A 57,671-nucleotide genomic window follows, 5' to 3' on the forward strand; every position below is an offset into this window, starting at 1 on the left:
CAGACCTTCGGTACGCCATACAGTGTCGCCTTCAGCTGCGAGCACCGGGTCCCGATGCAGGCGATCCCGCCGCTGGAAATGGGCGAACGCAAGATCATCGCCCGCCGCGCCGCCTTCGAGTTGAAGCCCAACAGCATCGTCAACCTCGGCATCGGCATGCCGGAAGGGGTGTCGCGGGTGGCCAACGAGGAACGGGTGCTGGAATATGCCACCCTGACGGCGGAATCGGGCATTATCGGCGGCCTGGTGATGGGAGGGCTGGATTTTGGCGCCGGCGTCAACTCCGACGCCCTGATCGCCGAGAACGCCATATTCGACTTTTACGACGGTGGCGGCCTCGACATCGCCTTCCTCGGCATGGCGGAGACGGACGTGGAAGGAAACGTCAACGTCAGCAAGTTCGGGCCACGGTTCACCGGTCCGGGCGGGTTCATCGACATCAGCCAGAATGCCAAGAAAGTCTGTTTTGTCGGGACGTTCACCGCCGGCGGGCTCAAGACATCGGTCGAGGACGGCAAACTGATCATCGACCAGGAAGGGCGGGAGAAGAAGTTCGTCCGCCAGGTGGAACAGAAAACGTTCAGCGGGAAGTATGCCGTCAGCATTCGGCAGCAGGTGCTGTATGTCACCGAGCGCTGTGTCTTCACCTTGTGCGAGGAAGGGCTGGAATTGATTGAGATCGCTCCGGGAATCGACCTGGACGGCCAGGTCCTGGCGCTCATGGATTTCAAGCCCGTCATGCGCCGACCGCCGAGGCTCATGGACGAACGACTTTTCCGGCTCCGTCGCATGGGGATCAAGGACGACCTTTTGAACATTCCCATGGAGGATCGTTTCAAATACCAGGCGGAAGATAACATCTTTTTCATCAACCTCGAAAACTACTACATGAAAACCAGTGACGAGATTCAGGAGATGAAACAGTTGGTCGGATCGATACTGGAGCCTCTCGACCGGAAGGTGCACACCGTCGCCAACTACGACAACTTCAACGTCTCGCCGCACCTGGTCGACGAATACGTGGAAATGGTGAAATACGCCGCCCAATACTACGAGAGCGTCACCCGCTATACGACCAGTACCTTCCTGCGGATGAAACTCGGTGACGAACTGCAGAAGCGGGGAGTTTCGCCCCACATTTACGAAAGCAAGGAAGAAGCCCGAAGGGCAATGGCTCCCAAATGAGTCGTTAACCCCGGGATGCTGCAACGGGCAATAATTTCCTGACAAGCGGCCAGGGTGCCGGGAAATCGACCTTTCCCGGCACCGGCCGCCGGAACCTCGGCCAGGGCGCACTCTCGACTCCGGCCTGGCCCATCTGTGAACGGGGCCGAGAGTGGGGAGGGGCTCTCGGCGGGTCGGAGCTACGGCTCCTGTCGGGACGCGCCTCGCGTCTCGGGGGCGATTTTCCCCGCCGGACCATAGGCGGCCATGAAAACCGCGACCGCCCGGGCCGTCACCTGCCTGATCTCGTCGCGGCTGACCTCTTCCAGCAGTTGAAAGAGAAACCGGTCGATCAACTCGGCCTCCAGCAGGCTGTAGAGGTGTTTTGTCGCCACGACCGCATCGGCCTGACGCAGTTTGCCGTGATCCATGGCCTTGCGGATGAAATCCGCCACCAGGTCCTGGCTGCGTTGGACCCGGCGCTCGTAGACCAGGCGGCCCAACTCCGAATGGCCCGATTCGGAGATGGACAGATGCCGGTTCGCCCGGACCTGCGGGGAGTAGAGGATGGTCAGCAGGCGTTCACCGAAATTTTGCAGGGACGTGACAATATCATCCGTCGACGGATCGATCGCCGAGTGGACGGCCTGGAATTCGGCCTCGGTCGAGAGATACATGATCTCGAAAAACAACACTTCCTTGGAAGGGAAATAGTTGTACAGGGTCGCCTTCGAACCGCCCATCCGGGCGCAGATCTCCGACATGGTGGTCCGCTCGAAACCCAGTTCCTGGAACGCCTGCGCCGCCTCCGTCAGAATATGCTGTCGTTTCGTGTCGGATTTTTTCGCCATCCTTGTGGGGCTTCTCCTTCTGTTACCGGGGTGAGCAGCAGCATATCCCGTGGGGCGCAAAAATACCGTCGGTAATCAGTGCGGCACCCCGGGTGCATTACGTGGTCGTGGCCAACGCCTCACTGCGGTGTACCAGAACAGGAATGGTGGAGTGCGTCAATACCCAGAACAGGAATGGTGGAGTGCGTCACTCCCTTTCGGGTCTCGCTTCCCAGGACAAATCCCTTGACTCCCTTGCGCCCGTGCGAGGCCATGAAGATGAGATCGCACTCGTTGTGCCTGGCCGCCTCGATGATTGCCGCGTACGGCTCTTCACTGAAAAGCATAACCTTGCGGCACTCGACCCCGGTCGCCAGGGCAAGCTTTTCGGCGGCATCGAGAATGTCCTGGGCCGTGCTCCGCATCGATTCACGGAAGGTGGTGGGCATATGGGCGTCAAAGATCGACCCCATGCCGTAGTACATCTTGGGCGATGGCTGTATCGCACAGAAAAAGGTGATGCGCGCCCCCGCCTCGCTGGCGAACGAGACCGCGCGGAGCACGGCTTCCTGGGAGAGAGGGGAGCCATCTGTCGGCACCAGCGGATGTTTGAACATGGAAGATCTCCTTGATTCGATTTTTTAACAGCGGAAGAGAGCAACTAATGGCCGCCGGTCCCCGGTTCGACAACCCGCGCCGGCTTGGGTGAAAGCCAGGTGATCAGCGCGGCGACGATCACGATGGCCCCGATGGCCACCATCATCTGATTGGTGGCCAACATGACGCTCTGCTGCACAATCAGGTAGTCAATCACCTGGTTGACCACATCCAATGGGGCGCCTGAGCCGTCCAGCATGGCACGAACGCTCAGGTCTTGATCGGCCAGGCCGACCAGTTTCGCATGGTTGCGGGTGATCTGGTCGCCCCAGACGGTGGTGATCATCGAGGTGGCGAAAGCTCCGGATAAGGTGCGCAGGAAGTTCATGAGGCCGGCGGCGGAATCCATCTCGTGCGCTTCGACGCTGCCTAGGGCCAGATCGGTCGTCGGGATGAAGATGAACGGCATGCCGAACCCCATCACGATCAGGGGCATGGCGACATCGAAGAAACCCATGTCCGTCGTGGCCACGGCCCGCCACAGCGTGACGATGCCGAACCAGATGACGCCGAAGAAGACCAGTTTGCGCGGGTCGGTCTTGCGCGCCAGCTGGGCGGCCATCGGGGCGACAAAGATCGACGACAGTCCGCTCCAGGCCATCGCCAGTCCGGCGATGGTGGCCGTGTAGCCCATGAAGTTCTGGAGCCAGAGCGGGATCAGGACGTTGATGCCGAAGAAGGCGGCAAAGGCCAGACCGATGGTGGTGACGCTGACCGTAAAGCCCCGATGGCGGAACACCCGGAGGTCCACTATCGGATGGTCGTCGTAGAGTTCCCAGATGATGAACGCGGCAAAGCCGATCCCGGCGATGATGCACAGGGCGACAATCTTGTCGCAGGCGAACCAGTCGAGGTTTTTCCCCTCGTCCAGCATCACCTGCAGGGCGGCGACCCAGATGACGAGGAGCACCAGGCCGATCATGTCGAAGGGAGTGCGGATCGCTGCCGCTTCGCAACGCTTGAGCATGTTCCAGGCGATGAAGGCACAGACCGCGGCAAACGGCGTGCTGATCATGAAAACCCAGTGCCAGCTGTATTCGTCGCACAGGTAGCCACCGAGGATCGGCCCGGTCACCGGCGCGATCAGCGTCGTCATCGACCACAGGCCGATGGCCGCCGCGGCCTTCTCCTTGGGAAATATGCGCAGCAGCAGGGTCTGCGACAGAGGCATCAGCGGCCCGCCGGAAAAACCCCGGAAGATGCGGGCGACGACCAGCATGCCGAGGGAGGTGGAGAGGCCGCAGAGCATGCCGAAGATTCCGAACAAGGCCGTCGACCAGACAAATACCCGGACTGGACCGAAGCGTGCCGCCAGCCAGCCGGTCAGCGGCACCATGATGGCCTGTCCCAGCTCGGCTTCGGCCTGCGCGAGCGCCAGCCTGGCGTCGGTCTGGTCGATCTTGACGAGGACATCGCCTTTCTTGACCGCCGGGGTCACCTGGGCCACCTCGGCCGCGGCATAGGCATTGTCGGTGGAGATAATGTGCGAGCCGTACAGAGCCCAGTAGGCCGTGGCCCCTGCGCCCGAGAAGACCACGACGGCAGCCAGCGCAATGAGCAGTTTTTTGCGACGATTTGATTTGACCACATTGGTAGGAATCGATTCGGTAATGTCAGACATATCGGCAATCCTTCTGGTGTTAATGGATAGGGAAATCAGATATTTTTATGCTGAAATCCGCCGCCAAGGGCGCGCTGGAGCGCGACATCGAGGGACAGTGCCCGGGATTGGAGGCTGGTGAGGAGTCGCTGGTTGTTGAGCAGCAGATCTTCGGCGGACAGGACCTCGATGAAATTGGCCAGTCCGCCTTCGTAGCGGTTGCGCGCCACCCGATGTGCCTGCGACGCCTCGGCGACGGCTGCCCTGCCTTTGTCCAGCTGACCGGCCAGCGCTTTGATGCTGAGGGCGGCGTTGGCAACGTCTTCCAGGGAATGCGCCACCGTGGCGTTGTAGTTGGCGACCAGCTCGTCATAGGTCGCCGCCCGCTCGCGCAGTTCGCCCCGCAGGCGGCCGGCGGTGAAGAGCGGCAGCGACACGGCCGGGCCGATGCCGCCGATATCCGAGCCGGATTCGGTCGGCATGTCCAACCCCCGCGACTGGACGCCGAGGAAGGCGATCAGGTTGACGTTGGGGTAGAACTCGGCCTGCTTCTGGTTCATGCGATGCAGCTGGGCTTCGGCGAGGAGACGGGCCATGATCACATCGGGGCGGCGCCCGAGAAGATTGGCCGCCAGCTCGGGCGGCAGGCCGAAATGGCTGTCGAGCTTGATCGTCGGGCGATGGATGGAACGGGCGCGGTCCGGACCGGCGCCGACCAAGGCGGCCAGACGATGACAGGTCAGGCCGATCTGCTCATCGATCGCCAACAGTTCCCCCTCGGCACCGGCCTGCCGGGCTTTGGCCTCACCGACGCCCCCCTCGGTTTCCATGCCGTTGGCGAAGCGCTCGGCAAACAACTCGACCGTTTTGCGGCGGATATCCACGGTGCGCCCGGCCGTGTCCCGTAAGGCGTAAAGGCGGGCCAGTTCCGAGTAGTTCATGGCGATGGCCGCGGCGATGTTCAGCCGCACCAGCGCCGCTTCGGCCCGACTGGCTTCCAGTTGCGAGGTGGCCGCCGCCAGTCCGGCGCGGTTCTTGCCCCAGAAATCGATCTCCCAGTTGAGATTGATCGTCGCCAGCCCGTAATCCTGCCAGCCGTCCGGGGGCATGGCTCGAGGGGTGAGGTAGTTGTAACTCAACTTCTGCTCGGTCGCCGAGGCACCGGCGCTGGCCTGCGGCATCAGTGTCGATCGGGACACGGTGGTGTAGGCCTCGGCCCGACGCAGACGTGCCGCCGCCGCGGCCAGGTCGGGCGAGTCGCGCAGGGCCTCGTCGACCAGCGCCATAAGCTGCGGATCGCCGTAGGTCCGCCACCAGTTCTGATCCGGCCAGTTGCCGGTCGGCGCGGAAAATGACGCCGCGGTCCGATAGTCCGAGGCAGGTTTCATGCGGTCACGTTGGCCAATCTGAGGAAGCCGGGCGCAACCGCCGAGGGTGGTCATCAGCACCAGAGCAATCGTGATGACCATGGGGTTCGGAGGCGTGATGCACGGTGGGGACATGGGTGAACTCTCCTGTTTGCTTGATTCGCCGCGAGGCATTCTCTCCGCAGCCGGCTGGGAGAGAGGGAATGACGATTGGCAAAAAAAAGACCCCCGCGAGGCGAGGGTTGCCAGAACTGTACGGTGCGGTACAGTATGAGAAAAAAGAAATCAAGCGTAAATTTTTCAGAAACTCCTGTTCGTTACAGCAAGGGGGCAAGAAGTGGTTCGATGCTCGATCGTCTTCCGAAGTTCGAACAAAGAGGGCTTTCGACGGCTGGCAACAGCCGTCGACAAGGCCGGAGAACAGGCCTTTTCACACCTCCATGCGGCCACCTCGTTGCCCACGACAGTGGCTGTCGACCGCCGCCTCCCAATCGAGCGCGGCTTTTTCAACTGTAGATGGGCAGATTACCCCGACGCAGTTCAACGAAGGCTGCCCTTGGTAAACACGAGATGATGGTAACCTCCGGACAATGATGGTAGGATCATCGTCCGGGCGTCGGGGCACCGACCAATTCCGCCGCCGGATCCACCGCCGGGTCAGCCTCCAGGTCGCCGAACAGTGAGAACAACAATGAACGTCATCGATTTCCATGTCCATCTGGCCGACCCCCGGTACTTGAAGCCGGAAATCATTGCCTATTTCCGGGAAAACAATCCCGGCTACCGTGCCCGTTTCGCCGACGGACCCAATCCCGGGGAGGTCGTTGCCTATATGGCAACGCAGGGGGTGAGCCGAGCGATCATGCTCGCCGAATACGCGCCCAGATCCACCGGGGTGGTTTCCAATGAGGTGATCGCCGGGTTCTGTAGCGATCACGAAGAACTGATCCCCTTTGCCTCCATTTCGCTCGAGGCCGATGCCTCCTATGTCGATCAGGCTCGGCATGCCGTGGAGGAGATGGGGATGAAAGGTTTCAAACTCCTTCCCTCCTACCAGCATTTTTCCCCCAACGACCCGGCATTTTTTTCCTTTTTCGATTACCTCCAATCGCAGCGGTTGCCGGTGATGTTTCACACAGGTTCTTCGATCTTCCGGGGGACGAGGATACGCTATGCCGATCCACTGCTGCTGGATGACGTCGCCGACGAATTCCCGGATCTAACCATCATCATGGAACACGGAGGCCGGCCCTTCTGGTATGACCAGGCCGCCTGGCTGATCTCCCGCCATCGCAATATGCACATCGGCATCGCCGGCATCGCCACACGGCATCTGCCCCGCTATTTTCCCAATCTCGAACGGTATGCCGACCGGTTCCTGTTCGGCAGCGACTGGCCGTCCATCCCCCTGGATATTGAGGGGCTGATCAGCCGGGTGCTGGCGCTGCCCTATTCGGACGACACCAAGGCCGCCATCCTCCACGGCAATGCCGAACGGCTGTTGGGCCTCAAGAACTGAGATCTCGACTTCTCCTGCTGTCATCCCGACCGCCCTCAATGTCATCCCGACCGCCCTCAATGTCATCTCGACCGCCCTCAATGTCATCTCGACCGCCCTCAATGTCATCTCGACCGCCCTCAATGTCATCTCGACCGCCAGGGAGAGATCTCCAGCGATAAAGCCGAGATTTCTCCTTGGTGCTCGAAATGACAACATTAAAACCATCATTCCAGCCATTCCCTCTCCCTCTTCTCGACCTTCCCCCCTCCTTGTCATCTCGGCCGTAAGGAAGAAATCTTCATCGGCAGAAACGAGATTGCCTGCCCTGCCTGCATGGCCGCCGTTTGGCTTGGTGACGGCAAATACTGTCAGTATTTCTCTCTTTACGTCGCTTATTTCTTTTGCTTTGACAAAAATTACACCTCAGGTAAGGTTACACATTATATAGTTATACATTAAATAATTATGCATTGCTGTGTTTGGGTGGCGGCAAGACGGGCGGGTGAACACCGATCAATCGATGCTGGCGATTGCTTCCCGCGGCAGGAATGACAGGGGAGGAAGGCCAGATAACCGCCGGTTCTGCAGAGGTATACTGTGTAAGAGGTTGGTATGATAGATGTTCATGAGGCACATCAGCTGATTCTGGCGACGACACCTGTTCTGGGAAGCGAAAGCGTGCCCTTTCTCGATGCCCTGGGACGGGTGCTGGCCCGGGATATTGTCGCCACCGAGGATACTCCGGGCGCGGATATCTCGACCAAAGACGGTTTCGCCCTCCACCATGCCTCGCTTCAGAGAGCGTCGGCCCAAGCCCCGGTCTTTCTTAAGATCATCGGCGAATCGGCCGCCGGCAGGCCCTGCGGTGCCGCGGTCGCGGCCGGGGAAGCGGTGCGGATCATGGCTGGCGGCATGGTGCCGGAAGGGGCGAATGCGGTCGTCGGCCTCGAGTTCGCCACCGAAGACCACGGCTATGTCGTCTGCACCAGTGCGCCGAAGCGGGGGAGCAGTGTGCGTCTGCGGGGGGCGTTGCTCAAAAAAGGCGAGGTGGTCTTTCGTGCCGGATCCGTGATCGGCCCCTCGGAGGTGGGGGTATTGGCATCGCTGCGACGGGCCTATGTCCCGGTACATCGCAAGCCCCTGGTGGCGATTGTCACCACCGGCGATGAACTGACGGATTTTCATGAACCGGTTTTGCCCTGGAAGACGATGAGTTCCAACCTCTATTCCCTGGCGGCCCTGGTAATGGAAGCCGGCGCGGTGCCGTTGTGCATCGGGATCGTCAAGGACGAACTGAAGACCCTGCAGGCCCATCTGGGCGAGGCCCTCCGGGCCGATGTCCTTATCACCTCGGGCGGCATGTCCAAGGGCCGGTATGATCTGGTTCGGGAGACCTTTGCCTCGTTGGGGATGGACATGAACCTCTCGACCATCTTCGGCAAACCCGGCAAGCCGGCGATTTTCGGCAAGATCGGCGACAGGCTCGTCTTCGGACTGCCGGGCAGTCCGCCGGCGGCGATGCTCTCCTTCGCCCAGTTTATCACACCGACACTTCGTAAGATGATGGGCCATTCCCAGGTGTCCCCTCCGCCGGCAGCCCATGGCCGTCAAGAAGCAGATGGAGGCGGCCTGTTGTTATTGAATGCAATGTTCAATCGGGGGCGGGCGGCGATGCCGGGGGAAGACAGGGCCTCGCTGATACCGGCTAAAATGCCTTCTCCTTGATCAACTCAGTCGATAACCGCTGGTTGCGTTGAACTTTCCGCACTACCGGTCTCGGATGGTTGAGAATCAATCGAGCCATAGATGGAGATGACCACATATGAGATACGCAGAGACAGGATATAATTTAGAAATTGATTTAGCCACCGGCAAGATCGAGCGGGTCGAAACCGACCCGAATCTGTTGGGGCTGCATCTCGGGGGGCTGGGAACCAACGTCAAGCTGATGTGGGACCGGGTGCCCCCGGAAACCAAGGCCTTCGACCCTGAAAACTTACTGATCTTCAGTAACGGGCTGTTGTGCGGCACCCCCGCCTTCAGCATGAACCGGACCGTGGTGTCCTTTGTCTCGCCGCAATCGGATCTGCTGGCCTACCCCATGATGGGAGGGTTCTGGGCCACGGAGCTGAAGTTTGCCGGCTATGACAAGGTGATCTTTCGCAACAAGTCACCGCAGCTGGTCTACATCTGGATCAACAACGACAGGGTGGAGATACGGGATGCCACCCATCTCAAGGGAAAAGGGGCGGTTGAGACGCAGGAATTGATCCGAGAGGAGTTGAATGAGCCAAGGGCTCAGATCGCCGCGATCGGTCTGGCCGGGGAGAATCGTGTCTTTACCGCCTCGATCGAGCAGGCCCGGTCGAGCGCCAGCCGACTCGGCGGCGGCGCCGTGATGGGAGATAAAAACATCAAGGCGGTTGCCGTCCGGGGGACAAAAGACGTCAGTCTCGCCCGGGGGGCGGAATTCATGGCCCACATGAAGGACATAACCAAATATATACATTATCGAAACACCAATCCCCTGCCGGGTGTCATGACCATCCTCTCCGGTATCGGCTCGCCCCAGGAGATGAAGCACACCGATGAAAAGTGGCACACGGAAAGTTTTGCCTGGGGCAACGCCCGCCAACGACGAAAAGACTTCTGGACCAAGGACATCGAGACGAGCTGGAAAGAAACGCAGGACAATGCGATCAAACGGTTTGTCAGCTGCTTCAACTGCCCGCAGCAATGCGGCGGCCTGATCACCCATGGCGACGTATCGAGTTACATGATGAAATGTTTCTCGAAACTGACCTACCTGATGGGCGCCTATGTCGACAACCTCGACTTCGGTTTCAGGATCGGCAAACGGGCCTTCGAGTACGGCGTCGACTCCTTCTCGACACCGCAGATCCTGGCCTTTGCCGTCGAGCTGTATGAGGCCGGCATTCTTACCGACAAGGATTTTGAGGGGTGTCCGACCGACAAGGAGGGCCGGTTTATCTGGCTCCTGGACCGAGTGGTCCGACGGGAGGGAATCGGCGATATCCTGGCCGACGGCACCTACTGGGCCGCCCGCAAGATCGGCAACGGCGCCGAGGCCTATGACCACAATACCATCAAGAAGCACGAGCAGATGAACATCAAATTGGGCATGCTCGATCCCCTGTATTATCTGATGTATGCCACCAACGAGAAGATCAGCATCACCCAGATCGAGGGCAACTGGCCCCAGGGGCCGTTCCCCTCGCGGGAAGACCGGGAGGCGTTCGTCGCCGACTGGCCCCAACTCCCCGACGACAAGTTCAAGCAGTATTTCCTCGACTGGAACCCGCGCGGCGAAAACTCCAACCCCTATTACCCGACGCCGGATATGTGCTGCGAGATCGTCGATTGGATGGAGATGCTGCACAATATCGACGATGCCATCGGCCTCTGTGCGGGGATGGGGTCGTTCTGCCTGAAGCCGCCCTATCACATCCACAACTACCCGAAACTGATCTCGGCCGCGACCGGAATGGATATCGACGAGGCTGGGCTGAAAAAGATCGTCAGCCGCAGCCGCAATCTGCACCGGGCCTTCAACAACCGCCGGGGCATGACCCGGGCCGACGAGAAACCGCCCGAAGACCACTGGAAGCATCGCTTCCCCGAATACGAGGAACAGTTGCTGACCACCTATTACACCTACAAGGGCTGGAATCATGACGGTATCCCGACCAGGGAGCGCCTGATGGAACTGGATTTGGGCTATGTCGCCGATGACCTGGAAAAAAGAGGAATATTGAAAGATGGCCAAGATAACAAGGAAAATTAAGACGATCACGGTGAATGCCGACAAGTGCAACGGCTGCCGGACCTGCGAGGTGATGTGCTCGGCCTACCACTCGACGCCGAGGTACAGCACCGTCAATACCGCCCGGGCCCGTATCCATGTGACCACCCACCGCCTGAAGAACATCTGGCTGCCTGTCTTCGCCGGTGACTATACCCGCAGCGAATGCGGCTGCCGGGATCAATACGTGCTGGGCGGCAAGGAATACAGCGAATGCAGCTTCTGCCGGGCTGCCTGCCCATCCCGCGATCTGTTCAAGGAGCCGGATTCCGGGCTGCCGCTCAAATGCGACATGTGCGAAGGCGAAGAAACGCCGTTGTGCGTCCAGTGGTGTCTCAATGATGTCCTGACGTATCAGGAGCGGGAAGAGGAAGTGGAAGAATCACCTGTGATGGGAGATCTCGAGATGGGTCTGGAGCCCCTGGTCGACAGATACGGGCTGGAGAAGCTCACCAGTTCCCTGATCCGTCTCTCGCAAAAGGACTGATGCGGAAAATCGGCCGGTCGCCCAATGCAGACCGGCCGTCGGCCGCACTGATCCAGGAATCGCGATATGGAGGCAGGGCATTTTCCAATTGACCGCTTACCTGAGGCTGAACGCCTCGGTTTCCGAAGCCGGGTCGCTCCATAGGAATAAGGTGACTTGAGTTGTGAGAAAGATAACGGCGCACGTTCAGCAGCTGCAGAAAATGTATTCCCTCGACAACGGCAGATTGCAGGGAGAAGCCGGGTGGGAGAAATTTCCCCGGTTCTGGTTCATTCTGTTCCTGTCGTACAGATGCACCCGGAAATGCAGATACTGTTATTCCCTCAACCAAGCCGGGATTGGCAGACAGCGGCTGGAAATGGATGAGGATACATTTGCAGTGTTGCTCGATTGGATTCCCGAAGTCTGGAGGCAGAACAACGTCAAGGTCAACATCGTCAACTTTCTGGGCGGGGAGCCGTTGCTGCGGACGGATCGGATCAAAAAGGTCATGGATGCCGTCTACAGGTATACCGACGGGATGCAGGGGCTGGTCAACACCAACGCCGATCTGGTGGATACGGTGAATTGGGATGATCTCGGATCGATCCAGTGGATGACCACCAACATCGCCGACACCAGCCTGGAAGAGCTGGCGCGACGGATGAACATCATCCAGGAGAGGTCGAATGTGATCAACCAGACCATCGCCGCCACGTTGGACCAGGTCAATCTCGAGCGGGTTGTGGACATCACCCGCTTCGGGATGGAAAATGGCTACCGGTTGCGATTCTACAAGAATCTGTATGCGGAACCGGGAAGAGAATATCATCGAAAATTGTTGAAGAAATATCATCAAGTCGTTGATTTGCTGGAAAACTATGCCGTTCGCGGCTTCGATGTCCATACGACGTTTCTCTTCGACATCTTGATTCCCTCGTGGAACCTTCCCTCCAGTCCCTACCCCTGCGGCAAGCGACTGGCCGTGGTCTTTCCCGATGGAACGATCGGCCCCTGTATCCGTAACCATACGTTTAAAACCGGAACCATACTTGACCCGGACCCGTTGCGCCGCCTGCAGAGCGTAATGTTTCACTATGACGTGACAAGAAACGACCTGCCGGATGATTGCCGGCAATGCGCCTGTAAAACCACCTGCCAGGGTGGATGTCCCAATGACAAAGTATTGTTGACCGGTACCAGCGCCGGCAGATCGATGGCCTGCGAGCTGCACCGGGAGATCATTCCCCGGTTACAGCATCTGGATAGTCTGCAACGGCGGTCCTGACGTTTGTTGTACGCCCCCCGACCTTGCTGAAAAAGGAGAGCATGACTTCGGTACCTGATACGATCACCACCTGGCGGATGCTGCAACCGGAAACCCGCAACAGCGAGACGGGCGAGACGATCCCGGGCGGATTTGAACTGGTTGAACTGCCGGTTCCGGAACTTGCCGCCGGAGAGGTCCTGGTGGAAATCGCCGGCTGTGGCGTCTGCGACACCGATCTCGGCTTTTTCTACGATGGCGTTCCCACCGTCCGCCGTCCGCCGTTGACGCTGGGGCATGAAATTTCCGGCACCGTGGTGGCCGGAGAGCCATCATGGCTTGGCAGGGAGGTACTGGTTGTCGGCAACGGCAGCGGAATCCATGGGGGATATTCCAGCCACATTGCGGTTGCGGCCGCCAACCTCTGTGCGATCACCAACCGTCGCAACATTCCCCTGGAGCACATGGCAGCGGTTGCCGATACCGTCGCCACCGCGTTTCAGGCTGCAAGAAGGGCGTCGATGGCGGTCGGGGACTATGTGATCGTGATCGGGGCAGCGGAGATGGGACCGTTTCTCGTGCAGATGGCCAAGGCCTTCGGGGCGGCAACGGTGATGGTCGTCGACGCCGTTGACACCCGGCTCCACCGGATGCTGACCCGGGGGGCCGATGTCGTGATCAACGCCGCCGGCAAAACGCCGGAGGTGGTGGCCGTCGAGGTGCGGCATTTCAGGGAGTCTCAAGGATTGCCGGCATCCGGGTGGAAGATATTTACGGCCACCGGAACCAGGTCCGGCCGGGAAGCGGCAGCGGCACTTGTCGGCCAGGCTGGAAAACTCGTCCTCGTTGCCTCCGAAACGGCCACGATCGCATCCGTCAGGAGCCGTCTTTCCGTAGTGGATGTCGAGGTCGTCGGCAGCGGGCGATGCCCTTCCGACGACTATCCCCGGGTGGTGGAGATGGTGACCTCGGGCCGGATTGTCCTCAGTCCATTCGTGCAGACCCGCCCCATGAGCTGGATCCGGGAGGTGTTCGCGGCGGCGCGCATGACCCCGCCGGACAAGCACACCATTCTGACTGCCGATGATCTGGGTCTTGAGGATTGTCCGGAGCCCAAGTCCTGCAGGTAATGTGATGATCCGGCGTTTCATCGGTCATCGATCAGCCGCTTTCTGCCACGGTGGATAACGCCGGGTGAATCTGACTGAATCCCAGTATGAAATAAGTATAAACCTCGTAAATTTCCGAGCTGTTGCCTGTTCAATGTTCTGTTTCACTGTGGTCATGGAAGTGCGAACTTCCCGGGGCTCAAGTGCAACTGAATTTCAAAGGAAGGAGGAACAGATGACATGCGGGAAAATTTTGCTTTGCGGGGTACTGATGTCCGGCCTGGCAGGTGCCGAGGCGGTGGCCGCAGATCAAGCAGTGTCGGGTGGGCCGGGTCAACCGGAAAAGGTCGCAAAGATGAGTGGGGCCAGCGGCACGCCGGTCAATTCCGCCATCAGTGGCGGCGCCATCGTGCCGAAGGGGATGTTGTCGAGCGCCTTGAATTTTTCCTATCGGGACAAGGATGATATCGTCGACGATAACGGCAACGGCGCCAGAACGTCCGAGAATGCATTGTACCTGTTGAAATTACGGTACAGCCCGGCTGATCGTTTCGAGATCGCCTTCGTGCCGGGGTACGTCAGCATCGATCGCGATGCCTTTGGCCCGAATGCATCGGACAGCATCGATGGGCAGACCGATTTTGCCCTGTGCGGCACCTATGCCTTTTTTCAGCAGCGGCTCGGTGACCCTTTGAGCGCTGCGGTTTCCCTGGGGGTGAATATGCCCACCGGTCAGGAAGGGGGCGATCATCCGCCCGGCAGCGATGTCTGGTCGTTTATCACTACGTCTTCAACCCCGGATTCGACCTGGGGCTGGAATTCACCGTCGAAAACACCAGCGATTGGGAGCGATACAGCGCTGATATGAACAACGGCGGCACCGAAGTCTATGCCGGTCCGACGGCGAACTATGTCATACCGAAATGGAATATGTGGCTGGGCGCCGGCCTGTTTTTCCCGGTCGTCAGGGAGTATGATATCCCGACGGCGACCGATGACATGCGGGTTGAGGTCAAGCTCGGCAAGGTCTGGAGCTGGTAAGGCCAAAAGGCATGATCTTCCTGCTCAAATGCGTTTGGGCAGGAAGCCTGGTCGTTCGACCAACGAGATGTCGCCTGGCGGGTGGCAGGATCATTTAATGCCGTGCTTGACCGCAAAACGCATCAGCTCCGCCGAACTCTTGAGCCCCAGGGCCTCCATCATGCTGTACTTGTGAAATTCGACCGTCCTGGCCGAGATCCCGAGGAGCACGGCGGCCTCCTTGACCGAAAGGCCTTCGGCAATCAGCTGCAGGACCTCGCGCTGGCGCGTGGTCAGGCGGGCCAGTTCCTCTCCCGGCTCTTCCCCTCTGGGCCGGTTGCGCTGGTAGTTGAGCAGTTCGCCGGCCAGCAACGGGGTGATGTAGGTTCGACCCTTGAGGGCGCTGCTGATGGCGGTTAGCAGTTCCGAAGGGGCCGAATGCTTGAGCACATAGCCGGACGCCCCGGCCTCGAAGGCGCTGGCGGCGTAGGCGACATCGAGGTGCATGGTGAGAAAGACGACGGCGATCCCCTTGTTTTTCTTCTTCAACTGCCGAACCGCCTCGATCCCGTTCAACAGCGGCATCGACACATCCGCCACCACCACGTCCGGCATCAGCCGGTCCGCCGTCTCGAGCAGGGCCCGGCCGTCTTCGACGATCCCCACCAGTTGATAGTCCTGTTCAAGCAGGCCGCGCAGCCCTTCGGCCACCATGCGATGGTCGTCAGCAAGCAGTAGTCTCGGTTTTTTCATGCCCTCTCCTGTGCAAATGGAATCGACAGCGAGATCACCGTTCCATGTCCCGGTTCGGAACTGACGGTGAATTCCCCTTTGACATACTGCACCCGCTCCCGCATGCTGGCCAAACCGATCCCGGGCGTATGACGGGCGCATTTGGGTTCAAAACCGGCGCCGTCATCCTCGATGGCCGCCAGCAGCCGATTGGCCGAGCCTTTGAGGAAGACATCGACGTGCCGGGCATGGGCGTGCTTGGCAATGTTGCGCAGACCTTCCTGGATGACTCGATAGACGCACAAGGCAGCGTCCGGCGATATATCTTCCGGCAGGGCCTCGCAGTGGCAGTTCACCGGGATATCCTCCCGGTCGGAAAAGTTGAGACAGAGCGACTTGACCGCCCGCTCCAGTCCGAGGTCCTTGAGGATCGCCGGGTGCAGTTCCCGGGAGAGGGCGTGGATGTCGTCGGAAAGGTTGATCACCTGCTCCTTGATGTGACCGATCCGGTCCCGCAGCGGGGCCGGTTCGAGCTGCGCCGAATGGAGCTCGAGGGTGCCGGTCTCGATGGCCAGCGCCGCCAGGCGCTGGGCATAATCGTCATGAAACTCACGCGACAACCGGCTCAGTTCTTCTTCCTGGGAGGAGATCAGACGGCCGGCCAGCGTCTGCAGTTCACTCCGGCTGTCCTGCAGGGCGGCCTCGGCCTTTTTGCGCTGCCGCAGGTTGAACACCAGGCCGACGATCAGCAGCGTCTGCAGGACCAGCAGGATGACGACGCCGACGATATACCGTTTGTACAGATCCCAGATCGTGGCCTCGCGAAAGAGGATGGCGCTGTTCTTGGGCAGCAGACTTGCGGCGATGTTATGGCGCCGGAGTTGCCGCCAGTCGTACTGGGTAAGGGTGATGTCGTCGGGGACGATGAAGGGAGGATCGCCCGGGGGCTGGCCGGCCAGGACGCGCCGGGCCATCTCCGCCGCCTTTTTCCCTTCGAGACGCAGGGAAACCAGCGGCCCGCCGATGATGCCGTCACCCATGTAGGATTCATAGAGGCCGAAGATCGGCAGGTCGGTATGGACGGCAATGGATCGCAGCACCATCCGCGGCACGTAACTGCGGCCCTTGCCGTCGACGAAGAGGGTCGAATAGAAAATGATCGCGCCTTGGGGAAGATGTTCACAGCGGGCGAAGATTTCCCCGAGCGACAGACCCGTCAGGTCGATAAATTCCACCTTGGGTTGCCTTGCCTTAAGGGCGTCGCGGAGGGCGACGGATCTGGCATGATCGTTTTCAAAGGCCCCGGAAATCAGGACGACATGCGTGGTGTCGGGCTTGAACCGGAGCGCCGATTCGACCAGATACCGCGACACGGCAGCCGGTTCCAGGATGCCACTGACGTTTTTTTTGAGAGGCGAGGCGAGGATGCGGTCTTTGAGCGACTCGGGGATGGAGCACATGACGACCGGGATGCCGGTGAACAGTTTATCACCGTATTCCATCAGAAAATATGCCGCCGGCACATCGACGCAGATCACCAGATCGATGGTGCCGCCGCCGTAGCGGTTGTGCAGAAGGTTGGCCAACGCGGTGCGCTGCGGGGCATCCCGGAAGCGGGAGAGATCGAGATATTCGGAATAGAGCTGGACCGAGCCACGATTTTACTTGTCCATCCCTTCCGCCAGGCCCCGTTCCACCATCTCGGTGGCCGGGAAATCCCGTGGCTGCGAGTAGAGGACCACCACCTGTTTTTCGCCGGCGCCGCCTGGTTGGGGCTCGGCCGCGAGCACAGCGCTATGGCCGATGATCAATATCGTCACAAGACACAGGACGATATGGACGACATGGCGGGGAAATGACCCTGGTGCTTGTTTTCCAGACATGCTTGGTTGACTCCGGCCGGTGCGGGTTGCCGCTTTGCTGAAATGGTAACTGTATTCTACAGGATAAGGGCGGAAAATGGAAAAAGGTCCAACGACAGGAACAAAGGTGATGACGACGACAAACGCCAGGGAGGGAAACCGGATTGCAGTCCCGGTTTCCCTCGCCGATGGCGCGTTGTGGAGGCTGGTACTTATTCAATCTCTTCCAGGCTCTTGCCGCCGGTCCGCTGGCCCCAGAGCAGCAGCGGGATGATCGGCAGGAAGAACAGGATGGCGACCGAGGTGAAGATCCCGGCAAATCCGTACGCTTGATGGATCATCGGGATCAGCGGCTGCGAGGCGGAGACCGACAGCCGGGCCAGGCCGTTGTGGAAACCGCAGGCGGTGTTGCGCATCCGCGTCGGATAGGACTCGGCGGTATAGGAGAACAGGATGAAGTTCAGGGCCATGTTGAAGACCGTGACGGTGAAGCCGAGAAGGGTCAACATCATCAGGCCTTTCATGCCGCCGAAGGCCAGGGCGGCGATTGCCGCCAGCACGCCGAGGACGGCGAGAGGGGTCTTCCTGCCGCCCATATCGGAAACCAGGGAGTTGAGGAAGCAACCGATCGGCACCCCGATGCTGATGACGGTCATCGCGGTGAGGCTTTCCTTGACCGAGAAGCCGAGCATCTTCAGGAGCTGGGTGGTCCAGGTGGTCAGCAGGAAGCCGGCCGGGGTGATGCAGACGAACAGGAGCATGATCAGCAGGGTCCGACCGACATACTTCCTGGTGAACATGCCGGTCAGCACTTCCATGACCGAGATCTTGGGCTGAACCGATCTGGCGGCCTCGGACAGGTCGATGTCCTTGCCGGTCAGGTAGGTCACGACGTCCTCGGCCTCCTTGACGCGGCCGTGGGCCACCAGCCAGCGCGGCGATTCCTTGAGATACTTGAGGCCAAGCAGAAAGGGGATCACCCCCAGGCCGCCGGCGTAGAAGATCCAGCGCCAGGCGTCTTCGGCCATCGGGATGACCATCCGGCAGATCAGGGCCACCACCGGCACGGCGCAGAAGCCGATCGCCGCCACCCGGCCCTGCCACATGCCGCGGGTCTGGCACGGGGCCATCTCCGCGATATAGGCCTGGGAAGTGACCATCATGCAGAACACGCCGAAGCCGGTCAGGGCCCGGAAAATGGTAAAGACCACAAAACTGTCGGTAAAGCCGGTGATGATCGAGGAAACCGAGAAGATGACGATGGAGATGAGAAAGGTCTTGCGGCGGCCGATGAGATCGGAAATAACCCCGCCCACGAAGCCGCCGGAGGTCATGCCGATGAAGTACCAGAACAGGATGGTGGCGATATCGGTCGGTTTCAGTCCCCATGACTGGGACAGGGCCGGGGCGACGAAGCCGAAGTTCCAGTTGTCGAACTGCTCGAAGAAATAGGCCGCCATGATGATGAAGAACAGCAGCGCATGGATGCCGCGGACGGGGATGCCGTCGAAGTAGTTGTTGACGAATCGGCCTTCCCGCTTCCCCACATCGAGGATGCAGGGGGTCGAATCGTTCAGTTCGAAATCCAGGTCGAGGGCGCAGGGGGCTTGAATTTTTTGCGTGAGTTCCATGTTCACCTCGTGTTGTCGGGTTGTGAGACTGTCGTTGCCTTGTCGGATTCGGCTGAATGCCACATTCGCTGGGGAAGTTTTCACGCCCATCGGCAGATGAACGTTCCCTGCTCATGGCCCCCATTTAAAGAAAAAGCGGCCCCTGCAACAACTCGCAAACTTACGAGGTTTTTCACTTAACATTACGAGGTTGGAGGTCGAATGTACTGGTACGGCAAGGGGGCAGGGCGGGGAAAACACCAACACCCCGGCACGCAGCCGGACGCAAAAGGCAAGCGAGATGATAATCGCCCGACTTCTGCGCCCGGCCGGTGACCAGGGTGGGATGTTGCGCTGCCGTTAGGCAGTTATGTTGGTATTTCAGTCACATCACGGGCAGCAGATCGTCACCCCGGTCTGGAACTTCTTGTCGTTGATGATCAGCTTGACCTTGAACACGCCGTGCAGGCCGAGTTTGCTGATGTGCATCTTGACGTCGCGGTCGTCCTTCTCGAGGAAGGCGCCGGAACACATCGCCAGATGGACCACGGCGGCGGTGTTGATGAAGTAGTTGTGGCTCTCGTCCTCCTTCTCCAGGCAGAGCATCGCCAGGGTGCCCTTCTCGAACCGGCCGTGGAAGACGAAACGGTCCTCGTCCTCCTCGATGAAGATGTTGTGGAAGGAGGGGGGCAGGGCGAACACCTCTTCCGCCTCGGGCACGGTGTCGAACTCCTCGGTCACCTCCAGGCTGCCGAGGACCTGGCCCTCGCCGAGCACCAGGTTGTCGCCGCCGTGGTAGAGCGGCAGCTTCTCGGCCCGGTAGAAGTTGCCCTCGGTCTCCAGCTGGTAGAGGACCACGCCGTCTTTTTCCTCGACGGTGATGGAGCGCAGTTCCACGTTCGGATCCTTCATGTCGAGGAAGGCGCCCAGCGACTTGGAGGCGTAACCGCCCTCGCGACCGATGCCGCCGGAGTGGATCATGTAGTGGCCCTCGCCGTAGTACTCGACGTTGCAGATATAGGCCGAGAAGAACTCCTGGCCGCGCTCCTTGCCGTATTGCCAGACCTGTTCGATCTCCATCTTGTCGGTGTCGATGCGGTAGCGCACCCCGCGCGAGAAGTTGTCGCGGTTGGCGATGTATTTCTCCTTGGTCTTGGCCCGGTACTGGCCGTTGTCGAAGCACATGACATCGCCGTCCGGGCAGACGACGCAGGCATGCTGCTCGTACTGCCAGTCGAATCTGGACAGGTCGCCCACCGGCTTGAAGAAATATTTGTCGACCATCTCCTGCGGCCAGCCTTCCGGGTCGCCGATGATCCAGTTGAGGTCGCCGGTCTCGTAGTCGAGATTGATCACCGCGTCCCGATGCCGGCCGGACAGGGTCAGGCTGTGGGTCCGCTTGTCGTACCAGACGGCGTTGTTGTGGAACCAGTCATGGGCATCCTGCGAGCCGGAGCCGCCGACGTTCATCGGCAGCACCTTGCGGTAGTCCCAGGTCTTGAGGATGGCGCCGGTGTTGCGGTCGAGCAGCACGCACATGTCCTCGACCGTGTCGCGGCTGAAATCCTGGGTCAGGGCGAGGATATTGCCGTCCTCCATCTCGAAGTGATCGTGGTGGTAGTTGCCCGGCATCCGGTATTCCTTGTAGATCTTGCCGAGCAGATTGATCTCGATCAGACCGGTGCAGTTGTAGGGCATGTGGCAGAAACGACTGGAACCGGTGACGATGTTGCCGTTTTTGACCCGCTTGATGTCGAACATGGTGTTCTCGGTCAGCAGCCAGCGGATGTCGCCCTTGTAGTCGTAGGCAGTGGGCAGGTTCTTGCCGGCCGGGGTGAGGAACATGATGTTGTCGCCGAGATAATCGAGCGTGGCCTGGACGTTGAGGCAGCGGCAGACATCCTCGGGCAGCTTGCCGGTCTGAATAGTCAGGGTGGTGCTGCTGCCGTCGGGCAGGGACACGGTCACCGTGTTGGCGAAGTCCTCGTACAGGCCGAGTACCGGCAGGACATGGTCGGTGGCGCTAGCGAAGGTGTGGCTGATGTTCTCCCGCTCGTAGCGCTTGCCGTGGACGGTGAGGGTCGGGGCCACGGCGCTGGGGGTGGTGAACATCACCAGGGCGCAGAGGGGGTTGATCAGGTAAGGGTTGACCACCACCTTGGGGGCGGCGAAGTTCGGCTTCTCGGCGGCGAATGCGGCGAGAAATTCCTTTTCCGCCTGGTTCTGGCGGGTGATGAGATGGTCCTGGCTGATATAGCGAACTTTGTTGCTCATGGTTTCCTCCCTGTCAGGTAAGTGCGTCGATCGCACCGATGATGGCGGGTTTCTGCTTCAGTCCTTCGAGCCGGCTGACCTCCCGGCCGTCCTTGAAGAACAGCATGGTGGGGAAGCCCTTGACCCCGAGCTGTTCCTTCAGTTCCCGGTTTTCGTCGAAATCGATGATGTAGATCGGAAACTCCGGTTTCTGCTTGCTGATATCCTTCAGCACGAAGGACAGCATCTTGCAGGGACCGCAGGTCTTGGAATAGAACTCGATCAGTTTCGGTTCCGCCTGGTTCAACGACTCGTATTCTTGTTCGGTAATCTCGGTAATCATCTGGTTTCCCCCTGATTATCTATTTGATTCAACGTAGTTGGCGGCACTGTTGGCGGCGACGGCGCCGTCCGAGCAGGCGGTGACGATCTGCCGCAGGTGCTTGACGGTGATGTCGCCGGCGCCGAAGATCCCGGGGACCGAGGTCCGCATGTGCGAGTCGGTCTGGATGCAGCCGGTGCGATCGACGATGCCGAGCCGGGCGAAGGCCTGGGACGAGGCCTGAAAACCGATGTACTCGAAGACGCCGTCGCAGGTCACATAGCGCTCGGTCGCATCTTCTTTGGTCGACTTGAAGCGCACCCCGGTGAGGCGGTCGGTGCCGGTGAACTCCAGGACATCCTGGTAGGGGTAGATGGTGACGGTGGGCAACCGGCGCAGCTGGTCGCAGGCCTTGGGGTCGGCGGTGAGGTCGAACATGGTGACGATGGTCAGCTTGGTGCAGATGCCGGCGAGGTAGATCGACTCTTCGACCGCCGAGTTGCCGCCGCCGATGACCACGACCTCCTTGCCGCAGTACTGGGCACCGTCGCAGATCGCACACCAGCTGATGCCGGAGGCGGCCCAGGTGTCCTCGCCGGGGACGCCGAGCCGGCGGGGCACGGTGCCGGTGGCGAGGATGACCGCCTTTGCCTTGTAGACGGTGTCGTCCTCTTCGCAGGTGATGGTCTTCCACAGGCCGCCGTCGGTGATGTCGATGACGGTCTTGTAGTCGAACTCGACCCCCAGTTCCTGGGTATGTTCGAACATCCTGATGGCGAGGTCGGCGCCGCTCAGCTTGCCGGCGCCGGTATAGTTTTCGACCTCGTTGGTGTTGATCATCTGGCCGCCCGGTGACAACCGGTCGAGCATCAGCACCTTCATGTTGGCCCGGATCGCATAGATGGCCGCGGTCATGCCGGCCGGTCCGGCCCCGACAATGACGATATCGTATGTTTTTTCCATTGACTGCCTCCCTGACCGCCTGCCGCGGTCAAAATATTGTGGAATGAAACGAACCGTTAAAAAAGATCCCACTCGTTTCGAGCGCCCTGTACCGGAATGAGAATTTTTTCAGCGGAGTCCGACTTCCATTTCGATGGCGATTGCTCCGGCGGCAGATGAACGCCGGTCATGCTCATAGGGCGATTAAATAAAAAACCGGGCCTCGGAACAACTCGGAAACTTACGAGGTTTTGCGTTTAAATTTTCGAGGAGGGGGAAAAATGATCGTCAGGCACTGGGCCAATCGGCAATGCCTGCCATTGTGGGAATTGGGGGTAAAGAGAACTGAAGCTGTTCGAATGCGGCGGTGCACTCGTGGCCTCCTGACGCGATACTGGCGGCGATCGGAAACAAGTGCGGGGAAGGGAGGTCTGGCGGATCCATCGGTGCGGCCGCAACGCTCGTGCGGCGCCCCGCCCGGTCAGATCTTGATTTTCATTTTTCTGATGAAAAAATCGGCGCCGATGCCGATGGCGAAGGCCCAGCCCATGTTCGGCACGACCAGGGCGATGCCGGCGATCAGCAGGGCAACGAAATATTCCTCGTTGGTCTTCAGGCTGCGCAGCAGCGGACAGAGTTCCAGGCCGGCGAACACCAGCAGCACCCCCAGGACCGACTGGGGGATGAGCGCCAGCAGGGTGAATCCCAGGTCTCCCAGCACCAGGGCGACGACGACGAAAAACAGGCCGATCATGATCGGGGCGCCGCCGGTCCGGGCGCCAAAGCGGAAATGGGCCGCCAGTCCCCCGGTGCCATGGCACATCGGTACCGCTCCGAAGAATCCGGCCGGGAGATTCATGATCCCCATCGAGAAGGCGAATTTTCCCGCCTTGGCCTTGCTCAACTGCGAGTTGCCGGTGAACAGGCTGGTGCAGGTCTCTGCCGTGCCGACGCAGGCATTGCCGATGGTCAGCGGAATCTGGGGCAGGATCAGCATGATGAAGGCGGTCCAGAAATCGGCCAGCGTCGGGTGGATGAGGTGCATGTCCGTTGGACCGAGGGTCAGGGAGCGACCGGAGAGTCCGCCCAGGGCGATCCCCGAGACGATGCCGACAGCCAGGGCGGCCAGGGCGGCCGGGAACCGTTTGTTGTCGAGGAGAAGCAGAACCATGCAGAAGACCGCGACGCCGATCATCATGTTGACCGGAAGCCCGCTCAGTCTACCGGAAATTCCGGACATGAACAGGTCCTTGTCGATGATCAGTTCGATGCCTTTCTTGAGGAAGATCAGCCCCAGGGTCAGTTGGATGCCCCGCACCACCGCCTGGGAGAAGAGCCTGGCCAGCTGGTCGACCATGCCGGTCAGGGAGAGGGCGAGCAGGATGACCCCGAAAATGATCCCCGAGGCGCCGATCACCGATTCGGTGATGACCGCCGGGTAGGCGATGGCGATGGCGCCCACGGCCTTCAGCGGCTGCACCGGAATCGGCAGGCGATAGTAGTAGCCGGCCATCAGGTAAAACAGGCCGAAGCCGAGGAACACCGTCGAGGGGCTCAGCTTGTTGATCAGGATCATGGCCACGACGATAGGCAGCAGCGTCCCCAGATCGCCGAAGGCCCCGGAAAGTTCGACCCTGTCGAACCGCAGGGCGGTTGTCTCGGTGGCAGCGTTGGCCAAATCGGCAGGCGGGGCGGGCTTCTCCGTCTGCCGATCCCTCTGTTGCTCTGTCGTCGTGTTCATCGGCACCTCCCGGGCAAACTCCAATTTCACCCCCGAATGCGCGGCCCAACCCGGAACCGGCGGGCATCCCTGCGAATTCGGCATGGATGCAGGCGCAGGGCGATGGGGAATGTATTGCTAACACGATTAAAATAATAATCGTGTTACAACACTCTTACCGTGATTGAGGCGGGTTTGTCAAGTTTTTGCGGAAACAATAGACACGTCAGATCGGGGTTGTCCTTGCCCCTGTCTCGCCGGCCCGGCGGTGATTGGTCGATCGTTGCCGTCGCTGTGCCGCCGTTATTTTCTGCCGCCGACCTCGAGGGAAAGGCGGAGTACAGGGGCACGGATCGGCCCTCATGCCTGATCGGAGCGGTGGCAGGGGGAATGACGAGAGTTGGCCGGTGGCGTCGGAACAGACGGCCACCGGCCCGGGAAGGTGGGGAAGGGGTCAGATGCCGTTGAGCAGGCCGGTCCGTTCGAAATAATCGATCGCCTGCCACAGATCTTCCTGGGAATGCGGTTCGAGGGTGATGACCGGGTGGCAGTTCCGCTCATTCAGGAACTGGAAGAGGCCGGGAAAATCGAAGCTGCCGAGCCCCGGGGCGAGATGCCGATCCTTGTCGCCCGCGTTGTCGTGGAGATGCAGCTGGCCGAGCCAGGGCAGCAGCGTCGGCAGCCAGTCCTGCCAGGAGCCCCGGGCGAAGGCGGCGACATGGCCGACATCGAGGCAGAAGCCGATCGCCGGATGCTGCAGCTCGGTCAGGACCAGCCGGTGCACTTCGGGGGTGGTCTCGTAGGTATTTTCGAGCATGATCCGCGCCCCGACGGCCGCCGCCTGTTCCACCAGCTGGCGCCAGGTGGCGAGGGATTGAGCCAGCCAGCGGTCGAAGAAATAGCCGTGCTTGTTTTCCTCGAACTGCAGGTGGCAGACAATCGAGCGCGGCTGGAAGACCGCTGCCAGTTCGATCGCCCGCCGCAACTTGTCCCGGCTTTTCTCGAGGATATACGGGTCGAGGGAACCGGGGGCGAGATCGATGAAGGGGGCATGCAGCGTGCACTGCAGGCCCCGGTCGGCGAGCAGTTTCTGGATCCTTTTGAACTCGCCGATATCCTCGTCGTAGAGGCAGGTCCCCTCGAGGCCGATCTCGGGCTGCAGACGGTTTTCGAGAACGAAGTCCAGCAGCCTGTCCTTCAGGTCGTACCATGGGGCGTTGACGAAACAGCCCTGGAGCACGCTCGTGCGCGGAGGCATCGGTTCAGCCTTCCGAGAGGGGGCGGGACAGGACCGCCTCCTTGAAGGCATCGAGGCCGATCCGTTCGATGAAGCGGGAAGTCCGCTCTTTTTTCTTCCCGTGTTCGGCGTAGAAGTCGATGCAACGGTTGATCAGGGTGATCACCTCCTCGGTGCCGATCTCTTCGGCCAGGATATCGCCGACCCGGGCCTGCTTGCCGGAATTGCCGCCGAAGGAGACGTTCCAGCCTTTTTTCCTCCCCGTCACGCCGATATCGCGGACCAGCCCCTCGGCACAGGTAAAGGGGCAGCCGGAGACTCCGACCTTGAGTTTGGCGGGCGTTTCCCGGCCGGCCAGCATTGCTTCGAGTTTGATGCCGAAGCCGAGGGAATCCTGGATGCCGAACTTGCAGACCTCGGTGCCGGGGCAGGCCTGGACGTAGTGGAGGCAGAGCTCGGTGGCCTTGCCGGGGTCCATCCCCAGGTCGGCATAGATGGCGTTGATCTGGTCGGCCTTCATGCCGACCAGGGCAATGCGGTGGCCGGAGGTCAGCTTGACGATCGGGATGTCGTATTTTTCCACGACCGTCGCCAGGTTCCGCAACTTTTCCTTGGTCAGCAGGCCGCAGGGGATGCGGGGAACGATGGCGTAGGTCTCTTTGTCGCGCTGCAGGATCGCTCCCTTGGGGGCTTCTTCCGTAGACATGGATATTTCTCCTTTGTATCGTATCGATAAGGTAGTGACAATGGGTGACTGGTATCATTGTGCATATACTACCAGATTTTGCTGTCAATGCATCGCCGATTTGAGTTGCGGGCGATCTTGCCGGGGCACGGCCGTATACGAGCGCCGATGTGCCGGCCAGGGACCTTCGAGGGCGGGAGGGGGATCCGCGCCGTGCTCAGCCGAGGTTGCCGGTCTATCGCCGGTTTTTCGGGTCGGCCCTGCCGCCGGTGGGTTTTCGCCGCAGCAGTCGGGTGAGGATGCCCTCCAGTTCGTCCCGGTTGATCGGTTTGCTGAGATAGTCGTCCATCCCGGATCGAAGGCATTTGTCACGGTCCTGGGTCCGGGCATGGGCCGTCAGGGCGACGATCGGCACCTCGGATTGTCGGCCGGGAAGCATCCGGATCCTTCTGGTAGCCTGAAATCCGTCGAGTTCCGGCATCTGCAGGTCCATCAGCACCAGATCGAACGGACCGGAATCATAGATCGCGGCGAGGGCCGCGGCGCCGTTGGCGACAGCGATGACCTGGACCCCGAGCTGGTTGAGCAGGGTGGTCGCCAGCATCTGGTTGATCGGCTCGTCTTCGGCGAGGAGGACCCTCCTGCCGGACAGGCTCGTGCCCTCCGCTGCCGGAGCGGCGGCGGTGTCGGCCAGGCGTTCCCGAGCTTTACAGGCGTCGGCGGTCTTTTTCAGGGCGCAGATGAACCAGAAGCTGGAGCCGCGGCCCGGGCTGCTCTCGACGTAGATCTTGCTGCCCATCAGCGATGCCAGCTGTGAGGAGATCGCCAGTCCGAGACCGGTGCCTCCGTATTTGCGCGTCGTCGAGGTGTCGGCCTGGTTGAACGATTCGAAGATCAGGTGCTGTTTTTCGGCCGGGATGCCGATCCCGGTGTCGATGACGTTGAATCGCAGGCAGATCTCGTCCTCGGCGGTGGCGGTCATCGGCACGACCTCCAGCCGCACCTCGCCCTTGTCGGTGAACTTGATGGCGTTGTTGAGCAGATTGATCAGGATCTGGGTCAGCCGGTTGGGATCGCCATGGACCCATTGGGGCACCGTCTCATCGATGTGGAAGGAGAGGACGAGATCCTTCTGGAGGGCCGGCAGATCGAGCATGTGGATGGACTCTTCCAGGGTCTCGCGGAGGTTGAAATCGACCGGGTCGAGCTGGAGCTTGCCGGATTCGATCTTGGAAAAGTCGAGAATGTCGTTGATGACCTTGAGGAGCCTGGCCGCCGACTGCTGCACCATTTCGAGATAATGCCTCTGGTCCGGGCTGAGGTCGGTGGCCAGCATCAGGTCGGTCATGCCGATGATGCCGTTCATCGGGGTGCGGATCTCATGGCTCATGTTGGCGAGGAAATCGCTCTTGGCGGAGTTGGCCATCTCCGCCTCCCGGCGGGCGATCGACATCTCTTCCCTCAGCTTCTGCTCGTTTCTGGCCCGCTGATCGAGTTCGCCGAGGATGGTGTCAAGGTTTGCGAACTGCTTGGCGACCAGTTCGGCGGTGATCGCCGCCGCCTCCCGCGCCACCCGCAGCTCGTTGAAAAGGGCCGTGTTTTCCTCGCGCAGCCGCTGGATGATCTGGTCGCTGTCCTGGTCGCTCATCGCTGGCTCATCCGGCGCAGACGGGTTGTAAACGGCAGGGGCGGCCGCTGGCGGATCCGACCGTGTCGAGGCAGATTCGGGCCGCCTCCCGGCAGATCGCATCGGTCGCCGGCCCTTCGATGCCGACGACGACAATAGCCGGCAGCGGCGGGTCGAGGACGTGCGGCGCTGCCTGGAGCAGATAGGCCAGTCCCGCCTGATGGCCGTAATCCACCGGTACGGGCGGCAGCGCCGCCGGATCGAGGATGACGATTCCCGGCTCATCCCTGAATCCCTCGACCGCGTCGACGACGATGACCTGATCGCAGCCTTCGAGCAGCGGCAGCAGGCGGAGACCGGCCAGACCGCCATCGACCAGCTCGACCGCTGCCGGCAGACTGCGGCCGGCGAGGATGTCGTGGACCATCGGTCCCGCCGCATCGGCGGCGATGAAGGGGTTGCCGATGCAGATTATACGCGTACGCATCGCGAGCGGCCGGTGGCAGGAGCGTTGTTGGTCAGCAGGTGCACCGAGCAGACCTGACAGGCATCGAAGGAGCGGATGACATGGCCGATCTCGACCGGGTTGTCCGGGTCGGCGATCGGGGTGCCGATCAGGGCCTCCTCCCATGGCCCGCGGACCCCGTCGTGATCCCGCGGTGAACCGTTCCAGGCGGTGGGGGTGATGATCTGGTAGTGGGCGATCTTCTGTCGGCTGATCTCCACCCAGTGGCCGAGGGCGCCGCGACTGGCGTCGATCAGACCGTAGCCGTGGCCGTCGGGGATCTCGCGCACCGAATGGTAGAAAGGGGCCTCGGGGTCGATCTCTCCGGCCCAGGTCTTCATCGCCGGCAGGAGCTCCGCCGGTCGGGTCAGCCGCGCCAGTTCCCGGACATAGGCGTTGGGGCCGCCGGCGGCGATCATGTCGGCAAACAGCGGATGGCCGCTGGTCAGCATCTGCGCCAGGGGGCCGGTCTCGGCCGGCCGGCCGTTGTACCTGGGGGCCTTGCAGAACGAGTATTTGATGATCTCGTAGGGCGAGACATAGGGCTGGGTCAGACCTTCGGAGGGATGGAGGCCGCCGGGATAATCGACGAAATGGGAGTAGGCGACGTGCTCGGTCACCAGTTCCTGATCGCAGCCGGCAGGCGCCTGCCCCTGGCCGATGAATCCGGCCGCCAGCAGCAGCGGGTCGGCGGTGCGGCCGCGGACGGCGCTGCCCTGCGGCAGCTCGAGCTGGCCGAAACTGACAAAGTTGCCATGGCCGCGGCCGAGGCGGTCGAGCCCGACCAGCCGGGCAAAACGGATGAAGAAGCCGAGGTCGCCGTCGCGGTGGGCGTCGCTTTCGTCGAGCCACGCCTGCAGGTCCTGTTCGCTTCGTACCTGCTGCCAGCGTTCGAGCGGGCAGCCGAGGATCTGCTCCTCGTACCAGGTGGTGAAGAGGTTGATGATATAGGTGCAGTTGACGATATCGTTGAAGGTCGGGACGCTGGCGACGCCGCCGGGGACGATGAACGACGAGTTGGGCCACTGGCCGCCGAGGATGGCGACGATCTCGAGGATCTTTTTGGTCATGCCGATGGCCCCGATGACCGAGCGGCCCTTGAAGGCCTGGTAGCGGCGGACCGCCTCGCCGTAGAGGGGCAGGCCGGCGTAGGCCGGGTTGTGGCAATCCTGCATGAACATCAGGATGCCGTGGCGGAGATCGCTCTGGATGTGCTCCGCCATCATCGCCAGGTTGCGGACCAGCAGGGCGTTGACCGGCAACTGGGCGCCGCTGATCATGTCGAGCGCCTTGGCTGCGGTCAGCAGGTGGGCGGTGCCGCAGATGCCGCAGACCCGGGGGGTCAGGACCAGGCCGTCGAGCGCCCCCCGTCCCTTGAGCATGTTCTCGAAACCGCGGTACATGATGCCTTTGCTCCAGGCATTGGTGACCACGCCGTCTTCGTGTTCGATCCTCAGTTCGAGATCGCCTTCGACCCGGTTGAGGGCCACATCGATCGTCTTTTTCCTGTTCTCGGACATGTCAGACCTTGGGTTGGCGGTGTTTCAGCCTCTCGGGCGCCGCCGCCGCGGCCATGCCCTTGTAGGCGAGATAATGGGGCCGGTCGACGCCGTCGGGCAGGTTGATCGGCAGGCCGACGATGTTGGGGGTCTCGAAGAACGGCGTATCCTGGGGAAAGTCGGGTTCGGTGCAGCCGAAACAGGGGATGCCGGATCTCGTCTTGCAGCTGCGGTTGTTCCACAGAAACTTGTTGCAGGGGCCGTGGGCCAGCGGCCCGTGGCAGCCCATATGGAAGAAGAGGCAGCCCATCTGGCCGAAGTCGGTCTCCTCGATCTGGTACTCGTGGTACTCGTTGCGGGTGCAGCCCTGGTGGACCAGCATGTTGTAGTACTCGAGCGGGGCGTTGCGCTCGTTGAGCTTGAGCCGCTTGCCGGTAGCCAGGGCGCTGAGGGTGCCGATGAGGACCTGGGGATGGACCGGGCAGCCGGGCAGGTTGATGACCGGCGAGCCTTCGCGGCTGACGAAGTCCGCGCTGAGAAAGCCGCCGGCCTCCTTGCCGGCGAACTGCAGGCCGACGCCGCCGACATCGCAGGCCCGGGTGACCCCGCCGAAGGCGGCGCAGGTGCCGACGGCGACGATCAGTCCGGCCCGGGCCGCCAACTGGGCGATCAGGTCCTTCTTGGGGCGGCCGGCGCAGGTCTCGAACATCCCGGTGCCGTTGGGGCCGGTGATGACGGTGCCTTCGACGCAGAGGATGTCGAGGGGCAGGGCGCCACCCGTCAGATCGTCGAGCAGCCGCAGGTGCCGGGCCGGCGTCAGGGCCGAGAACGAAGGGTGGAACAGGACATCGAGACCGACGGTATTGGTGGCCTCGGCGATGTTCGGCGAATCGGCGCTCAGCATCGACATCGTGTCGCCGCTGCAACCGCCGCACTGCAGCCAGTATAGGTTTGGATTCATATCTCTCCTGATGCTCCGCGCTCGGAATAGTCCGAGGCGGCGGTGCTAATAGACCGGTTTGTAGTCGAAGAAATGCCTCGTCTCCAACTTGCGGTAGGTCCGTGTCTCCCCACGGGCGACGAACGAGGAGGTGATGGCCCCGTTCGAGGTGAAGCGGACGCCCTCGAGGAATTCGCCGTCGGTCACGCCGGAGGCGGCGATCGCCACCTCCTTGCTCCGCACCAGATCCTCGACCCGGAAGATCTTGTCGAGATCGCTGATCCCGTGGGCCTCGGCCTGGGTCCGGTCGCGATCGTTCTCGTAGAAGATCTTGCCCTCGAAGTAGCCGCCGAGGCAGCTGATCGCCGCCGCGACCAGGGCCCCCTCGGGGGCGAAGCCGTAGCCCATGTAGATATCGGCCCGCTCGCCGGTGATCGCCGCCAGGCAGCCCGAGATCTCGCCCTCGTCGATCAGCTTGATCCGGGCGCCGCAGCTGCGGACTTCGTTGATCAGCTGCTGGTGCCGGGTCTGGTTGAGGATCAGCACGGTGACGCTCTCGGTATATTTTTTCAGCGCCCGGGCGACCCGTTTGACATTGACGATCGGCGGCTGGTTGATATCGATCACCTGTCCCGCCTCCGGCCCGACCACCAGCTTGTACATGTTGAGGTTCGGCACCGACTGGATCGAGCCCTCTTTGGCGATTACGGCAAAGGAGGTGGCGTTGTTGCGGCCGTCGGCGGCGGAATGGTAGGCCTCGAGGGCCACTGCCATCAGGTCCGACTTCGGGCCGCCGCGACCGATGGCCGCCGGCAGCTGAAAGAACCCCGGGCGGTCGACGAAGCGGTCGTTGACGAGGCAGCCCTCGATCGCCAGCCGGTTGAGGGTCTTGGCGATGGCCTGGCGGGTTTCGTTGAGAATGCCGGTGTGGTCGCCCAGTCCCTGCAGCCGTGCGGCGGTCAGGGCGGCGATCTCCGTCGCCCTGACGATCTCCATTCCGTAGTTGGTGTCCATGAAATCAGTCTTGTGCATAGGGAGGGGAGGCGGCGGCGTGCCCGTTCAGTTGTGCCAGCTTCCTGATCTGCGCCATGATCTCGTCGCGCTGTTTCTTCAGGGCCCTGCCTTCGATGGTGTCCTTGATTTTCATCGGCTGGCGGAATTCGTCGATCAGTTCGATATCGAGCGGCGCCGATTCGAGCCGGCGTTCGGCCTCGATGATCTCGGTGGGCGTCGGCAGGATGATGCCGTACAGCTGGTGCGGGGTGTGGACCAGCGAGTGGCCGCGGTTGTAGTAGGCCTCGGCGAAGCCGCCGTCGATGTTGATCGCCACGCCGTCCGAGCTCGCCATCTGCGCCCCCTTCTTGTAATCGACCGGGGTGTGGCCGTAGATGACCCGGCGGATGCCGAACTCCTGCTGCATCTTCTCCTTGAAGGCCTCGGTCTGCATGTTGTCTTTCCAGTAGAGCGACCGCTCCTTGTGGGTCTGCTTGTCGCTGAGGAAATAGCGCTCGAAGGTCTTCATCGCGTGCTTGCCGAAGAACGGCGACCTGGGGCCGCACCACAGATAGAAGAACAGGGCCTGGTCCTGGGGGCGCTGCGGCCGGTCGTCGAGGTAGTTGACGCCGACCCGGCGAATCGTCTCCTGGGTGAAATCGAGGAGCTGCTTGCCCTTGCGGCCGAGGAATTCCTCGAACTGGCCGTCGGCGGTCGACGGCACCAGGGCGTGGATGTTGAGGAAGTTATTGTGGATCAGATAGGTCTGACCCTTGGTGAAGAAGAATTTGAGCAGCCGCTTGAGGCGGCGGTTGGTGGCGAACTGATGGGCGAGATCGTTCATGATCTCCTGTTCCTCCGGCAACAGGCGGCCGGGGTTGTCGAGATCGATGGTGGGGAAGCTGGTGTCGTTGAGCCCCTCGGTCTTGCCGGTTTTCAGCATCAGCGCCAGGCGGTCGAGCCACAGCCGCGACTCCATGTCGTACTCGGGGTAGTCGCGGATGGTCTGCTCCTCGAGCTTGAACTGGATGATCGCCAGGGCCTTCTCCATCGCCCGTCCCTTGCTGGTCTTGGCCTTGAAGTTGCCGGTGATGGTCTCGACCGGGTAGGTGCGCTCGGCGAATTCGGCGAGATGGGTGGTGTCGAAGCGCAGGCGCTCGATCAGGGCGAAGTGGTCGTAGCGGCAGGTGATCCGCATCGTTTCGGCGATCAGCGAGCGGTTGCCGGAGGCGGCCCCCATCCACAGGATGTCATGGTTGCCGTAGACATAATCGACCATATCGCGATAGGCGCTCGACGACAGGATGCGGATGATCTTATCCGGCTGCGGCCCGCGGTCGAAGATATCGCCCAGGACCTGGATCCGGTCGAGCAGCACCTGGCGGATGGTGTGCGACAGGTGGGCGATCAGCCGCAGCGAGATGATCTCCTCCTCGAAGATCGGGTTGGGCACCGGCAGGCCGGAGAGCAGCCGGCTGATGGTGTCGCTGAACTCCGGCGGGAAGATCTCGCGGCCCTGGTAGCCGATGTTGGTCAGCTTGTACCTGAGGATCTGGATCAGGCAGAAGATGACGTCCTGCATGTCCATGGCGATGTCCTCGTCGCGGATGTACTGCTGTTTGCGGATGATGCGGACGAGGTACTGGATCTTGTCGGGGCTGAAGGTGTTGGGCAGGGCCTCGCGGCAGGTCTGGTAGAGCATGCCGAAACGGCCGCGGAGGATCGATTTGAAGCGGTCGCCCTCGCCGTGCAGGTCGCTGATCCACAGGGTGGTCGGGATATTGGAGTTGAGCCGGTTTTCCAGCTTCAGCAGCTGATGTGCAAGCCGGTCGATCTCTGCCACCATGACCTGCCTGTCGATATTCGGGCTTGTCTTGTTTGTCTGATCGGGTGATAATCCGGGTCGCATACTGCCGCTCCGTGGCTGTCATAGAAGAAAATGTGCCTGCCTTCATGCCCCAGGGCATCGTTGGACAGGGCCTGTCGAGCATGTTGCATTCCGTCATCCGGCCATGACTGACCGGTGTGGCCTAATTGTATTCTTCTACATGATATTTTTCAAAGGAAAAGCCTCAACCTCCGGCAACCGCGATCGATGCCCGGCCGGCCGTTCCCTGATGGGGGCGGGGGCGGCGCTGATCAGGAAAAGTTTTGCGCTCCTGCTGTTGGGCGGGCTGCTGGTCGCGGCAGCGGCCCTGGCCGGGGCGGGGGAGATCGGGCAACGGCAGGCGAATATCGAGAAATTCTGGCAGCGGGAATTCACCGTCGGCACCTTGCGCGGCAGCGGCGGGGTCGAGCTGCGGTACGCCGGTCGGAAAGCGGCGTCAGGGCGCGGGGCGCTGGTGGTCGTCAACGGCCGGACCGAATACGCCGAAAAGTATGCCGAACTGTTCTACGACCTGAAGGACTCGGGTTTTTCACTCTATACCTATGACCATCGCGGTCAGGGACTGTCCGGCCGGCTGCTGGCCGATCGCGGCAAAGGCCATGTCGACGCCTTCGACGACTATGTCGCCGACCTCGACCGGTTTCTCGCGCGGATCGTCAGGCCGCAGAAGCCCAAGACTATCATCGTCCTCAGCCACAGCATGGGCGGGACCATCTCCCTGCTCTATGCCGCCCGCCACCGGGGAGTGCTGGACCGGATCATTCTCTGCTCGCCGATGCTGTCGCTCGACCTCCATCCCGTTCTCACCAATATTGTCCGGGGTGCTTGCCGGCTCGCGGTCCATACCGGCCTCGGTGATGCCGCGGTCCCCGGGGCCGGGATCTACGAACGGCAGAAGATTTTTGAGGGCAATTACCTCACCGGCAGCCGGCAGAGATTCGAGATGAACCGGCGCCTTATCGCCCGCAACCCGCTGTTGGCCATCGAGGCCCCGACCTTTAGGTGGGTCGACCAGGCCCTGGCAGCCACGCGGGAGCTGATGGAACAGGACCTGGATCCGGGGCTCCCCATCCTGCTGCTGCAGGGGGAAAACGATCGGGTGGTGGGCGGAGAGGAACAGCGGCAGTTCTGCCGCCGGCTCGACGACTGCCGCCTGGTCGCCCTGCCGGAGGGGAGGCACGAACTATTGATGGAAAAGGATGCGATCCGTGACCGGGTCCTCGCGGAGATCCACGGTTTCATCGACGAGACGACACGGTGAAGGGGCTGATTTTCCCCCTTTTGCCGCGGCCTACCCGAGACACCTGTACAATGTACGACCGGGCGTGCTAAAACCTGCACGGCGCGGAGTCCAGGCGTTTACGGGGCGAAACTGAACCCAATACACCCGCTGGAACGACGGCCCATGCGTATTTTACGATTTCTGTTCAGCCATATCCTTGTCGAAGTATTCCGAGAGCTTTTGACGAACATCTGCTGGAATAGGAAGGGTGGTATTCTGTTTGTAATCAAAAAATACCTGAACGGATCGCCCATGAGCGCAGGCTGATGATTCCCTGTCATTATCGCCTTTCTTCAGCAATTTATAAATAAAATCAAAACGTTTTTCGCCAATTTCTCCGACCCATATTTCCAGGAACACTGTGTCGCTTATTTTTATCGGCCTCACAAAATCACAATCAATATGAGCAAGGATAAAATTGTAATCTTCCGGATTGATGATGCCAAACAATGAGCGTACAAATTCCTTCCTGCCTTCTTCAAAATACGTCAGATAGACGGCGTTGTTAACGTGTCCCATCGAGTCGATATCTCTGAATCTGATCTTTATCTCCGTTACGAATTTTTTATGTTCGATCATGATGTGGCCATCCTTGAGTTTAAGTCGGGTAAAGGCTTTTTCATCAGATATCGATTCTTTCGAATCAGATGAGCTGACTCAACAGCTTTACGCATAGTATGTTTCGTAAAACCAGGACCTGAAACCAATATGAAGATACTAAAATATGATATCGATTTCATATAAATAATTTTTAGAAAGATAACATAGTATTACCAACGGCAACGGAGGACAGGGGAATTGCTGCCGGAGCGAAAGGTGATCTCGGCAGATTACTTTATTGCAAATACCATGAGACAGACTGTAAAGGGGAGATGGGGGAAGCTTTTTATCTCCGTAACAACAAAACCAAGCTGCTGATACCACTGCTTCAACTCAATCTGCTCATCGATGATGCCGATACCGACCTTGCGGGCTCCTTTTGATGCGGCATGTTCCAACGCATATTGCACAAGCCTGACTCCAAAATGCCTGCCGCGCATTTCAGGGAGGACCGAGAGGCGTTCAAGATAGCAGACATCGGCTTGTGGTTGTTCAACGGCCACGCAACCTATCGGCTTTTCATCCACATAGAAAATGGAGTACTGAACACCGCGTGCGAAATCCGACTCGATCCATGATGAATCGCAGTTTGATGGGTGCTTTGGACAGTTGTCCTGTTTCAACGAAAACCGCTGCGCTACATCGCGGAAGGAATCGCGAATGAGCTGCACCAAAACTTCACGGTCATCCAGTGTGGCTTCTCTGATCATTTCGATTCCAAGGCTGGATCCTGGAGCGCCGGCGAGAGGTCCTTCTCGGCTGCGATCAGTTCGGTAACCCGCCTGGCTGTTTCTTCTACGTCGATATTGTCAACCTTCATTGAAGCCCCCGTACATTGTGTTAACTCACTATAACATGGGTTTTCATACCATCGATTTTCGCGAAGCGTTTCGGATCAATCGCCGAAAGGGCAGCCCCTATCCGGCTTCAAAGGTAACGTGCTGTTATAAAATATAATTTTATTCAGGAGAGCCGCCCCCGTGTTGTGTTATCAACTGTGACGCTTAAAAAATGGAAATACAAGCATAAAATACAAGGCTAGTCAGCGCTCCACAGTGTGCCATGTCAATAAACAATATAATGACATATAGTTGCCGATATAGCTCTGACGATCGATTTTGGGTTGCGTAAACCCTATCCGGTTTGTGTTTTTAAATTGACTGTCATGTGCGTCACTATGTATACATACAGGGTATGAGAGATGCCGACTTTTTCACCAAACCGGTCGACAAATGGCAGCGCAAGTACGAAGCGCTACGGGCTTCCTTTGTCGAGCGTCTTCCGGACCACATTGTTGCCGAACGTTTCGGGTTGAGCGTCGGCTATCTCCGTGTTCTCAGGCATCAGTTCCGTCATGAAAAGATCGACTTCTCGGAAGCAGTGGCCGAAGGCAGTCGCCCGCGACGGAGAATCGATGCCGCGACCCGGCAGAAAATTGTTGCATGGCGGCAGCGCGAACTCTCGGCCGGCGATATCGCCCAACTGCTCCACCAGGAGGCGGTAGACATTTCCGTGCGCACCATCGAACGTATCCTGGCCGAAGAAGGATTTAAAAAGCTTCCCCGACGAACCCAGCTGAAGATCGGCCGGACCATTGGAGGATCAGAGGTGCCGGAAGTTGCCACACCAGTCGCAATCGAACGACTCGAGGGGCAACGGTTCGAATCCGCCGGCGCCGGGGTGTTTCTCTTCGCTCCATTCATTGCCCAACTCAATCTTGATGCCGTTATCAAGGAGGCCAAGCTTCCGGAGAGCAAGAGCCTTTCCGCAACCAACTACCTCTTCTCCATTCTGGCCTTGAAGCTTCTCGGTACCGAGCGCCACGCCCATGTCGACGGGCACGTTTTCGATCCGGGGCCGGGCCTCTTCGCCGGTCTCAACGTCTTGCCGAAATGTACCGCCCTCTCCACCTACTCGTATTCCCTCGACGCCGATCATCTTCTCCGCCTGCAGGATGCCTTCATCCGCCAGGTCATGCGCTTGGCCCTTTGTTCCGGTTCGATCATCAACCTTGATTTCCACACCATCCCGCACTTCGGCGACGAATCGGTTCTCCAGGAACACTGGGCCGGCGCCAGGGGCAAACGGATGAAAGGGGCCCTTACTCTCCTGGCCCAAGATGCCGACAGCAGACTGATTCTTTTTTCCGCCGCCGATATTCAGCGCAGTGAGGCCGATGACCAGATTCTCGCCTTCCTCTCCTTCTGGCGGGGCATCAAAAAGCCGATGGACTCGACATTCATCTTTGATTCCAAACTGACCACCTACGAGAATCTCTCCGAGCTCAACCACCAGAAGATCGGGTTCATCACCCTCAGGCGGCGGGGCCATAAGCTTGTCGCGGAGACGGAGAAACTTGCGCCCTGGAAACGGATTACCATCCCCCACGATAAACGTAAGTATCCGCAACCGATGGTGCACGAATCGAGAATTGCACTGCGCGGTTATGTCGGCGAAGTCCGGCAGATCATAGTCCGTGGCAACGGCAGGGAGAAGCCGGCCTTTCTGATCACCAACGACTTTGCGATGCCGGCGGAACTGCTGGTCGGCAACTATGCCAGGCGGTGGCGTGTCGAAAACGGGATCGCCGAGGCGGTCAAGTTTTTCCATCTCAATGCCCTGTCGTCGCCGATCCTGATCAAGGTCCACTTCGATGTGATCATGACGATGATTGCGGATACCCTGTATTGCCGTCTGGCCCGGCAGTTGCGTGGTTTCGAAGACTGCGATGCAGCAAAAATTTTCCGGAACTTCGTCAAGGGCGGGGGTACTATCGAAGTTCGGGACGGGAACATCACTGTGAAGTTGTCCAGGCGCGCCCATACACCGGTATTGCGGGCCGTTGACTGGTCAACCCTGCCCCGGAAGATGCCTTGGCTGAACGGCGTCGATTTGTCTCTCCAGTTCAGTTGAACGGAATTGGTGCATGTTAATGATTGTGTCGGTTAAAGCAGGCGCGAAAACCGGTGCGTAAATACATCCAGCTGGATAGTTACTCCTTATGAAGAACAAAAGAATCCTGTTAATTTCGCCGCAACCCTTCTTTCAATGGCGTGGGTCACCAATCCGGGTCAAATTCAACCTTCTTGCCCTCACCGATCTCGGGTACCAGATCGATCTACTCACTCTTCCGATAGGAGATGATCAGGAGATCAACAGAGTACGGGTATATCGGGTGGCCAATCCGTTCAGGGTCAAGAATATCCCTATCGGCCCCTCTTTCTGGAAGCTGTTTTTTGATCTGCTCATTTTTCTGAAAGCGATTTCGCTCTGTCTTCAGAATCGTTACGATGTTATCCATGGGATAGAAGAGGCTGGATTTTTCGCCGCCGTACTTGGAAAATTGTTCAGGGTAAAAGCTATCTATGAAAAACACTCCGATCCATTCTCCTACAAAAAGGGACGAATCAAAAACATCATCCTGAACGCTTACGCTGCTCTGGAAAAACTCTCCGTGCGAGTAGCCAATGCGGTTATTTGTACCGGTCCGGGTCTGGTCGATCAGGTCAACGCCATGAAGACCGCTACCCGGGCCTTCAATATCGCCGATATTCCTTCATCCCTTATGGAGCCATCCCCAGTCGATATTCAGGCAACGCGGGGGAAGCTTTTGCAGAATGATGATGATGTCCTTATCACCTTTGTTGGTTCTTTTGCCATTTATCAGGGCGTGGATTTGATGTTTGCCGCCATTCCGACGGTGGTGAAGAATAACGAACGGGCGCGTTTCGTCATTATCGGCGGCAACCCGGAAGAGATAGCGAAAAATAGAAATGTACTGATCGAACAAGGAGTAGCTGCTCACGTTACCTTTCTTGGCAAGATAGCTCCCGATATCCTGCCAGATTATCTTGCCGCATCAGATATACTACTTTCTCCGCGAGTTTCCGGAATCAACACCCCTCTCAAAATTCTGGACTATATGAAGGCAGGAAGGTCCATTGTCGCAACGGATGTCGTCTCCCATAGACTTCTGCTCGATGAAGAGACAGCGGTATTTGCACCACCAGAGCCTGAATCGCTCGCTCGTTCCATAATCCTGCTGGTAAACGATGAAAAAATGCGAGAACAACTTGGCGATGCCTGTCGCAAGCGGTATGAGACCACCTTCACCTTCGATCACCTTTGCGCCAGACTGGCGAGGTGCTATGAGTATGTGCTGTCCTCCTCGAATCTGGGGGTTGTCCCCAAAGTGCTGCAAATTGTCTTTATAGTATTCTTCAGTGAAGTATCTACCAATATCGCTACGGAGTTAATGAGTAATGACTGAAAATTTCTGCAAGATTCCCAAAGGTACTCCCGTACTCGTTACCGGAGCCACCGGTTTTACGGGGATTGTACTGACCAGGAAACTGGTTGACGCTGGCCTGAAGGTCAGTGCAGTCGCCAGAAACACTTCCAACCTGGAACCATTGAAGGATCTGCCGATCGAATGGTTTCGGGGCGAGGTTTTCGATGAAGCAATGATGCGGCAAGCATTGCAGGGTCAGGAATATGTGTTCCACGTTGCCGCTGCCTTCCGGGAAGCAAAAAGTACCGAACAAGACTATTGGAATGTCCATGTAAAAAGTACCCGGATCATCGCCAACGAGGTCCTCAAGAACCCCGATTTCAAACGACTTGTTCAGGTTTCAACCTTCGGGGTGCACGGCCATATCGCCAATCCGCCGGCCACGGAGGAGTATCCGTTCGGACCTGGGGACGAATATCAACGGACCAAGCTCGAGGCTGAACTCTGGCTGAACGAGTTTGCCAAAAAGAACAAGCTCAACTACACCATCATCCGCCCCGCCGCGATCTATGGTCCGGGAGACCGTCGTCTGCTGAAACTGTTCAAGATGGCGACCAGGCCGTACTTTCCCCTGCTGGGCAACGGCAAATGCATGTATCATCTCGTCCATGTTGATGACCTGACCAACACCTTTATTATCGCCGCCACCCATCCGGCAGCCGAGGGTGAGACGTTTGTCTGTGGCGGCGACGAAGCTATTCCGATTGCCGAAATTGCCGAAATCATATCAAATCATTTCAATGTGAAGACAAAAGTGGTGCGCCTGCCGATCGGCCCGTTTTTTCTTCTCGGAGACCTCTGCGAATTGATCTGTAAACCGTTTAAAATCGAACCGCCCATTTATCGTCGCCGGGTGGCTTTTTATTCGAAGGACCGACATTTCGATGTGAGCAAGATGCGCAACGTTTTGGGTTATCATCCGAAATATTCAAACAGGGAAGGCCTTGTCGAAACGGCTGATTGGTATGTTCAGCAGGGCTGGATGAAAAAATAACAACTCATTTCCATAAAATACATTCATGAAAGCAATCACCATTCTCGGCAATAATTCAGGCCGTAATGCAGGCGACAATGCAATATTAGGGAATCTGCTCGACGATTTTGCTCTGCAGCGATCCGATATTCATTTCAAGATACCGACACTCAATACCAACTTTATCAGGACTGCCTTTGGCCGGCACCGGATTCAGCCCATTGGCTTGCTCCCCTGGAATCTTGCCTTGAAAAATCTGGGTTGGCCTTTGTATCGGGCGATGGTCGATACTCAGATGGTATTGATTGTCGACAATATCCTTTTCGACCGAAAGTTCTATAACCCTTTAATCAACAATCTCAGCTCCATATCCCTTTTCGCCCCCTTCTGCCGCAAGAAAAACATACCGATTATTCTCTATAATGCCAGTATCGGACCGATCGACCGTCAGGTCGGCAGCCGGGCGCTCCAGAGAGTACTGGATGCCTCTCCACTGGTGATCACCAGGGATGAAAGCACCAAGCATCTCATCGAACGGTTGAATTTGCGCCATCCTGAAATCAAGATTCACGCTGATTGCGCCCTCAATACCCAGGTTCCTTCCCCCGCCCGGATGGATGAAATCATCCGCAAGGAAGGCTTGTTCACCAACCCGAAGGGCACCATCGGTCTCAATGTCAATTCCTATATTGATGATTTCAATGAGAAAGGCAGCATGAACCGGGAGAAATTCTGCCGGATTATCGCTGATACCGCCGACAGTCTGATTGAAAAACTTGGTGTCGATATTCTGTTCACCGTGAGCCAGATCATGGACATGAAGATCACCAAGGAATGCGTTCAATACAGCCGTCATCGAGATCGTATCAGGATTGTCGGCAATTGCGATTATACCTACCAGGAACTCACGGGGTTGCTGAGCGAATTGGAAATTCACGCCGGACTTCGAACCCATACCCTGATTTTCTGTGCCGCCGTGACAACGCCGATGATCAATATCAACGCCTACCCCAAAAGTGCAGGATTTTTAAGAACCATCGGCATGGGAGACTGGACGATTACTTTCGACGACCTGTCCATGGAAAATCTGACCGCCATGATGATGAGATCATGGGAGAAGAGAGAAAATTTACGAAATCACATGCGGCCGATAGTCGACAACGAAAAGAAAAAGGCACGCGACAGTGTCGGCTATGTCTCCGATATTCTAGATTCTCTGTGATCAGATCAATCTCAGATGGCGAGCCCGCCAACCGAGATTGATCCTTGATGGCACTGGGGCCGACATGAGGGAACCTTGAAATCGCCAGAGACAATATCGCGGAATGGATCGCGAATATGATGATTGGCGAGGGAGGGGGCTCATCAATCGAACATCAGTTGCAACGAGAGGGGCATCTTCTGAAACACGAGATTTCTCGATTCGCTCGAAATGATAAGGAGGGAGGCCTCGAGACTTTCCTTTTTGTCAATTTACAAGGGTGGTCATAGCCAATGTCCATTTCTGTCTGAAAAATGGCCCGATATGTTGGGATCAGGGGTAGCCGGCAGCGGGGAAATTTTCGGATTACGAACTGGACAAAAGTATGGAGACAAGAATGGAGGCAACGATGGCGGATACCACGATGTTGGGCAGGATGGTGAAAAAACGTCTTGGCTTTCTGCCGACCCCGGTGGAGTCGTTGCCGGCCCAGGTGAAACATCTCGAAGGACCGGCGATCCTGAGGTGACAATATGGCCAGACCGGGCTGGCGCTTGGCGTTCATGGTATGGTTGAATAGGGGGAAGGGAGGAGTGGGTGGTAGTTCATGGTGCTTGACATCCAAGAATTTCTTACAATATTATAAAAGTAATCAAAATAGAATGAGGTAAGAAATGATTTCGACGGTAACTACCAAGGGTCAAGTTACGATTCCGGTGTCGATCAGGAAAAAATATGGAATTAAGACCAACGACAAGATCGATTTTATCACTGAAGGAGACAGGATTATCCTCGTTCCCGTCAAGACTCTCCGTGATTTTCGCGGTGCAGTGGCCGGTCCCGGAAACATGGACGAAGAGCGGCAGACTGCCAAAGAAGAGGTGAGCCGCCGGACCATCGAGGAAATGTCATGAAAACAAGTTTCCTCGACGCCGATATCTTCATCCGTTATCTGACCAACGATGAACCTGCCAAGGCCGACAGGGTGGAAAGGCTTCTGGATCAGGCCGCCAAAGGCAAGGAACGGCTGATGACCACCGAAATGGTCCTCGCCGAGGTGGTCTGGGTGCTCGAATCCTTCTACAAACTGGAAAACCGTGCCATCGGGCCGATGGTCAAGGCCATCCTAGCCACACCGGGGCTCGAAGTCATTAACGGCGCCCTTGTAGAGAAGGCGATCGAGATGTATATGCAACGCAATATCGATTTCATCGACGGCTATATTGCGGCGGTCATGGAACGTCATCATGTCGAGGAGATATTCTCCTACGATAAAAAACACCTGGCTCGAATTACCGCCATCCAACGCAAAGAGCCGTGATTGTTCATACGCAGCGAAGCCTGGGCTGATCGGCCCTTCTTCGCTGTCTGAAAAGTCAGTATCGGAACGGGCAGGAGGGTTTGTCGGACTTACGTCCTTGATTTTCCTGGCAGCGAATTGTTCCCCCGATCTATTCGGCGCCGGAACGGGGAGTGAGGAGAGAACAATCCCATCGTTTTTCAGATCATTGCAAGAGCCGAGACTATCGACCATGTCCGCTGCAACCTGCCCTTCGGAGAAAAAAGCGGCGACCATGGTTGCCTTCCAATTTTTCGGACCGAGATCCTCAAGCTCATTGCACATCCTGGCAATTTTAATCACCGACGGGAAGTACTCTCTGGAGGAAGGTGCCGGTCAGTGAGGACCAGGAACCGATTGCCATTAGAAAATAAACAAAATATCAGAGCCTTTTGCAAAACGACAAAATCACACAGTACGTCTCACTTGCATTTCGAATGCACGAAATAAATTATGTTGTCATTTCGAGCGATAGCGAGAAATCTTGGTTTTCAAGACGAGGAGATTTCTCCCTCCGGTCGAAATGACAGATTCTGCATCTGTTCTTTATGCAAGAGGCTCATCAGTAAAAAATAGCTGGAGAGAAAAACGGAGGCAACGATGGCGGATACGACGATGCTGGACCGGATGGCGAGAAATAGCCTGGGTTTTCTGCCGACCCCGGTGGTGCCGTTGCCGGCGCTGTCGAAGTATCTCGGCGGCCCGGCGATCCTGATAAAGCGCGATGACCAGACCGGGCTGGCCCTGGGCGGCAACAAGACCAGAAAGCTCGAATTCCTGCTCGGCGACGCGCTTGCGCAAGGTGCCGATGTCGTCGTCACCGGCGGCGCCGCCCAGTCCAACCACTGCCGCCAGACCGCCGCGGCGGCGGCCGTCTGCGGTCTCGGCTGCCACCTGGCCCTTGGCGGCGAGGAACCGGCCGCACTGAACGGCAACCTGCTGCTGGACCGGTTGCTGGGGGCGACGATCCATTGGTCCGGCGCCCGCCGCAAGGGGGAGGATATCCCGGCGATCTGCGACCGGCTGCGGGCCAGCGGCCGAAAGCCCTACATTATCCCCTATGGCGGCTCCAACGCGATCGGGGCGGCGGGGTTCGTCGAAGCAATGCGGGAACTGACGCTCCAACTGGGTCCGGAGGCCGATCGCGTCTCCCATATCGTTTTCGCCTCGAGCTCGGGCGGGACCCACGCCGGGCTGATGGTCGGCAAGGTCCTGGGCGGCCTCGGGACGCGGCTGGTCGGCATCAATATCGACAAGGAGGAGAGCGGGGAGATGACGCTGGGCGAGCATATCCTCGACCTGGCCGGGGCCACCGCAACGCTGCTGGGACTGGACCACACCTTCGCTGGCGCCGATCTGATCCTCCGCGATGACTATGTCGGCGCCGGCTATGGGGTGATCGGCGACCGCGAGCGCGAGGCGATCTCCCTCACCGCCCGCCTCGAGGGCATCCTGCTCGACCCGGTGTACACCGGACGGGCGATGGGCGGGCTGATCGACCTGATCCGCAACGGCGAGATCGGGCCCCGGGATACCGTGCTGTTCTGGCACACCGGCGGCAGTCCGGCCCTCTTTGCCCATGCCGGTGAACTGGTGATTTGATCTCCGGTTCGGGTGGTTTATGGATCAGTATTGCTTGCCTTGTCCATTAATTATGTTTATCCTTGCGTGTTGTGTCGTTCAGGCCTCGATATGCGGAAGGCCTTGCGGTGAGTCATTCTGCGGTACTCCCACGGGATGCCGTTTCTCCTCCCTCGAACAGAAAGAGTCGCAACCTTGAAAAAACGAATCCTAGTCGCCAACAGGGGCGAAATCGCCATCCGGCTTATCCGGGCCATCCAGGAACTTGATTACGAGGCCATTGCCATCTATGAGACACCGGACAGGAATTCCCGGCATCTGCGGTTAGCCGACGAGGCGATCTGGATCGGTGACGGGCCGCGCAAGGATTATCTCGATGTCGAAAAGATCATCGGCACCGCCCTGCGGTCGAATGTCAGCGCCATCCATCCCGGCTACGGCTTTCTGGCCGAGAACCCCGATCTTGCCAGGGCCTGCGAGAATGCCGGGCTGGTCTTCATCGGCCCTCCCTCCGATGTCATCGAGAATCTCGGCAGCAAGGTCATGGCCCGCCGGATCATGGCCGAGGCCGGCATCGCCATGGTCCCGGGCACCGAGAATCTGCCGGCCGGCGCCAAAGGGCTCCAGGTGGCGATGGACTTTGTCGCCCGCTACGGCTTTCCGATCATGCTCAAGGCGACCTCGGGCGGCGGCGGTCGCGGCATCCGCCGGATCGAGAACGAGAACGAGCTGCGGGAGCAGTATCCGATCGCCCGGGCCGAGGCCAAGGCGGCCTTCAACGACGATTCGGTGTACATCGAGAAGGTGGTGCTCAATCCGCGCCATGTCGAGGTCCAGATCCTGGCCGACCGCTCCGGCACTACCCTCCACCTCGGCACCCGCGACTGCTCGATCCAGCGGCGCAACCAGAAACTGGTGGAGATCGCCCCGGCCTTCCAGATCAGCGAGGAACTGCGGGAAGAGATCTGCCGGACGGCGGTCACGGCCGCCAAGGCCTCGGGCTATTTCAACGCCGGAACCGTCGAATTCCTGCTCGACAGCGACAACACCTACTATTTCATGGAGATCAACACCCGCCTCCAGGTCGAACATACGGTCACCGAGATGGTCACCGGCATCGATATCGTCCGCAGCCAGATCAAACTGGCGATGGGCTACAATCTCCATATCCGGCAGGAGGATATCAGGACCCGCGGCCACGCCATCGAGATGCGGATCAATGCCGAGGACCCGCAGAACAACTTCATGCCCGAGGGCGGCAAGACCATCAGCGTCTACCGCTCGCCCGGCGGCTACGGGGTGCGCCTCGACGGTTTCTGCTACCAGGGTTTCACCATCCCCGAGGTCTACGACTCGCTGCTGGTCAAGCTCACCGTCTTCGGCTGGTCGTGGGAGGAAACGGTCGATCGCCTGCGCCGCTGTCTCACCAACTACGTCATCACCGGGCCGAAGACGACGATCCCGTTCTACCTCAATCTGGTCAACGATCCCGATTTCCAGAAGGGCGTCTTCGATACCTCGTACCTGGAGACCCACGAGCAGCTGTTCCAGTACAAGGAAGACAATTCCGAGATCAACAAGCTGGCGCGGCTGATCGCCGAGATCCATTACCGGGGCGAGAACCGTTACGCCAAATGAGGCGGCGGTTTTCCTGAATCATCGCTTTCCCGCAAAGCATTCCACGGATACCAATATGACCAGAATCGTTCAGAATACCGATGCTGCCGCCGTCATCGCCACCCTGCGCCAGGCCGACGGCTACTATATCACCAACACGGCCCGTGACCTCTCCCAGGCCGACTTCAAGAACCGCATCCTGCTCCACACCGACCTGATGGCGGCCAAGGGACGGGAGGCGGCCGGTTATTTCTCGCTCGAGATCACCGGCGGCGCCTCGGTCCATGTCGACATGCTGCGCAAGCAGGTCGACCCCTTTCTCAAGCTCGAACTGCTGCGCAAGGCGATGCCGAAGACGATGTTCCAGACCCTGTGCCGCGGCACCAATCTCTTCGGCTACCGCCCGTACCCGCAGAACGTCATCCGCCTGACCGTGCGGGAATTCGCCAAGTATGTCGACGTCTGGCGGACCTTCGATTTCCTCAACCACGTCCCCAACATGGAGGCGGTATTCGAAGAGGTGGCGCTGGCCGGCAAGATCAACGAACCCAGCATCTGCTTCTCCACCGGGCCCGAGCACACCAACGCCTACTATGTCGGCAAGGTCGGCGAGATCCTGGCCGTCACCGGCACCGACATCATCCTCTGCATCAAGAACCATGGCGGCCTGGGGACGCCGCAGCGGATCGGCGAACTGGTCGATGCCCTGAAGCAGGCCTACCCCGACCTGGTGATCCACTATCACGGCCACAACACCGACGGCAACGAGATCGGCCGGATCGTCGAGGCGGTGCTGAGCGGCGCCAGGATCGTCGATGCCTCCGACCACGCCCTGACCGGGTTCTACGGTCCGCCGCCGGTGCTCACCGTCATCCAGACCCTGAAGGGGTATGGCTATACCGCCGTCGGCATGAGCGAGGAGGCGGTGATCGAGACCTCCGACACCATCCGTGACCAACGGCGCTACTACGCCCAGTTCGAGGCCCAGATCAAGGGCTTCCAGCCGACCGTGCAGATTCACAAGCTGCCCGGCGGGGCGATGGGATCGAGCCTCGAGCAGGCGGACAAGGGCGGCTTTCTCGACCGGATGCCCGACATCCTGCACAAGGAACTGCCGCGGGTGCAGAAGGACCTCGGCAACTACTGGAGCGTCACCCCCGGCTCGCAGATCCTGTGGACGACGGCGGTGTCCAATGTCCTCGACGGGGAGCGCTACGCCAACCCCTCCGGCGACCTGAAGAACCTCCTGCTCGGCAAGTACGGCCCCTTTCCGTTCCACAGGCCGGCCGACTGGATCTATAAGAAGGCCTTCGGGCCCGATTGGAAAAAAATCGTCGAGGCGGAGGAGGGGATGCCCGGCATCGAGGATGTCGATCTCGACCGGGAGCGGGCGGTTCTGACCGAAAAACTGGGGATGGAGCCGACCGAACAGCAGCTGGTCCTCTATCTCCAGCATCCCAACGATGCGGTCGATTTCTTCAAGTTCGAGGAGACCTACGGCAAGGCCTACGTCCTGCCGCCGGCGATCTTTTTCCGCGAAGGCGGCTTCGCCCTCGGCGACAAATTGACCTTCAAGGACCATTTCGGCAAAGAGCATGTGGTCGAGATCGGTCCGACCCAGAAGACCGAACTGGGCGAGACCAACGTCTACCTCAACGTCGACCACGACCAGCGGCTCTATCTCTTTGAACCGGAACTGCAGCCCGGGGTCCGGGCCGAGGTCAAGCTGTCCAAGGAGGAGATTGCCGCCCTGGCGGCCGAAGGGGATATTCGCGCTCCCTTTGCCGGCACCATCTGCGCCGTCAGTGTCGAGATCGGCGACGAGATCGGCGTCGGCGATCAGCTGGCGGTGATCGAGGCGATGAAGATGCAGACACCGATCCTCAGCGAGGTCGCCGGGGTGGTCAATGCCGTCTCGGCCAAGATCGGCAAGATGCTGCAGGCGGGCGACAGGATCTTCAAGATCGACCGCTTCGAAGACTGATCCGGTACTCCCGGCCGGGTCCTAGCGCCCTGATTTTCTATGGGCGCTGGGAAAAATCAGCGTTCCTTCGCTATGGTAGCCGGAGGGGGCGGTGGTGTTCGGCATGAGGACGCAGTTCCTGCCGAGGATCGTGCCGGGGTTGGTGACCGAGTTGCAGCCGGTCTGGGTGTGGTCGCCGAGGATGGCCCCGAGCTTGCGCCGCCCGGTGTCGATCCGCTCGCCATCGATCCGGAGGGTGACGTTGCCGGGCAGGAAACGGAGGTTGGCGAACTTGGTGCCGGCGCCGAGGTTGGTGCCGTTCCCGAGGATCGAATCGCCGAGGTAGGCGAAATGGCCGGCCTTGGCGTCGTCGAGGAAGATGCTGTGCTTGACCTCGGTCGCATGGCCGAGAATGCAGCGCCGGCCGGCGAGACAATACCCCCGGAGATAGGCGCCCTGCCGGACCTCGCTCATCTCGCCGATGATCGCCGGGGACCTGATCATCGCCCCGCTCTCCACCAGAACTCCCGTCCCGAAGTCGATTTCCTTCCCGAGCAGGACCGCCCCGCCCATGATCACCGTCGCACCGACGAGAATTTCCCCGCTGTCCCTGACGATCAGACCGCCCCTGGTGGTATCGCCGTAATGGATCTGCAGCCCGTCGGCGGCAAGGACCCGGCCGCCATGCAGCACCACCGTCGCGGTGAGCGGTGCGCCCTGGGGCAGGAGCGGACTGTCGGGCAGGGTATAGGCGAAGTCGTTCATGTACCCCTTGAGGTGGTTGAGCGCGGTCCAGACATAGGCGCCATCGGCGAACAGCTGCGGGTGGCCGAAGGACGACAGGTCGAAAAAAGTGGCGGCGGTGAGCATCGCATCTCCATCGGTTGGCATGGCATGGGGGCAGAGAAGGCCCGGAAGATACTGTCACTATGGTGGAAAAATTCAAACAGTTCAACGGAAATCAGCTCGTCGACGTGAAACCGGAATGAACCGGCCGGCGTCGCCGATGTTCGTGACGGCCGGCTGGTCGGGACCGCCGCACAATGAAAAATCCGGTGCACTTTCGGGACATACAGCAGGCAATATCTTGACTTCGGCAAAGTCGTGTTTAGTCTTTCACAGGTTTCTGGATTAATGATGTTTATAGTGTACAATGTGAGCGTGAATCATCAGGGAAGGCGGTACGCGGGCCTTCCCTGCAACAGAGGGGCAGGGGGTATGCGGCCCCACAGTCCGGTCGGAGGTATGTGTGGAATTTAATGATGCGCTGAGCATTGGAATGGACGATTTCTCCAACAACGAGGAGATGGAGATCCCCGAGGTGCTGCCGATGATGGCGGTGCGCGACGTGGTGATCTTCAATTACATGATCATCCCGTTGTTTGTCGGCCGTCCGGGATCGGTCGAGGCAGTCAACGAGGCCCTCGGATCGAATAAGCTGCTGATGCTGGTGACCCAGAAGGACGCGACCAAGGACAACCCGAAGCAGGAGGACCTCTATTCCGTCGGGATGGTCTGCATGGTGATGCGGACGCTGAAACTGCCGGACGGCCGGCTGAAGGTTCTGGTCCAGGCAATGTCCAAGGCCAGGATCAAGGATTATGTGCGCACCGAACCATCCTACCAGGTGACGGTCGAGGTGATCGAAGAGACCGAGGTCAAGGAGATCACCGTCGAGATCGAGGCGATGATGCGGACCGTGCGCGAGCAGACCGAGAAAATCATGTCGCTGCGCGGCATCCTCTCCGCCGATCTGATGATGATCATCAACAACATCGAGGAACCCGGCCGCCTGGCCGACCTCGTCGGGTCGAACCTGCGGCTGAAGATCGTCGAATCCCAGGCGATCCTCGAGGAGACCGACCCGGTCAAGCGGCTGAGGCTGGTCAACGACCTGCTGTCGAAGGAACTCGAGGTCTCGACCGTCCAGGCCAAGATCCAGAACGACGCCAAGGAGGAGATGAGCAAGTCGCAGCGCGAGTATTTCCTCCGTGAACAGCTTCATGCCCTGCAGAAGGAACTGGGCGACACCGACGACAGGATCCAGGAGATCGAGGACCTCGAACGCAAGCTGCGGCGGACCAAGATGCCGAAAGATATCCGCAAGGAGGCCAAGAAGCAGCTCAGCCGGATGGAGATGATGCACCCCGATTCATCCGAGGCCACCATCATCAGAACCTATATCGATTGGATCCTTGACGTCCCGTGGCTGAAGGGGACGACCGACCGGCTCGACCTCAAGGAGGCGAAGGAGGTCCTCGACAACGACCACTACGGCCTCGACAAGGTCAAGGAGCGGATCCTCGAGTATCTGGCGGTACGTAAGCTCAACGCCTCGACCAAGGGCCCGATCCTCTGTTTCGTCGGCCCCCCCGGTGTCGGCAAGACCTCGCTGGGGCAGTCGATCGCCCGGGCCATGGGCCGCAAGTTTCACCGCATCTCGCTCGGCGGCATGCGGGACGAGGCCGAGATCCGCGGCCATCGCCGCACCTATATCGGGGCGATGCCCGGCCGGATCGTCCAGGGCCTGAAGACGGTGGCGTCGAACAACCCGGTGTTCATGATGGACGAGATCGACAAGATCGGCTCCGATTACCGCGGCGATCCCTCCTCGGCCCTGCTCGAGGTGCTCGATCCGGAGCAGAATTTCGAGTTCTCCGATCATTACCTCAACCTGCCGCTCGATCTGTCGAAGGTGATGTTCATCACCACCGCCAACATGACCGACACCATCCCCGGGCCGCTGAAGGACCGGATGGAGGTGATCCGGCTCTCCGGCTACACCCTGGAGGAGAAGATCGTCATCGCCCGGAAGTACCTGCTGCCGCGGCAGATCAAGGAAAACGGGATCAAGCCCGTCCATATGAAGATGACCGATGAGACCATCGAGTACATCATCAGCCATTACACCCACGAGGCGGGGCTGCGGAACCTCGAGCGGGAGATCGGCAAGGTCTGCCGCAAGATCGCCCTCAAGATCGCCGAGGGAGGGAAGGGCCCGTACACGATCAATGCGACGACCCTCGACCGTTACCTCGGTCCGCCCAAGAGCCTGCCCGAGGCCGAACGCGAGCAGCTCGATCAGCCCGGACTGGTCACCGGCCTGGCCTGGACCGAGGTCGGCGGCGAACTGCTGCAGATCGAGGTCAACCTGATGCCGGGCAAGGGCAAACTGACGCTCACCGGCCAACTCGGCGACGTGATGAAGGAGTCGGCGCAGGCGGCGCTGACCTACTGCCGCAGCCGGTCGGAAGAACTGGGCGTCGACGCGGGATATTTTGAAAAGAACGATATCCATATCCATGTGCCGGCCGGGGCCATCCCCAAGGACGGACCGTCGGCCGGCATCTCGATGGCCACCGCCCTCTATTCGGCGATCACCGGCAAGAAGGTGATCAAGCGCCTGGCGATGACCGGCGAGGTGACCCTGCGCGGCCGCGTCCTGCCGATCGGCGGCCTCAAGGAAAAGGCCCTGGCGGCGCTGCGGGCCGATTTCGACAAGGTCATCATCCCCGAGCTGAACAAGAAGGACCTGGTCGAAATCCCTCAGGATATCAGGGACAAGATGCATTTCTATCCGGTCAAGGACATGGATGAGGTGGTCCGCATCGCCCTGGGGAAAACGGCAAAGGTCGGCAGCCGCAAGGAATAATAAAGGGTAGTTTTCGCAGTGGTTGAATCAACACCGAACCCGTCGGCTTCATCTCCATCATCGACATCAAGGGCAGTCCGAACGGCTGCCCTTTTCCTTTGCGGCTGCTGTCTGCTGGTGTCCGGCTGGTTCGCCGTCTATGCCTTGTCCCCCGGGCCTCCTGCCTCGGAGGCGTCGGCGGTCGTGACCATCGCCCGGGGCACGCCGCTCAGGGAGATGTCGAAGGTGCTGGCCGGGGCTGGACTGGTGGAGGAGGATATCCGCTTTGCCGTTCTCGCCCGGCTCCTCGGCTACTCCGGCCGGATCCGGGCCGGCGAGTTCGAGCTGGCGACCGGGATGACTCCGCTGCAGTTCCTCAGGCAGCTGGTCGCGGCCCGGCCGATCCAGCATGCGGTGACCATCCCCGAGGGCCTGCGGCTCGACGAGATCGGCCGGATCTTCGCCCAGGGAGGGTGGTGCGACGCCGAGCAGTTCAGGCAACTGACCCATGACAAGGCCTTCCTGGCCGCAATCGGCTTTGGCGAACTCGACAGCCTGGAGGGCTATCTCTTTCCCGATACCTATTATCTCACCCGCGATGTTCAAGGGGCGGAGGAACTGATCACCATGATGACCAGACGGTTCCGGGAGGTCTGGACTCAGCTTTCTCCCTCGCCGGCCGGCAATGCCAGCCGGCATGACGTCGTGATCCTCGCCTCGATCGTGGAGAAGGAGACCGGGCGGGGCGAAGAGCGGGCGGTGATTGCCGGGGTCTTCGCCAATCGTCTGAAGAGGGGGATGCGGCTCCAGTCCGATCCCACGGTGATCTACGGGATCGATGATTACACCGGCAATATCACCAGGAAACACCTGCAGACGCCTTCCCGCTACAACACCTACACGCTGGCCGGCCTGCCGGCCGGACCGATCAGCAACCCGGGGCGGTCGGCCCTCGAGGCGGCGTTGCATCCGGCCGCCACCGACTATCTCTATTTCGTCGGCCGCAACGACGGAACCCATCAATTTTCCCGCACCCTCGAAGAGCATTCCCGGGCCGTGCTCAAATACCAGCGGAAAAAGCCGGAAAAAAACGGTAAAGGTTGAACGGGGAACCCTTCGCCTCGATGCCGCAGGCAGGCAACGGCGGAGCGGTTCATGTCGAATACGTCGAGCACAGGCCAGGAGAAGAGCGCAAGGTGAAGATAGCCCTGATACAGATCAACCCGGTGATAGGAGATTTTCAGGCCAACGGCCGGAAAATCGTGGAACGCGCCAACGAGGCCCGCGCCAGGGGGTGCCGCCTGGCGATCTTTCCGGAACTGGCCCTGCCCGGATACCCGCCGCAGGATCTTCTCGAACGCGACTCCTTCCTCGCCGACCATGACCGGGCCCTGGCGCGGCTGCTGGCCGAACTTCCCGATATCGACGTCCTGTTCGGCTGCATCGTCCGGCGGGAGGGGGGCAAGGGGAAGCGATTGTACAACTCCGCCGTGGCGGTGCGGGACGGCCGGATCGTCTTTCGCGCCGACAAACGGCTGCTGCCGGCCTACGACGTCTTCGACGAGACCCGCTATTTCGAACCCGGCCTCATTCCTGAGTTGTACCGGGTCGACGACCTGTGCTTCGCCGTCACGGTCTGCGAGGATGTCTGGCAGCACCAGATCGGCGAATACCGGACCCAGCCGGTCGACGAACTGTTTGCCGCCGCCGGCGCCGGCGGGGAAAAAATCGATGCGGTCATCAACATTTCGGCCTCGCCGTTCCAGCGCAACAAGGAACTGACGCGAAAGGCCATCTTCGCCGAGATCTGCCGTACCTGGCAGGTCCCCTTCCTCTATGCCAATCAGGTCGGCGGCCAGGATTCGCTGCTGTTCGACGGCCGCAGCCATGTGCTGGATCGCGATGGCCAAACCGTCTGCCAGGCCGCCGGCTGCAGCGAGGACCTGGTGGTTGTCGACAGTGCCGACTGGCGGGGCGAGATGCATGCCCCGGCCGAGGTCGAGGAATTGGCCTCGATCCATGACGGCCTGGTGATGGGGGTCAGGGACTATGTCCGCAAGTGCGGTTTTTCGTCCGTCGTCCTCGGCCTGTCCGGCGGCATCGATTCGGCCCTGACCGCCGCGATCGCCGTCGCCGCCCTCGGCCCGGACCAGGTCCTCGGGGTGGCGATGCCGTCGGTCTACAGCGCCGCCGAGTCCCTGGCCGATGCCCGGCTGCTGGCGCAGCGGCTCGGTTGCCGCTTCGAGGTGATCCCGATCAAGGGCCTGTTCGATACCTTCCGCCAGACCCTGACGCCGCTGTTTGGCGATCGCCCCGAGGACCTGACCGAGCAGAACCTGCAGGCCAGGATCCGCGGCAATCTGCTGATGGCCCTGTCCAACAAGTTCGGCCATCTGCTGCTGACCACCGGCAACAAGAGCGAGATGGCGGTCGGTTACTGCACCCTCTACGGCGACATGAGCGGCGGCCTGGCGGTGATCTCCGACGTCCCGAAGCAGCTGGTGTACCGGTTGGCCGGGTATGTCAACCGGGAGCGGGAGATCATCCCCGCCCGGACGATCGTCCGGGCGCCGACGGCGGAGCTGAGACCCGACCAGCGCGACCAGGATGATCTGCCGCCGTACGAGATGCTCGATCAGGTCCTGGAGATGCACCTGGAGAAAGGGTTTGCCCTGACCGATATCGTCGCCCGGGGCTTCGACGAGGCCATGGTGCGCGACATCCTCCGCCGGATCCGGATCAACGAATACAAGCGCAAACAGGCGCCGATGGGGCTGAAGGTGACGAGCAAGGCCTTCGGCTACGGGCGGCGCTATCCCAACGTCCAGAACTACCGCGAGTAGGCAGCAGGCGATGGAAGAGGGCAGGAGAAGCAGACGCCGGATCGTGGTGCCGGCGGTGAGCCTGGTCCTGGTGGTTATCGCCTGTGCCTGGCTGATCGTGCGCGAGACCCGGCTCAAACGCCCGCCGCAGCTGACAACGACCACTGCCGGCACGATCGATATGTGTCTGTCCTGCCACAAGGACGTCAAGCTTGATCCCGCCCACGATCCGGCGGTCATCGGCTGCACCCCCTGCCATCGCGGCGATCCGCTGGCGGTGACCGAAAAGGCCGCCCATAAGGGCATGGTCCTCAACCCCGGCGACCTCCGGGTCGTCGAGCAGACCTGCGCGGTCGAGGGCTGCCATCCCAAGGACGCCCACAAGGTCAAGAACTCGCTGATGGCCACCAATCGCGGCATCCTCGGCACCCTGCTCTATTACTGGGGGGAAACGTCGAGCCAGAATACCGAGCTGACCGTCGAGCAGCTGCTGCAGTCCGGCCAGACCTCGCTGGCCCTCGATTATTTTCGCAAACTGTGCGCCACCTGCCACCTGTGGAAACAGAAGAACGACCTGCCCGGCGAGGCGGCCTTCTTCAACGAGAAGGGCGGTGGCTGTTCCGCCTGCCATTTCCAGAATCCGCCCGAGGTCCCGGTCCGCGACATCCGCTATTCCGGCGACGAGATGGCGCCCCCTCCCGCCGCCGACCGGAAGAAGATTCATCCCCTGGTCAAGAAGGCGATCCCCAGCGACACCTGCATCCGCTGCCATAACCGGTCAGGGCGCATCGGCCTGTCCTATATCGGCCTGTTCGAATCGGAGGGTTACGGCACCCCGTACGAGCAGGGGAGGATGACGAAGAAGCAGCTGCCGGGAGCGCGATTCTATCTCCAAATCGCCGACGACATCCATCATGCCCGGGGCATGGAGTGCATCGATTGCCACACCCGCAACGAGATCATGGGCGACGGCACCAGCTACGCCCATTACGAGGAACAGTTGGAGATATCGTGCGAGATATGCCATCGCGACGAACCGGCGCCGACCAGGAAAGGCGAGCCGCTGAACAATGTCGAAAAGACCGGGGAGGGATGGCGGCTCAAGGGCAAGATCGATGGCCGGCTGCGGCCGCTCAAGCCGCTGCGCGAGGGAGTCTGCAACTACGGCGGCCACAGGCGGGTCGGCTGTGAGGCCTGCCACTCGACCTGGGTGCCGCAGTGCTACGGCTGCCATGCCAAACGGGATGCGAGGGGCCGGCATCTCGACAAGCTGACCCTGGAGGAGACCGAGGGGCTGTGGGAAGAGGGACGGTCCTATATCCGTTATGAACGGCCGATGCTGGCCGTGTGGAAGGACGAGGTGGTGATCGTCACCCCCGGTTGTCAGGACATCGTCACCGTGGTCGGCAAGGAAGGCGGGATCGATGCGGCCTTCAACCGCTTCACGATGGCCGCCATCAATCCCCACACCACCCAGGCCAGGGGCCGCAGCTGCGCCGACTGCCATGCCTCGCCGAAGACCGTCGGCCTTGGCGAGGGGACGGTCTCGGTCGAGGATGGCAGGCTCGTCTTTACCGGCATCGATCAGGGGGTGGACACCGCCGCCGGCCGCACCGTGCCGTTCGACGCCTTTGTCCGGATCGACGGCACGCCGCTGCAGCGGGGATCGCGACCGGACCTGCGGCCCTTCAACGGCGAGGAGCTGCGGCGCATCCTGCGGGTCGGGATCTGTGTCGGCTGCCATGCCGAAGCCGATGCCAAGGTGTGGAACAACTACACGGTCGACACGGTCTGCCGGCGCCAGGGTGCCGAAGCGGACGAGTTGCCCGGACCATCAGCGAAGCAACAGGAGGTAACGCCATAGCCAATCTCACCGGAAATCTCGACGGGTTGAAGAAGAACCAGATCCGGCTGCTCGAACGGCTGGCGGGGAAAAAAATCCACCGCGACCTGATCGTCTCCCCGGAGATCGCCAGGACCCTGTCTGAACTGTCGTTCGAGATCAATCGCCAGATCGGCCTGCTCATTCATCGCTCGGGCCAGATCGAGATGGTGATCGTCGGCACCTTCAGCGGCCTGATGATCCCTCAGCTCAACGCGATCCGCACCGCCGGCGGGCGTCTGCGGGGGCTGCGCCTGGTCCATACCCATCCGGGCGGCGAGGATATCAGCGACGAGGACCTGATGGATCTGCTGTTTCTCCGCCTCGACCTGCTGTCGGTGCTCAAGATCACCGCCGACGGGCTGCCGGAGCGGCTGTATTCGGTGCACCTGCTGCCGGAGGATACCGCCGGCCGGGGCTGGACCTTCCTGCCGCCGGTGCATCCGGCCAATCAGAACGAGTCGTTCGAGGAGCTGATCAACGCCCTCGAGGGTGAATTCACCCGGCTGCAACGGGCGCGCCGCCGGGTCGAGCGGCGGGAGGACCGGGCCATTCTGGTCAGCGTCAGCACCGAAGCGAAGATCGTCGCCGAGGAGTCGCTGGGCGAGTTGGTGGAGCTGGCCCGGTCCGACAACATCGAGGTCCTCGATACCGTGCTCCAGCGCCAGCGCCAGATCAACCCGCGGCTGATCGTCGGCAAAGGCAAACTGGCTGACATCATGATCCGGGCCCTCCAGCTCGACGCCAATCTCCTGATCTTCAACCAGGAACTGAACCCCTCGCAGATCCGCTCGATCACCGATTTCACCGATCTCCGGGTCATCGACCGGACCCAGCTGATCCTCGACATCTTCGCCCATCGGGCGATGA

48 protein-coding genes (2 of these 48 only partly in view) are annotated in these 57,671 nt (G+C 60.0%); 25 read left to right on the plus strand and 23 right to left on the minus strand.

Translation table 11 applies throughout. The features are described from left to right. Positions 1 to 1,185, plus strand: the 3' portion of a protein-coding gene (locus ACWGKN_RS05370) for an acyl CoA:acetate/3-ketoacid CoA transferase (protein ID WP_452094831.1). The gene continues 840 nt to the left of window position 1, outside the view; the window shows 1,185 of its 2,025 coding nt (coding positions 841-2,025); its start codon lies beyond the left edge, outside the window; its stop codon occupies positions 1,183 to 1,185. Between the two features lie 179 nt (positions 1,186 to 1,364). Here ACWGKN_RS05370 and ACWGKN_RS05375 read toward each other — a convergent pair whose 3' ends face one another. The 4 genes from ACWGKN_RS05375 to ACWGKN_RS05390 form a co-directional block, all read right to left on the minus strand. Beyond that, the gene (locus ACWGKN_RS05375) at positions 1,365 to 2,015 is read right to left on the minus strand and encodes a TetR/AcrR family transcriptional regulator (RefSeq protein ID WP_452094832.1); all 651 of its coding nucleotides are present in this window, start codon (positions 2,013 to 2,015) and stop codon (positions 1,365 to 1,367) included. A 119-nt stretch (positions 2,016 to 2,134) separates the two neighbouring features. After that, positions 2,135 to 2,611, minus strand: coding sequence for a universal stress protein (locus ACWGKN_RS05380; protein ID WP_452094833.1), 477 nt, complete (start codon positions 2,609 to 2,611; stop codon positions 2,135 to 2,137). A gap of 44 nt (positions 2,612 to 2,655) precedes the next feature. Further along, positions 2,656 to 4,272, minus strand: a complete 1,617-nt coding sequence (locus ACWGKN_RS05385) for a DHA2 family efflux MFS transporter permease subunit (RefSeq protein ID WP_452094834.1) — start codon at positions 4,270 to 4,272, stop codon at positions 2,656 to 2,658. Between the two features lie 35 nt (positions 4,273 to 4,307). Further along, complete coding sequence (locus ACWGKN_RS05390; protein WP_052160282.1) at positions 4,308 to 5,753, minus strand: efflux transporter outer membrane subunit; 1,446 nt, start codon at positions 5,751 to 5,753, stop codon at positions 4,308 to 4,310. 68 nt (positions 5,754 to 5,821) lie between these two features. Between ACWGKN_RS05390 and ACWGKN_RS05395 the strand changes: the two genes are divergently transcribed. From ACWGKN_RS05395 to ACWGKN_RS05435, 9 genes are all read left to right on the plus strand, one after another. Further along, positions 5,822 to 6,181: a hypothetical protein gene (locus ACWGKN_RS05395; RefSeq protein WP_424254995.1), complete on the plus strand. Its 360-nt coding sequence runs from the start codon at positions 5,822 to 5,824 to the stop codon at positions 6,179 to 6,181. Positions 6,182 to 6,309: 128 nt separating this feature from the next. Then, a complete protein-coding gene (locus tag ACWGKN_RS05400; protein ID WP_035232939.1) occupies positions 6,310 to 7,137 on the plus strand; it encodes an amidohydrolase family protein in 828 nt (275 codons plus the stop codon). Between the two features lie 594 nt (positions 7,138 to 7,731). Continuing rightward, complete coding sequence (locus ACWGKN_RS05405) at positions 7,732 to 8,844, plus strand: molybdopterin molybdotransferase MoeA (RefSeq protein ID WP_424254997.1); 1,113 nt, start codon at positions 7,732 to 7,734, stop codon at positions 8,842 to 8,844. 97 nt (positions 8,845 to 8,941) lie between these two features. After that, complete coding sequence (locus ACWGKN_RS05410; protein WP_424254999.1) at positions 8,942 to 10,924, plus strand: aldehyde ferredoxin oxidoreductase N-terminal domain-containing protein; 1,983 nt, start codon at positions 8,942 to 8,944, stop codon at positions 10,922 to 10,924. After that, positions 10,899 to 11,429: a 4Fe-4S dicluster domain-containing protein gene (locus ACWGKN_RS05415; RefSeq protein ID WP_424255001.1), complete on the plus strand. Its 531-nt coding sequence runs from the start codon at positions 10,899 to 10,901 to the stop codon at positions 11,427 to 11,429. The genes ACWGKN_RS05410 and ACWGKN_RS05415 overlap by 26 nt, the downstream gene beginning before the upstream one ends. 163 nt (positions 11,430 to 11,592) lie before the next feature. Then, positions 11,593 to 12,696: an SPASM domain-containing protein gene (locus ACWGKN_RS05420; RefSeq protein ID WP_452094835.1), complete on the plus strand. Its 1,104-nt coding sequence runs from the start codon at positions 11,593 to 11,595 to the stop codon at positions 12,694 to 12,696. Between the two features lie 41 nt (positions 12,697 to 12,737). Continuing rightward, positions 12,738 to 13,805: a zinc-binding dehydrogenase gene (locus ACWGKN_RS05425; RefSeq protein ID WP_452094836.1), complete on the plus strand. Its 1,068-nt coding sequence runs from the start codon at positions 12,738 to 12,740 to the stop codon at positions 13,803 to 13,805. Between the two features lie 154 nt (positions 13,806 to 13,959). Then, positions 13,960 to 14,652, plus strand: a complete 693-nt coding sequence (locus ACWGKN_RS05430; RefSeq protein ID WP_452094837.1) for a hypothetical protein — start codon at positions 13,960 to 13,962, stop codon at positions 14,650 to 14,652. Further along, positions 14,649 to 14,825 carry a hypothetical protein gene (locus ACWGKN_RS05435; RefSeq protein WP_424255007.1) on the plus strand — a complete coding sequence of 59 codons (177 nt, stop codon included), beginning with the start codon at positions 14,649 to 14,651 and terminating at the stop codon, positions 14,823 to 14,825. Before ACWGKN_RS05430 ends, ACWGKN_RS05435 begins: the two co-directional genes overlap by 4 nt. Positions 14,826 to 14,915: 90 nt before the next feature. Here ACWGKN_RS05435 and ACWGKN_RS05440 read toward each other — a convergent pair whose 3' ends face one another. From ACWGKN_RS05440 to ACWGKN_RS05515, 16 genes are all read right to left on the minus strand, one after another. Next, positions 14,916 to 15,557, minus strand: coding sequence for a response regulator (locus ACWGKN_RS05440; protein ID WP_452094838.1), 642 nt, complete (start codon positions 15,555 to 15,557; stop codon positions 14,916 to 14,918). Then, positions 15,554 to 17,122, minus strand: coding sequence for a sensor histidine kinase (locus ACWGKN_RS05445; RefSeq protein ID WP_452094839.1), 1,569 nt, complete (start codon positions 17,120 to 17,122; stop codon positions 15,554 to 15,556). The genes ACWGKN_RS05440 and ACWGKN_RS05445 overlap by 4 nt, the downstream gene beginning before the upstream one ends. A gap of 75 nt (positions 17,123 to 17,197) precedes the next feature. Then, entirely contained in the window at positions 17,198 to 17,419 is a 222-nt protein-coding gene (locus ACWGKN_RS05450; RefSeq protein WP_452094840.1) for a hypothetical protein, read from the minus strand. 191 nt (positions 17,420 to 17,610) lie between these two features. Continuing rightward, complete coding sequence (locus ACWGKN_RS05455) at positions 17,611 to 19,029, minus strand: MFS transporter (RefSeq protein ID WP_452094841.1); 1,419 nt, start codon at positions 19,027 to 19,029, stop codon at positions 17,611 to 17,613. 369 nt (positions 19,030 to 19,398) lie between these two features. Next, on the minus strand, positions 19,399 to 21,282 hold the full coding sequence (locus tag ACWGKN_RS05460; RefSeq protein WP_424255016.1) for an aryl-sulfate sulfotransferase: 1,884 nt from the start codon (positions 21,280 to 21,282) through the stop codon (positions 19,399 to 19,401). A 13-nt stretch (positions 21,283 to 21,295) separates the two neighbouring features. Next, positions 21,296 to 21,604, minus strand: a complete 309-nt coding sequence (locus ACWGKN_RS05465; RefSeq protein ID WP_035227964.1) for a thioredoxin family protein — start codon at positions 21,602 to 21,604, stop codon at positions 21,296 to 21,298. 15 nt (positions 21,605 to 21,619) lie between these two features. After that, positions 21,620 to 22,546, minus strand: coding sequence for an NAD(P)/FAD-dependent oxidoreductase (locus ACWGKN_RS05470; protein ID WP_035227962.1), 927 nt, complete (start codon positions 22,544 to 22,546; stop codon positions 21,620 to 21,622). 460 nt (positions 22,547 to 23,006) lie between these two features. After that, positions 23,007 to 24,266 carry a putative sulfate/molybdate transporter gene (locus ACWGKN_RS05475; RefSeq protein WP_424255019.1) on the minus strand — a complete coding sequence of 420 codons (1,260 nt, stop codon included), beginning with the start codon at positions 24,264 to 24,266 and terminating at the stop codon, positions 23,007 to 23,009. 433 nt (positions 24,267 to 24,699) lie between these two features. After that, a complete protein-coding gene (locus ACWGKN_RS05480; protein ID WP_052159786.1) occupies positions 24,700 to 25,503 on the minus strand; it encodes a sugar phosphate isomerase/epimerase family protein in 804 nt (267 codons plus the stop codon). A gap of 4 nt (positions 25,504 to 25,507) precedes the next feature. Then, a complete protein-coding gene (locus tag ACWGKN_RS05485) occupies positions 25,508 to 26,188 on the minus strand; it encodes a nitrite/sulfite reductase domain-containing protein (protein ID WP_035227961.1) in 681 nt (226 codons plus the stop codon). A gap of 214 nt (positions 26,189 to 26,402) precedes the next feature. Continuing rightward, positions 26,403 to 27,815: an ATP-binding protein gene (locus ACWGKN_RS05490; protein WP_424255022.1), complete on the minus strand. Its 1,413-nt coding sequence runs from the start codon at positions 27,813 to 27,815 to the stop codon at positions 26,403 to 26,405. 7 nt (positions 27,816 to 27,822) lie between these two features. Then, complete coding sequence (locus ACWGKN_RS05495) at positions 27,823 to 28,281, minus strand: hydrogenase maturation protease (protein WP_052159784.1); 459 nt, start codon at positions 28,279 to 28,281, stop codon at positions 27,823 to 27,825. Then, on the minus strand, positions 28,266 to 29,819 hold the full coding sequence (locus ACWGKN_RS05500; protein ID WP_452094842.1) for a nickel-dependent hydrogenase large subunit: 1,554 nt from the start codon (positions 29,817 to 29,819) through the stop codon (positions 28,266 to 28,268). Before ACWGKN_RS05500 ends, ACWGKN_RS05495 begins: the two co-directional genes overlap by 16 nt. A 1-nt stretch (position 29,820) precedes the next feature. Next, the gene (locus ACWGKN_RS05505; protein WP_452094843.1) at positions 29,821 to 30,759 is read right to left on the minus strand and encodes an NADH-quinone oxidoreductase subunit B family protein; all 939 of its coding nucleotides are present in this window, start codon (positions 30,757 to 30,759) and stop codon (positions 29,821 to 29,823) included. A 45-nt stretch (positions 30,760 to 30,804) separates the two neighbouring features. Continuing rightward, a complete protein-coding gene (locus ACWGKN_RS05510) occupies positions 30,805 to 31,752 on the minus strand; it encodes a fructose-bisphosphatase class II family protein (protein ID WP_035227990.1) in 948 nt (315 codons plus the stop codon). Positions 31,753 to 31,756: 4 nt separating this feature from the next. Beyond that, positions 31,757 to 33,640, minus strand: coding sequence for a fructose-bisphosphatase class III (locus tag ACWGKN_RS05515; protein WP_452094844.1), 1,884 nt, complete (start codon positions 33,638 to 33,640; stop codon positions 31,757 to 31,759). Between the two features lie 139 nt (positions 33,641 to 33,779). On the opposite strand from ACWGKN_RS05515, the gene ACWGKN_RS05520 reads away from it, so the two are divergent. After that, positions 33,780 to 34,880 carry an alpha/beta fold hydrolase gene (locus ACWGKN_RS05520; protein WP_052159781.1) on the plus strand — a complete coding sequence of 367 codons (1,101 nt, stop codon included), beginning with the start codon at positions 33,780 to 33,782 and terminating at the stop codon, positions 34,878 to 34,880. A gap of 153 nt (positions 34,881 to 35,033) precedes the next feature. Here ACWGKN_RS05520 and ACWGKN_RS05525 read toward each other — a convergent pair whose 3' ends face one another. Together ACWGKN_RS05525 and ACWGKN_RS05530 are read right to left on the minus strand one after the other, a co-directional pair. Then, positions 35,034 to 35,480: an acyl-CoA thioesterase gene (locus tag ACWGKN_RS05525; RefSeq protein ID WP_052159780.1), complete on the minus strand. Its 447-nt coding sequence runs from the start codon at positions 35,478 to 35,480 to the stop codon at positions 35,034 to 35,036. A gap of 251 nt (positions 35,481 to 35,731) precedes the next feature. Continuing rightward, on the minus strand, positions 35,732 to 36,211 hold the full coding sequence (locus ACWGKN_RS05530; protein WP_035227956.1) for a GNAT family N-acetyltransferase: 480 nt from the start codon (positions 36,209 to 36,211) through the stop codon (positions 35,732 to 35,734). Between the two features lie 484 nt (positions 36,212 to 36,695). Between ACWGKN_RS05530 and ACWGKN_RS05535 the strand changes: the two genes are divergently transcribed. From ACWGKN_RS05535 to ACWGKN_RS05575, 9 genes are all read left to right on the plus strand, one after another. Then, positions 36,696 to 38,414 (plus strand): transposase, encoded by a 1,719-nt coding sequence (locus ACWGKN_RS05535; RefSeq protein ID WP_452094845.1) that lies wholly within the window; start codon positions 36,696 to 36,698, stop codon positions 38,412 to 38,414. 88 nt (positions 38,415 to 38,502) lie between these two features. Then, on the plus strand, positions 38,503 to 39,771 hold the full coding sequence (locus ACWGKN_RS05540) for a glycosyltransferase family 4 protein (RefSeq protein WP_424256104.1): 1,269 nt from the start codon (positions 38,503 to 38,505) through the stop codon (positions 39,769 to 39,771). Continuing rightward, a complete protein-coding gene (locus tag ACWGKN_RS05545; RefSeq protein WP_452094846.1) occupies positions 39,764 to 40,786 on the plus strand; it encodes an NAD-dependent epimerase/dehydratase family protein in 1,023 nt (340 codons plus the stop codon). The genes ACWGKN_RS05540 and ACWGKN_RS05545 overlap by 8 nt, the downstream gene beginning before the upstream one ends. A gap of 25 nt (positions 40,787 to 40,811) precedes the next feature. Next, on the plus strand, positions 40,812 to 41,987 hold the full coding sequence (locus ACWGKN_RS05550; RefSeq protein ID WP_424256108.1) for a polysaccharide pyruvyl transferase family protein: 1,176 nt from the start codon (positions 40,812 to 40,814) through the stop codon (positions 41,985 to 41,987). Between the two features lie 653 nt (positions 41,988 to 42,640). Next, on the plus strand, positions 42,641 to 42,880 hold the full coding sequence (locus ACWGKN_RS05555; protein ID WP_424256110.1) for an AbrB/MazE/SpoVT family DNA-binding domain-containing protein: 240 nt from the start codon (positions 42,641 to 42,643) through the stop codon (positions 42,878 to 42,880). Continuing rightward, positions 42,877 to 43,287 (plus strand): PIN domain-containing protein, encoded by a 411-nt coding sequence (locus ACWGKN_RS05560; protein WP_452094847.1) that lies wholly within the window; start codon positions 42,877 to 42,879, stop codon positions 43,285 to 43,287. Before ACWGKN_RS05555 ends, ACWGKN_RS05560 begins: the two co-directional genes overlap by 4 nt. Positions 43,288 to 43,905: 618 nt before the next feature. Beyond that, complete coding sequence (locus ACWGKN_RS05565) at positions 43,906 to 44,907, plus strand: D-cysteine desulfhydrase family protein (protein ID WP_452094848.1); 1,002 nt, start codon at positions 43,906 to 43,908, stop codon at positions 44,905 to 44,907. A gap of 174 nt (positions 44,908 to 45,081) precedes the next feature. Then, positions 45,082 to 46,524, plus strand: coding sequence for an acetyl-CoA carboxylase biotin carboxylase subunit (locus ACWGKN_RS05570; protein WP_452094849.1), 1,443 nt, complete (start codon positions 45,082 to 45,084; stop codon positions 46,522 to 46,524). Between the two features lie 55 nt (positions 46,525 to 46,579). Next, on the plus strand, positions 46,580 to 48,487 hold the full coding sequence (locus ACWGKN_RS05575; RefSeq protein ID WP_424256116.1) for a biotin/lipoyl-containing protein: 1,908 nt from the start codon (positions 46,580 to 46,582) through the stop codon (positions 48,485 to 48,487). A 21-nt stretch (positions 48,488 to 48,508) separates the two neighbouring features. Here ACWGKN_RS05575 and ACWGKN_RS05580 read toward each other — a convergent pair whose 3' ends face one another. Further along, complete coding sequence (locus ACWGKN_RS05580) at positions 48,509 to 49,336, minus strand: LbetaH domain-containing protein (protein ID WP_035229257.1); 828 nt, start codon at positions 49,334 to 49,336, stop codon at positions 48,509 to 48,511. A 379-nt stretch (positions 49,337 to 49,715) separates the two neighbouring features. Here ACWGKN_RS05580 and lon point away from each other — a divergent pair, with 379 nt between their 5' ends. The 5 genes from lon to hflX form a co-directional block, all read left to right on the plus strand. Next, positions 49,716 to 52,118 carry an endopeptidase La gene (gene lon / locus ACWGKN_RS05585; RefSeq protein ID WP_035229255.1) on the plus strand — a complete coding sequence of 801 codons (2,403 nt, stop codon included), beginning with the start codon at positions 49,716 to 49,718 and terminating at the stop codon, positions 52,116 to 52,118. Between the two features lie 117 nt (positions 52,119 to 52,235). Next, a complete protein-coding gene (mltG, locus tag ACWGKN_RS05590) occupies positions 52,236 to 53,201 on the plus strand; it encodes an endolytic transglycosylase MltG (RefSeq protein ID WP_452094850.1) in 966 nt (321 codons plus the stop codon). Continuing rightward, on the plus strand, positions 53,198 to 54,940 hold the full coding sequence (locus tag ACWGKN_RS05595; RefSeq protein ID WP_424256121.1) for an NAD+ synthase: 1,743 nt from the start codon (positions 53,198 to 53,200) through the stop codon (positions 54,938 to 54,940). The genes mltG and ACWGKN_RS05595 overlap by 4 nt, the downstream gene beginning before the upstream one ends. Before the next feature lie 10 nt (positions 54,941 to 54,950). Beyond that, entirely contained in the window at positions 54,951 to 56,783 is a 1,833-nt protein-coding gene (locus tag ACWGKN_RS05600) for a hypothetical protein (protein WP_424256123.1), read from the plus strand. A 26-nt stretch (positions 56,784 to 56,809) separates the two neighbouring features. Beyond that, on the plus strand, positions 56,810 to 57,671 hold the 5' portion of the coding sequence (gene hflX, locus ACWGKN_RS05605; RefSeq protein ID WP_452094851.1) for a GTPase HflX. 749 nt of this gene lie beyond the right edge of the window; only the first 862 of its 1,611 coding nucleotides appear in the window; the start codon lies at positions 56,810 to 56,812; its stop codon lies beyond the right edge, outside the window.

The sequence above is a fragment of the Desulfoprunum sp. genome, from assembly GCF_053613775.1.

Bases quoted from the DNA above. Each gene is read 5' to 3' on its own strand.
- ACWGKN_RS05500 (WP_452094842.1), bottom strand. From the start codon at position 29,819: ATGTCCGAGAACAGGAAAAAGACGATCGATGTGGCCCTCAACCGGGTC.
- ACWGKN_RS05530 (WP_035227956.1), bottom strand. From the start codon at position 36,211: ATGATCAGAGAAGCCACACTGGATGACCGTGAAGTTTTGGTGCAGCTC.
- ACWGKN_RS05405 (WP_424254997.1), top strand. From the start codon at position 7,732: ATGATAGATGTTCATGAGGCACATCAGCTGATTCTGGCGACGACACCT.
- ACWGKN_RS05545 (WP_452094846.1), top strand. From the start codon at position 39,764: ATGACTGAAAATTTCTGCAAGATTCCCAAAGGTACTCCCGTACTCGTT.
- ACWGKN_RS05525 (WP_052159780.1), bottom strand. From the start codon at position 35,480: ATGATCGAACATAAAAAATTCGTAACGGAGATAAAGATCAGATTCAGA.
- ACWGKN_RS05490 (WP_424255022.1), bottom strand. From the start codon at position 27,815: ATGAGCGACCAGGACAGCGACCAGATCATCCAGCGGCTGCGCGAGGAA.
- ACWGKN_RS05540 (WP_424256104.1), top strand. From the start codon at position 38,503: ATGAAGAACAAAAGAATCCTGTTAATTTCGCCGCAACCCTTCTTTCAA.
- ACWGKN_RS05415 (WP_424255001.1), top strand. From the start codon at position 10,899: ATGGCCAAGATAACAAGGAAAATTAAGACGATCACGGTGAATGCCGAC.
- ACWGKN_RS05390 (WP_052160282.1), bottom strand. From the start codon at position 5,753: ATGTCCCCACCGTGCATCACGCCTCCGAACCCCATGGTCATCACGATT.
- ACWGKN_RS05475 (WP_424255019.1), bottom strand. From the start codon at position 24,266: ATGAACACGACGACAGAGCAACAGAGGGATCGGCAGACGGAGAAGCCC.
- ACWGKN_RS05395 (WP_424254995.1), top strand. From the start codon at position 5,822: ATGACGATTGGCAAAAAAAAGACCCCCGCGAGGCGAGGGTTGCCAGAA.
- ACWGKN_RS05520 (WP_052159781.1), top strand. From the start codon at position 33,780: ATGATATTTTTCAAAGGAAAAGCCTCAACCTCCGGCAACCGCGATCGA.
- ACWGKN_RS05440 (WP_452094838.1), bottom strand. From the start codon at position 15,557: ATGAAAAAACCGAGACTACTGCTTGCTGACGACCATCGCATGGTGGCC.
- ACWGKN_RS05575 (WP_424256116.1), top strand. From the start codon at position 46,580: ATGACCAGAATCGTTCAGAATACCGATGCTGCCGCCGTCATCGCCACC.
- ACWGKN_RS05425 (WP_452094836.1), top strand. From the start codon at position 12,738: ATGACTTCGGTACCTGATACGATCACCACCTGGCGGATGCTGCAACCG.
- ACWGKN_RS05580 (WP_035229257.1), bottom strand. From the start codon at position 49,336: ATGCTCACCGCCGCCACTTTTTTCGACCTGTCGTCCTTCGGCCACCCG.
- ACWGKN_RS05505 (WP_452094843.1), bottom strand. From the start codon at position 30,759: ATGAATCCAAACCTATACTGGCTGCAGTGCGGCGGTTGCAGCGGCGAC.
- ACWGKN_RS05555 (WP_424256110.1), top strand. From the start codon at position 42,641: ATGATTTCGACGGTAACTACCAAGGGTCAAGTTACGATTCCGGTGTCG.
- ACWGKN_RS05385 (WP_452094834.1), bottom strand. From the start codon at position 4,272: ATGTCTGACATTACCGAATCGATTCCTACCAATGTGGTCAAATCAAAT.
- ACWGKN_RS05380 (WP_452094833.1), bottom strand. From the start codon at position 2,611: ATGTTCAAACATCCGCTGGTGCCGACAGATGGCTCCCCTCTCTCCCAG.
- ACWGKN_RS05430 (WP_452094837.1), top strand. From the start codon at position 13,960: ATGGAAGTGCGAACTTCCCGGGGCTCAAGTGCAACTGAATTTCAAAGG.
- ACWGKN_RS05470 (WP_035227962.1), bottom strand. From the start codon at position 22,546: ATGGAAAAAACATACGATATCGTCATTGTCGGGGCCGGACCGGCCGGC.
- ACWGKN_RS05560 (WP_452094847.1), top strand. From the start codon at position 42,877: ATGAAAACAAGTTTCCTCGACGCCGATATCTTCATCCGTTATCTGACC.
- ACWGKN_RS05535 (WP_452094845.1), top strand. From the start codon at position 36,696: ATGAGAGATGCCGACTTTTTCACCAAACCGGTCGACAAATGGCAGCGC.
- ACWGKN_RS05410 (WP_424254999.1), top strand. From the start codon at position 8,942: ATGAGATACGCAGAGACAGGATATAATTTAGAAATTGATTTAGCCACC.
- ACWGKN_RS05510 (WP_035227990.1), bottom strand. From the start codon at position 31,752: ATGGACACCAACTACGGAATGGAGATCGTCAGGGCGACGGAGATCGCC.
- ACWGKN_RS05600 (WP_424256123.1), top strand. From the start codon at position 54,951: ATGGAAGAGGGCAGGAGAAGCAGACGCCGGATCGTGGTGCCGGCGGTG.
- ACWGKN_RS05465 (WP_035227964.1), bottom strand. From the start codon at position 21,604: ATGATTACCGAGATTACCGAACAAGAATACGAGTCGTTGAACCAGGCG.
- ACWGKN_RS05495 (WP_052159784.1), bottom strand. From the start codon at position 28,281: ATGCGTACGCGTATAATCTGCATCGGCAACCCCTTCATCGCCGCCGAT.
- ACWGKN_RS05515 (WP_452094844.1), bottom strand. From the start codon at position 33,640: ATGCGACCCGGATTATCACCCGATCAGACAAACAAGACAAGCCCGAAT.
- ACWGKN_RS05550 (WP_424256108.1), top strand. From the start codon at position 40,812: ATGAAAGCAATCACCATTCTCGGCAATAATTCAGGCCGTAATGCAGGC.
- ACWGKN_RS05375 (WP_452094832.1), bottom strand. From the start codon at position 2,015: ATGGCGAAAAAATCCGACACGAAACGACAGCATATTCTGACGGAGGCG.
- ACWGKN_RS05450 (WP_452094840.1), bottom strand. From the start codon at position 17,419: ATGTCTGGAAAACAAGCACCAGGGTCATTTCCCCGCCATGTCGTCCAT.
- ACWGKN_RS05435 (WP_424255007.1), top strand. From the start codon at position 14,649: ATGAACAACGGCGGCACCGAAGTCTATGCCGGTCCGACGGCGAACTAT.
- ACWGKN_RS05400 (WP_035232939.1), top strand. From the start codon at position 6,310: ATGAACGTCATCGATTTCCATGTCCATCTGGCCGACCCCCGGTACTTG.
- ACWGKN_RS05455 (WP_452094841.1), bottom strand. From the start codon at position 19,029: ATGGAACTCACGCAAAAAATTCAAGCCCCCTGCGCCCTCGACCTGGAT.
- ACWGKN_RS05485 (WP_035227961.1), bottom strand. From the start codon at position 26,188: ATGTCTACGGAAGAAGCCCCCAAGGGAGCGATCCTGCAGCGCGACAAA.
- ACWGKN_RS05460 (WP_424255016.1), bottom strand. From the start codon at position 21,282: ATGAGCAACAAAGTTCGCTATATCAGCCAGGACCATCTCATCACCCGC.
- ACWGKN_RS05565 (WP_452094848.1), top strand. From the start codon at position 43,906: ATGGCGGATACGACGATGCTGGACCGGATGGCGAGAAATAGCCTGGGT.
- ACWGKN_RS05480 (WP_052159786.1), bottom strand. From the start codon at position 25,503: ATGCCTCCGCGCACGAGCGTGCTCCAGGGCTGTTTCGTCAACGCCCCA.